The following is a 57,467-nucleotide window of genomic DNA, read 5'->3' as shown; positions in this document are numbered from 1 at the left end:
GATCTTCTTTATGGCCTCGTCCGGTGTCATCCGGCCGGCCATCATCTCGCCCAGCGCGCCGGCCCCGATCCGCTCCTTCTGCAGCGCCACATACCAGTCCTGGAGTCGCGGATTGACGATGTTCGAGCCGGCCTTCTCCAGCGCCGCATTCGCCGAGGAAAGACCCGGCGGAAGCGTGACGCCGTCCGTGCCGCCGTTGAACGAACAGAGCGAGGAAACCTGCTTGATGAAGTTCTGCGCGGACTTCTTGCCGAGCATGATGCGCAGCAGTTCCATACCGCCCTGGGAGTTCTTCGCCGCCTTCGGGACGATGTACGGTTCGCCGCCCGAGGCCCAGATCGTGCCGAACGGCATCTTGTCCGAGGTGGAGAGGCCGGACGGCGCGCCGACCGCGAGATCGAAATTCGGGTTCTTCGCGATCTGCTTGGCCGACTCGTTCTCCACCCAGGAACCGTTGGGGATGAACAACGCCTTGCCGTCGGCCCAGGCCTTCTGCGACTGGAGGTGGTCCAGGCCCGGCGAGCCCTTGAGGACGTACCCCTTCTTGTAGAGCTCGTAATAGGCGTCGAATGCCGCCTTGACCGCCGGGTCCTTCCAGGCGTTCGGCTCGAGGTTGTCGATCCGCCGCAGGACCTCCGCTCCGCCGATCTTGGCGATGAACGGGTAGAGACTGAAGGGCAAGTAGTAGGGGTACTTACCCGGATAGGCCCAGCCCGCGATGCCCCTTTTCTTGGCCTTCGCACACAGCGCGAGCATGTCGTCCCAGGTCTCGGGGTATTCCGCGTCCAGCTTCTGCAGATTCCCCTTCGAGTACCACACGCCGTACACCGTGTACGCGTAGTACAGGACCCAGGTCTCCTTACCACCGAACTGCCCCATCTCGATGACACCGGGGCGCAGCGTGTCGCGCACCTTCTTCTTCGGGTCGTCGATCGAGGGCGCGTCGAGAAGAGACGTCAGATCGCTGAGCTGTTCCTTGCCCACCAGCGTGCCGAAATCCATCTGCTCGGCACCGGAGTTGTCGATGAGATCCGGCGGATTTCCCCCGTTGAAGCGCGACTGCAGCGTCGACTGGATCTTCTGCGTCGAGGAGAGCTTGACCTTGCCGTCGGTCTTGGGGAATGCCTTGGTGTACTCGGCCTGCGCGTCCTTGGCGTACTTGTCGCCGAATCCACCGTCGAAGATGACGACATCGAGGCCCGCGGACTCATTGACGGCCAGCGGATTCTTCGCCGTCTTCTTTCCCTTGGCGACCTTGTCGCCGTCGCCGCTGGAGGCCCCGGCACAGGCCGACAACATGCTCATGGCCGGTACGGCGACGATCCCCAGGGCTGCGGCCCGCTTGACCAGATCGCGACGGTTGAATTCTGAGGTGGATCCCATGCTCAAGTCCTCGCCTTCTTCAGGACTCAGGCGGTGTACCGGAGCCACCCCGGCACCGCAGGTCAGATGAAGCTGAGTTGTACGGGATGTGCACCGGACGCGCGGGATACGCGCTAGGGAGACGCGGGGAAATCATCCATTCCCCCGTACTCCCCCGGATCCACGGCCCAGTCGCACGGCCGGATGGATGCCGACAGGTATAGTCCACTTCCGGCCGAAGGGGCAAGATCGAATGCAGGGTTGGACGGCGTCTTTCCCTAGTTGAGACCTCTCCGGCATGCGGGGCAGATCCACCGCAGGCCGACACGCCGCTCCGCCCCGCCGGTACGGCGACCCACCGAGCGCAACAGCACCCTTGACACCCATCGCCCCGCCCCGCTTACTTATCTCTGCTTCTCCCCACTTATCTCTGCGTATTTCGGCGCCACCCAACTGACAACGATGTCACTTCCGTTGAGAGGGCTCGCGTGCGGCACAGACACCGGCACCGTCCACGGCGGGGATTCACCCGCCCCGCTGTCCTCGCGGCGGCCGCTCTGCTCGTCATCACCGCGCACGGCCCGGCCCAGGCCGCGCCGCCCCAAACCCCCATGGCGGCAACGGAGTTCCACTCCTCCTTCGAGCCCGGCGACCCGTCGCCCACCTGGACCGACACCGTCGACACCACCCCCGACGGCAGGCCCCGCGCCGCCGGCGTCACCCCGGAAGGCACCTCCGCGGCCACCGGCATGACCAGCCACCCCGACACCGGCCCCGCCGACTCCCCCACCGCCAAGCCGCACGCAGGCTTCAGCGGCACCCACGCCCTGCGCTACGCCGGCACCCACGCCGCCCCCGCCCGCGGCTACTCGTACAACAAACTCTTCGACGTCAGCATCCCCGTCACGGCGTCAACTGCCCTCTCCTACAAGCTCTTCCCGGAGATGGCCAGAACCGACCTCGCCTACCCCGCCACCCACGTCGCCGTGGACCTCGCCTTCACCGACGGCACCTACCTCAGCGACCTGCGTGCCGTGGACCAGCACGGCACCCCGCTGACACCGCAGGGCCAGGCCTCCTCCAAGACCCTCTACGCCAACCAGTGGAACCATCGCGAGTCCCGCATCGGCGCGGTCGCCGCCGGCAAAACCATCGACCGCATCCTCATCGCCTACGACGCCCCCGCGGCACCGCGCACCGCCCCGGCCTTCCGCGGCTGGCTCGACGACCTCACCCTCGCCCCCAAGCCACCGGACAAGCGGCTGCCCCACCCCTCCGACTACGCCCTCACCACGCGCGGCACCCTCTCCAGCGGCAGCTTCTCGCGCGGCAACACCTTCCCCGCCACCGCCGTCCCCAACGGCTTCAACTTCTGGACACCGGTGACCAACGCGGGCTCCGCCGACTGGCTCTACGAATATGCGCGCAAGAACAACGCCGACAATCTGCCCACCCTCCAGGCCTTCAGCGCCAGCCATGAGCCCAGCCCCTGGATGGGCGACCGCCAGACGTTCCAGGTGATGCCCTCCACCGCAGCCGGCACCCCGGACGCCTCCCGCACCGCCCGCGCCCTCCCCTTCCACCACGCCAACGAGACCGCGAAGCCGCACTACTACGGCGTGACCTTCGACAACGGTCTCAAGGCAGAGATCACCCCGACCGACCACGCCGCCCTGATGCGCTTCACCTTCCCCGGCAACAACGCCGGCCTCATCTTCGACAATGTCAACAACAAGGGCGGCCTGAGCCTGGACACCGAGCGCGGCATCGTCACCGGCTTCTCCGATGTCAAGAGCGGCCTGTCCACCGGCGCCACCCGGCTCTTCGTCTACGGCGCCTTCGACGCGCCCGTCACCGGCGGTGGCAAGCTCGACGGCGGAGGCGGCAAGGACGTCACCGGCCATCTCCGCTTCACACCCCGCGCCGACCACACCGTCACCATGCGCATCGCCACGTCCCTGATCAGCGTGGACCAGGCACGGGCGAACCTGTCCCGCGAAATCCCCGCGGATGCCACCTTCAGCAGCATCCGACACCGCGCCCAGTCCCAGTGGGACGACCTCCTGGGCCGCATCGAGGTCGAAGGCGCAAGCCGGGACCAGCTCACCACCCTCTACTCCAACCTCTATCGCCTCTACCTCTACCCCAACTCCGGCTCCGAGCAGGTCGGCTCACGCACCCGCTATGCCAGCCCCTTCTCCCCGCAGACCGGCCCCGACACCCCCACCCATACCGGCTCGAAAATCGTCGACGGCGGGATCTACGTCAACAACGGCTTCTGGGACACCTATCGCACCACCTGGCCCGCCTATTCCCTGCTCACCCCGAAGCGGGCCGGGAACATGGTCGACGGCTTCGTCCAGCAGTACAAGGACGGCGGCTGGATCTCCCGCTGGTCCTCCCCCGGCTATGCCGACCTGATGACCGGTACGAGTTCCGATGTGGCCTTCGCCGATGCGTTTGCCAAGGGCGTGAGATTCGATGCAGCGGCCGCCTACTCCGCAGCCGTGAAGAACGCCACCGTGGCCCCGCCCAGCCCTGGCGTCGGCCGCAAAGGCATGAACACCTCCCCCTTCCTCGGCTATACGAGCACCGATACCCGCGAAGGCATGTCCTGGGCCCTGGAGGGCTACCTCAACGACTTCGGCATCGCCCGCATGGGCAAGGCCCTCTACGAGAAAACGCACAAGCAGCGCTACAAGGAAGAATCGGCCTACTTCCTGCACCGCGCCCAGAACTACGTCACCCTCTTCGACGACAAGGTCGGCTTCTTCCAGGGCAAGGACGCCAAAGGCAACTGGCGTCTCCCGCCGAACAAGTTCGACCCCCGCGTCTGGGGCAACGATTACACCGAGACCAACGCCTGGACCTACGCCTTCACCGCCCCCCAGGACACCCGCGGCCTGGCCAATCTCTACGGCGGCCGGTCCGGGCTCGCCAAGAAACTCGACACCTACTTCTCCACCCCCGAGACGGCCTCCAAGGAATTCGCCGGCTCCTACGGGGATGTCATCCACGAAATGACCGAGGCCCGCGACACCCGCATGGGCATGTACGGCCACAGCAACCAGCCGTCACACCACATCGCCTACACCTACGACGCCGCCGGGCAGCCGTACAAAACCCAGCAAAAGGTCCGCGAGGCGCTCTCCCGCCTCTATCTCGGCAGCGACATCGGCCAGGGCTATCCGGGCGATGAGGACAACGGCGAGATGTCCGCCTGGTACATCTTCAGCGCCCTCGGCTTCTATCCGCTGGTCATGGGCCAGGGCGAATACGCGGTCGGCTCCCCGCTCTTCACCAAGGCGACCCTCCATCTCGAGAACGGCCGCGATCTGGTCGTCAACGCCCCCCGCAACAACGCCCGCAACATCTACGTACAGTCCCTCAAGCTCAACGGAAAACCTTGGAATTCCACCGCCCTGCCCCACGCGCTGCTCTCCCGCGGCGGAGAGCTCGAATTCGCCATGGGACCCAAGCCCTCGACCTGGGGCAGCGGTAAGGACGCCGGGCCGACGTCCCTCACCAAGGGCGACCGCATCCCGTCCCCCACAAGGGATCTGACCATTCCGGGCGGCTCCCCCCTCCTGGACAACACCTCCGACACGGACGCCGCCGTCGGCCCGTCGACAGACCTGCCGGTGTCCTCCACCGCCGGCCGCGCGGCCCAGTACACCCTCACTTCGTCGGACCACGACAAGGCGCCCACGGGGTGGGTGCTGCAGGGGTCTGCCGACGGCTCGACCTGGACGGACCTGGACAAACGCGCCGACGAGGCCTTCCCCTGGGATCATCAGACCCGGGTCTTCACGATCGCCCGCCCCGGCTCGTACACGCACTACCGCCTGGCGCCCACCGGGGGCGGGCCGGCGCCCAGGCTGGCAGAGGTGGAACTTCTGTCGGCCGGGAGCCCCTCCGGCACGGCTGCCAGGGAGTGACGGCCACGGCGTCTGCGCCCCGCTGTCACGTCTCCCTTTCTCTACGTCCTTAGGGCTTACGGCTTCTCTGCGTCCCTAGGGCTTACGGCTCGGCGTTGAGTGCATGACCGCGATGCCGGACTGCAGGTCCACCGAATTGCGCGGCGGTGCGCCGGACTCCGCATCGTCGCGCAGAACGAGCCGGCGTTCCTTCTCCTCCTGGACATGCTGTCGCGAGGGCTGGAAAAGCTCGTCCCATGCGCCGGACGTCGCACCGCCTCCGCCGAACTTGCGCCGGCGTCGGCTCACCCACACGAAGAGCAGCACCCACAGCGCAGCAATCACACCTGCGATCGTCGTTAACACCCGGCCTCGCTTCCAGACGTCGTTGCTTGTCGATGTTCCCCGCACGGAAACCGTAAAGGAACGGACCTTCGAACGACCCGCGAACGACGTATTCGGGCCGCCTCACCCCCAGGTGGAAACCTGGAAACCTCGGTCAGCGACGGGAGGTGGAGCGCTTGGGCGGCGCTATGCGTATCCGCTTTTCGTCGGGCGCGTTCTCGATGTCGTCAAGTTGCGCAATGATCGTGCTCCGCAGGTCGTCGTAGTCGTCGAAGCAGTAGTCGTTGAACAGCGTGTAGCCCGTCCACATCAGGTTGGCGCACACCCGTGCCGGCACCCGGCCGGTCTGGGCGCCCATGCCGACCAGCGCCACCGACTCGACGCTGCCCGGCGCCTCGTTGTTCTGCCGGTGGATCGCCTGGAACGCGGCGGCGCACGCCAGGGCCACATTCAGGGTCTCGCTCACGTCCTGTGAGGACGCTTCCATCGTCGGCGTCGAGATCAGGAACTTCGGGTTGATCGCCCCGGACGGAATACACACCGCGCTGCCCACCGGGAGCCTTCCCGCGAACTGGTCGCGGATCGCCCGCTGCACGCGCAGTTGGATGCCCGCTCCGAGGTGCCGCTTGATGACCGCGTCGACCCCGCCGTCCATCCGGCCCCGGGAGTTGGTCGGGTTGACCCAGGCATCGACATCCTCATCGAGGATCGAGCCCTTGCGGATCTCGATCTCGGGGGTGTCGGCGAACGCCGCCCGCCACGCCTCCACCACTCGTGTGTTGATGTCGGTCAACACCACCCTGAGCGGCGGCTGCACGCGGTTTACGGTCATCATGCACTCCCATCGAGAAACGGTCCTTCCACCGCTCACAACGCTACCGTGCCCCACTGACAACGCAGCTGTTGGCAGGGGTTCGTGACCTATCGTCACCGATTGCGAGCGTACTGACCCGGTGTTAGCCTGCCGCCAGATTTCCGCGGGTCAAACCTTGAAATCCGACGCTGCCGACGAGGGCCTTCCTGCCAGTCCGCATGCATGACGTTTCGGGTTCTCTGTCGCCGTATTCAGGGATTTCGCGCGGAAACGACTACCTCGCCAACCATGTCCCCATCAGCATGGTTTGATAATTCGGAGTTCCTCAGCAATGAGCGATGCCAACACCCCGGCCAATCCCGACCCGAATGACCCGCTGGCCCTCGCCGAACTGTTCAAGGGCGGCGGTGAACCGTGGCTTCCGCTGCTGAAGCCGGTCATTGAGGCGCAGCCGGACGCGGCCACGTTCATCGGTTCGGGCCGCGGTCCGGAGGTCGTCCCCGCTCGCGAACTGACCTTCCAGGCGCTCAAGCCCAACCCGCCGCACAAGTGGAAGGTCGTCGTCTTCGGTCAGAACCCTTACCCGCGGCCGGAAAGCGCCACCGGCATCGCCATGTTCGACAACACCTTCCACGACTGGAAAGACAGCCAGTTCGGCAAGGTCGTCAGCATCCGCTGCATCATCAAGGCAGCGGCGATGTGGAAGTACGGCATACCCAAGAAGACGCCGATTGCCGACATTCGCGCGCTTTTGAAGGAGCAGGACGCCGTCCAGCCGCCGGAATGGTTTCAGGCGATGCTCACGCAGGGCGTACTGCTGTTGAACGCGGCACTCACCGCCAGCAGTGACGGGACAACGGGAGCCGCCCGGCACACCGCATTCTGGCGTCCGGTCGCCGAGCGGGTCGTCGAAGAAATCCTCAAGGCCAAGCAGAACGCCGATGAGGAGGACCGCGGCGTTGTCTTCGCATGGTGGGGCGCTCACGCACGTAATCTCAAAAAGGTCGTTCTCCGGCTCCAGAAGAAGTATCCCGAGGTCGAAGTCCGGCATATCGACCACTGCAATCCCGCGGCGCAGGGCGACATCTTCTGCGAAGACGACCATTTCGGAATGGTGAACGCGGCCCTCGCGTCGCTCGGCACCGATGAGATCGACTGGCTGCCGAGCAAAGGCTGGAACAAGCTCGCGGCGGAGGCCGACGGGACGGACGGCGGCATTGCCGCACGCATGGGCGCATTCATCGCGTCCACCATGGAGCTTCATCAGCTGTACCTCGAGCGGCTCGCCGGCGTCAAAGACGAGGGGCTGGTCCTCCCTGCCATTACCGGTGTGTTCGACACGCCGCTCATGGAATTCCGCGATGCCGTCACTCCGGTCGCCAAGCTGCTGTCCGGTCTGGACCGGCACGTCAAGCTGTCGCACGAATTCGGCAAGCGACGGGCGGACGAACCGGCCGGCAGCCTCTCCGCCGAGGCCATTGCCGCCCTCTACCTCTATACCTGCGAGTCCGGGTTCTACCGGGAGATCAACGCCATCCTGCGCGCCCCGGACCGGACCAAAATCGTCCCGTACCTCCCGTATCTGCGGCTGCTGTTCTCGGCGGTGTCGGGACTTCCCGCCCGCACGGAGCCGTTGTGGCGTGGGGTGTCGCTGGACCTGCGTGCGCAGTACCCACTCGGTCGGACCGTGACCTGGTGGGGCGTGTCCTCGTGCACGTCCAAGGTCGGCGTGGCACGGGGATTCCTCGGCAGCCGCGGCAAGCGGACGCTCTTCGAGGTGGCCCCCGTCCGGGCCGTGGGCATCCGCAGTTTCTCCGCGTTCACCGATGAGGAGGAATTCATCCTCTTGCCGGGCACGCAGCTCAAGGTGGCGGATGTCAAGACCGAGCGCGGCGGCCTGTGCACCGTGAAGCTGACCGAATTGGAAGAGCAGACGCTCGTGTCCTGAGCACGCGCCGGTCGCCTTGACCCTCACACCGTGTCAGACGGTCAACTCGGAGACATCATGTTCACCATCGGAGACTTCGCCCGGCACGGCCGCGTATCGGTCCGGATGCTGCGTCACTACGACGCCACCGGACTCCTGCGCCCGGCCCATGTCGACCCGGCCACCGGTTACCGCTACTACACCGCCGCGCAGCTCGCCCGCCTCAACCGTGTCATCGCGCTCAAGGACCTCGGCTTCACCCTCCAGCAGGTGCGGGACATTGTGGAGGAGAAGGTCACCACCGAGGAACTGCGGGGCATGCTGCGGCTGCGACGGGCCGAACTGGAGACCGCCATGGTCGCCGCGGGAGCGCGGCTGGTGCAGGTCGAGACGAGGCTCCGAGCGATCGAGAGCGAGGGGCACATGCCCATGAACGACGTCGTCATCAAGAGCGTCCCCGCCATGCGGGTGGCGGAACTGACCGCGACCGCCGCAAGTTTCGAGCCGGCGGACATCGGCCCCGTCATCGGGCCGCTGTACGACGAGCTGTTCCAGCGTCTGGACGCGGCGGGCATCACCCCCACGGGACCTGGTGTCGCCTCCTACGAGGACTCCCCGGAGGGCGAGGGCAGGATCCGCGTCCACGCCGCCGTCCAGGTCTCCGCGCCCCTTCAGGAAGGCGCCGTGCGGATCCTCGACCTGCCGCCCCTCGACCAGGCGGCGACCCTCGTGCACCGCGGCTCCATGGATGCCGTGCTTCCTACTGCCCAGGCCCTGGCCCGCTGGATCGACGGCAACGGATACCGGTCGGCCGGATATCCCCGCGAGATCAACCTGGAATGCCCCGAGAACCGCGACAACTGGGTGACGGAACTCCAGGCACCGGTGACCCGGGCCTGATCAGTCACACCCTGCCTGAACGCTGATCACGTGCGGGTGGCCGGGGACCGCAACGGTCCCCGGCCACCCGTACGTGCGGCTGTGCCTACTTCCGGATGAGCGACCGCAGCACGTACTGCATGATGCCGCCGTTGCGGTAGTAGTCCGCCTCACCGGGGGTGTCGATCCGCACGACCGCGTCGAACTCGACACCGCTGTCCGTCGTCACCTTGACGGTGCGCGGCGTGGTGCCGTCGTTCAGCTCGGTCACGCCGGAGACGGAGAAGGTCTCCTCGCCGGTCAGGCCCAGGGACTCCGCCGAGGCGCCCTCGGGGAACTGGAGCGGGAGGACGCCCATACCGATGAGGTTCGAGCGGTGGATGCGCTCGTACGACTCGGCGACGACGGCCTTGACGCCGAGAAGCGCGGTGCCCTTGGCGGCCCAGTCGCGGGACGAGCCGGAGCCGTACTCCTTGCCGGCCAGGATGACCAGCGGGATGCCGGCGGCCTGGTAGTTCTGCGAGGCGTCGTAGATGAAGCCGACCGGGCCGTCCTCGACGGTGAAGTCGCGGGTGAAGCCGCCCTCGGTGCCCGGCGCGATCTGGTTGCGCAGGCGGATGTTGGCGAAGGTGCCGCGGATCATGACCTCGTGGTTACCACGGCGCGAGCCGTAGGAGTTGAAGTCGCGACGCTCGACGCCGTGCTCGGTGAGGTACTTGCCGGCCGGGGTGTCGGCCTTGATCGCACCGGCCGGGGAGATGTGGTCGGTGGTGACCGAGTCGCCCAGCTTGGCCAGCACGCGCGCGCCGGTGATGTCGGAGACCGGCGTGGTCTCCATCGTCATGCCCTCGAAGTACGGGGGCTTACGGACGTAGGTGGACTGCGGGTCCCACTCGAAGGTGTTGCCGGTCGGGATCGACAGGGCCTGCCACTGGGCGTCACCCGCGAAGACGTCCTGGTAGGACTTGTTGAACATGTCCTCGCCGATGGAGTTGGCGACGACGTCGTTGACCTCGGCCTCCGTCGGCCAGATGTCCGCCAGGAAGACCGGCTTGCCCTCGGTGTCCGTGCCGAGTGCGTCGCGCGTGATGTCCACCTTCATCGAGCCCGCGAGGGCGTACGCGACGACCAGCGGCGGGGAGGCGAGGTAGTTCATCTTGACGTCGGGGTTGATCCGGCCCTCGAAGTTACGGTTGCCGGAGAGCACCGAGGTCACGGCCAGGTCGTGGTCGTTGACGGCCTTGGAGACCTCCTCCGGCAGCGGGCCGGAGTTGCCGATGCAGGTGGTGCAGCCGTAGCCGACGAGGTTGAAGCCGACCTTGTCGAGGTAGGGGGTGAGCCCCGCCTTGTCGAAGTAGTCGGTGACGACCTTGGAGCCGGGGGCGAGGGTGGTCTTGACCCACGGCTTGCGGGTCAGGCCCTTCTCGACCGCCTTCTTGGCCACCAGGGCGGCGGCGACCATGACGTACGGGTTCGAGGTGTTGGTGCAGGAGGTGATGGCCGCGACCGTCACCGCACCGTGGTCGATCTCGTAGGTCGAGCCGTCGGGGGCGGTGACCGTGGTCGGACGGCTCGGCACACCGTTGGCGGCGGCAGGGGAGTCGGAGGCCGGGAAGGACTCCTCGCCCGCCTCGTCCGCGGTGGACACGTAGTTGAGGACGTCGCGCTCGAACTGCGTGGCGGCCTCGGCCAGGACGATACGGTCCTGCGGGCGCTTGGGGCCGGCGATCGACGGGACGACCGTCGACAGGTCCAGCTCCAGCTTCTCGGAGAAGTCGGGCTCGGCGGCCGGGTCGAGCCAGAGGCCCTGCTCCTTGGCGTACGCCTCGACGAGGGCGACCTGCTGCGCGCTGCGGCCCGTCAGCTTCAGGTAGTTCAGCGTCTCGCCGTCGATCGGGAAGATCGCGGCGGTGGAGCCGAACTCCGGCGACATGTTGCCGATGGTGGCGCGGTTCGCGAGCGAGGTGGCGGCGACGCCCTCACCGTAGAACTCGACGAACTTGCCGACGACGCCGTGCTTGCGCAGCATCTCGGTGATGGTGAGCACGAGGTCGGTGGCGGTGGTGCCGGCCGGCAGTTCACCGGTCAGCTTGAAGCCGACCACGCGCGGGATGAGCATCGAGACCGGCTGGCCGAGCATGGCGGCCTCGGCCTCGATGCCGCCGACGCCCCAGCCCAGCACGCCGAGGCCGTTGACCATGGTGGTGTGCGAGTCGGTGCCGACGAGGGTGTCGGGGTAGGCCTGACCGTTGCGGATCATGACCGTACGGGCCAGGTGCTCGATGTTGACCTGGTGGACGATGCCGGTGCCCGGGGGGACGACCTTGAACTCGTCGAAGGCGGTCTGGCCCCAGCGCAGGAACTGGTAGCGCTCCTTGTTGCGGCCGTACTCCAGCTCGACGTTCTGGCCGAAGGCGTCCTTCGTACCGAACTTGTCGGCGATGACGGAGTGGTCGATGACCAGCTCGGCCGGGGCGAGCGGGTTGATCTGCGCCGCGTCGCCGCCGAGCTCCTTCACGGCCTCGCGCATGGTCGCGAGGTCCACCACACACGGCACACCGGTGAAGTCCTGCATGATCACGCGGGCCGGCGTGAACTGGATCTCCTGGCTGGGCTGAGCCTGGGAGTCCCAGCCGCCCAGCGCCCGGATGTGGTCGGCGGTGATGTTCGCGCCGTCCTCGGTACGGAGCAGGTTCTCCAGCAGCACCTTCAGGCTGTACGGCAGGCGGGCGGAGCCCTCCACCTTGTCCAGCCGGAAGATCTCGTACGACTCGTCGCCCACCTGCAGCGTGCTGCGGGCGTCGAAGCTGTTCGCCGACACGACAGTCTCCTTCATGCATGAATTCGCGCGTACCACCGCATCCTGCCGTCACAGGTCCTTGCCGATCCGCTAAGGTACGCCTAAGTTAGGTAACCCTTACTAGCGCGGCAGCGGTACGCTTCTCGGCAGATATCTCGATGTCGAGATAACTCTAATACATCGCCGCGCCGAGGTCATGCCCTGGCCGGGTGTCCTGTCTCATCGAAGTCCGACCGGTCTCACGGAAGTGGGGCCACTGCCCGGTTCGTCGCATAAGGCACCACGAGGTGGGTGGGATCCTCCTCGGGCCGAATCTCCTTCGGCCCCCTGGCGTACTGGTGGCAGAACTCCACCGCCTCCACGAAGCTGACCGCCGTTAGTGCCTCCGCTCCTGGCATCGGTGCGGCAGGCCCGAGGTCGTAGTGATGGCGCGTGACCTCGTCCACCTGCCGGGCCGGCTCCATCGAGCCGAACGCCGCGGATCCGGACCCCTCGCCGGGCGTTCCTTCCACCGTCCACTTCGCCCGCAGTTCCAGCACCCCTGGTGCGGGACACCGCCAGCGAAAGCGCGTGACGCACAGCGCATAGACGTGGAACCAGGCGCTCCACCCCCAACCGTCACCGAGAAACGCCAGCTCAGAGGCTTCCATGGCCCCATGGTCGAACGGGGTGCTGCTCCAGTGACCTATCAGTGCGTCATCCACATCCATCCACATCCATCCGTCGATCATCCATCGGCAGATCGTCGCAGCGGGCCGAGCGGCCGTCAGGCGCGGGCCGGCAGGGCCTGAGCGAGGGGTGGGGGTCAGGGCCGGAGGGCCCTGGCGCCGGCCGCCGGCGTCGGCGAACGCGTGCAGCACGGCCGTGCAGACGGCACGGGCCAGCCCGAGGCGGCGGCGGTCGCGATACGTGCCGACCGGTTCGCATACGCCGGTTCCGTTGGCCTCGTCGTACCAGCCTTGGCAGTAGGCGACGACGTCATCGGAGGGCGACGCCACGACGAGATCGTATGCGGAGCGGTAGGGCCAGGTATTGCGCATACGGGCATGGCGTTCGGTGGTGATCCGAGGGGATCCGAAGGCGGCGCGGTGTGCGGCCGCACGGCCGGCCACGTCGGCGTCGTCGTTCTGAGTCCGGATCGTGTAGCCGTCCGGAAGGCGGGGGATGTCCGGCAGATCGGTGAGCGCGCGGCCGAGGCATGCCATGAACGGGCCGTCGGGGGTGCGGGGGTATCCGCGCCGTTCCAGCGCGGCGATCAGGTGCGGTTCCGTCTCGGCGACGTCGATCCCCAGCGGGCCGCGAGCTGTCCGTCCGGCCCGGGCGAGCACCTCGTCGGCCAACTCCGGGTGTCCCGGATCGACCTGGAGCATCAGGGTGCCGGGCGTCTCCAGCCGGCCCCAGGCCAGCGTGCACTCCCCCTGACTCCAGAGCGCCGTCGGGCACTCGTCGGCCCCGTCGGCGGACAGGCACTGGTTCCAGGTGAGGTCACCGATGTGCCGATAGCCGGCCGTCGGGAACGTTCGGGAGGCCAGGCTCTGCATGGCACACAGCGCCATGGGGCCGGGGTACTCATGACGTCGCATGGGCGCCGTGCTGCCCAACCGTCTTTCGGCCGGGCAACGGAGTGGTTCCGGGCCGCGAGGCGGAGCGTGGCAGGCGCCGGGTGAGGCCGACGTCCCCGGCACCGTCGTGGTAACCCACGTCCCGCGGCGACCGTAACTGCCGCCGTGGTGCAGGGGGGACGTCATGCTTGCCGATCATCAGGAGCTGCCCGCCTGTGCAGCCGGTTCCTCCTGGATGCGGTGAGCGGGGCCCGGCGGCGCTGCGCCTGTCGGTGGTGTGCCCGGCGTGGCGACGACGGGTCGCGGACGACGGCCACCGGGTGTTGCGTACCGACGAGGGTCTGCCATGCGTCGCTGCTCCGATCAGGTCGGGCGGGGCGTGATCGGCCCGCCGGGCGGTCATTTCTGAGGCATGAAGAAAACCGTCATCACCGCGGCCCTGGCCCTGTCCGCTGTCGCGTTGGCCGGGCCGGCGCAGGCCGACGCCGGTCCCGGAAAGATGCCGAATGTGAAGGGCAAGGGGCTGGTCGCCGCCTCCCAGGCCCTCCATTACGACCTCAGCGTGCGCTTCGCGGACGGCCTCGGCAGGGGGCGCCATGTGTGGTGGCCCGCCGGGTGGAAGGTCTGTGACCAGCAGCCGGCGCCGGGGGCCCGAAGGGACGGGCTACGGGTCACGCTGATTGTGATCAAGAACGAGGAGAGGTGCCGCAGGGCGTAGCGGGATCAGCCGCGGCCCGGCGCGGTGGTGGTGGTTGTGGTCATGGGCGTGGGCGTGGGGGCGGTGGGCAGGGCCGGAGGGAAGGCGGCGGTGTTCCGGGCGGCCCACTGGTGGAACGGTGCGGCCGAGGAGCCGGTGAGACGGGGCACCGTGTCGCGGACCGTGAGGAGTTCGTCGGTGATGTCGCCGCCGGTGACGTCGAGCACGGCATCGGCGGTTTCGGCCCCCATGAGGGGGCCATCCGCCGGTGGGCCTCCTCGCGGCTGATCTCGACGACGGCCAGGGCCCGGCCGAGCGCTGCGGCGATGGCCTCGACCTGCTGCCGCGGGGTGATGCGTGCCGGTCCGGTCAGGGCGTAGGTCTGTCCCTGGTGGCCCGGCTCGGTCAGGGCGAGTCGGGCCACCGCCGCGATGTCCGACGGGTCGATGGTGGGAAGCCCGATATCGGGAAAGGGCGCGTGGACGGTCCCGTGCTCGCGGATCTCCGGCGCCCACCAGAGCGTGTTCGAGGCGAACTGGGTCGGGCGCAGGATCGTCCACGCCATGCCGCTGTTCTTGAGCAGCGTCTCGACGGCCAGGTGCTCGCCGGCGGCGGCAAGGTGGGGATGGGTCTGGACGGTGAGGGAGGAGACCAGCACCACGTGTTCCACGCCTGCCCGTCGCGCGGCGGTGAGGATTGCGGCGTCTGCGCCCAGGCCGGGAACCAGGAACAGGGAGCGCGCCCCGTCCAGTGCGGGCCCAAGGGAGCCCGGCCGGGCGAGATCGCCCTCGACGGCCTCGACTCCTTCGGGGAACGCGGCCCGTGCGGCGTCACGGGTCAGGGCGCGTATCGGCGCGGCGCCGCCGTGCCCGACCAACTGCTCCAGCAGAGCGCTTCCTATGTTTCCGGTTGCGGCGGTCACGAGGATCGTCGTCATGTCGTGGCTCCTGTTCTCTCGTGTCTCCTGGTCCGGCGGATGCCGGTGGGAGACCTGTACGGCGAGACGCTAGGAGCTCAACTGCGCTTCAGGTCAAGGAGATGGACGGCGGCATCGGTCCCGCCCCTCCCTGGATTCGTACACCGCCACCCGTCACATCCTCGCGCCGCGGTCCGTCAGAGCAGTGACGGAGCAATGACGGAGCAATGACGACGCAATCAAGCGGTGCACGCCGTGGAAGCGCAGCAACCGCAGCCATCGCACAAGGAGAGAACGCCATGCAGGCACGTATGCAGAACCCGGCCGTGGTCATCCCCGAGGCCATGCCGGCCATCCTCGACGTGATCAAGGCCGTGCAGAAGGGCGGTGTGCCGGAGACCACGCTGGAGCTGGTCCATCTGCGCGCCAGCCAGATCAACGGGTGCAGCTACTGCGTGGTCGGCGGCGCGCTGAAGGCCAAGAAGGACGGCGAGAGCGATGAGCGGCTGCACGCGGTGGCGGCCTGGCGGGAGGCGCCGTTCTTCACCGACGCCGAGCGGGCCGCGCTGGCACTCGCCGAGGCGGCCACCCGGCTGGCCGACCGGGCGGACCCGGTGCCGGACGCGATCTGGGACGAGGCCGCGCGCCACTACGACGAGCCGCAGCTGGCCGCCCTGACCCTGATGATCGGCGTCACGAACCTGTTCAACCGCCTCAACGTCACCACCCAGCAGGTGGCGGGCGGGACCTGGTAGCCGACGGGCAACTGGCAGGGCCGGAGCGGTCATCCGCAATGATGGGGTGATCGTTCCGGCCTCGTGGGCGCCTTCGTGTCACATCGGCCGGGATCCGTTCGTCACTGCTGTGATGGACCGTAACGGAGGACTGTGAGCGATGGACGTGTACGAGAACCAGTCCGGGAACGGCGCCGGGAGCGGGGCCGAGGACGGGAGCGGGACCGGGACCGGGGCCGGGGCCGACTTGCTGGCGGCGCGGTTCGAAGAGCACCGCGGCCATCTGCGGGCGGTCGCCTACCGGATGCTCGGCTCGCTGGCCGAGGCGGACGACGCCGTACAGGAGAGCTGGCTGCGGCTGAGCCGCGCCGGGGCGCAGGGCGTGGAAAACCTGGGCGGCTGGCTGACGACGGTCGTCGGGCGGGTGTGCCTGGACATGCTGCGCACCCGTAAGGCCCTGCGCGAGGACCCGTGGGAGACCCACGTCCCCGAGCCGGTCATCAGCCGCGAGGAGGGCATCGACCCCGAGCAGGAAGTGCTGCTGGCCGATTCGGTCGGGCTGGCGCTGCTGGTCGTCCTCGAGGCGCTGGCTCCCGCCGAGCGGCTGGCGTTCGTCCTGCACGACATGTTCGCCGTGCCCTTCGACGAGATCGCCCCCATCGTGGAACGCACCCCGGCCGCCACCCGCCAGCTCGCCAGCCGCGCCCGTCGCCGGGTCCAGGGCACGGCGGCCCCCGACACCGACCTGCCCCGCCAGCGCGAAGTCGTCCACGCCTTCCTCGCCGCCTCCCGTAACGGCGACTTCGACGCGCTGCTTGCGGTCCTCGACCCGGATGTGCTGCTGCGTGCCGACGGTGGCGCGGTGTCCCCGAACCTGTCGAAGGTGGTGCGCGGAGCGCGGGCCGTCGTGGAACAGGCGGTGCTGTTCTCGCGGTTCGCCCTGGCCTCTCAGCCGGCGCTGGTGAACGGAGCGCCGGGGCTCGTGACCCTCCGCGAGGGCCGGGCGTTCTCGGTCATGGGGTTCACGATCGCGGACGGCAAGGTCGTCGAGATCAATATCCTTGCGGACCCGGACCGTCTGGGGCGGATCGATGTGACGGCCTTCTGACGGCCCCCGGGCGGGCGCCAGGGCTGGGCGGCGGGACGCACGCCCAGCCGCATGCCAGGCCGGGTCAGGTCAGGTCAGGTCAGGTCAACAAACCGGCCGAGGTCAACAGGCCGGGACCGGCCCGCCGTTGTCCAGCGCGCGGAGTGCGTCAACGGCGCCCTTGAGGGTGGTGACGGGTATCAGCCGCAGCCCCTCGGAGGCGGCCTTCGCGTGGGCGCACTCCGCCTTCGGTACGAGGAAGACGCTCGCCCCGTCGCGCTTGGCCGCCTGCGTCTTCAGCGCCACGCCGCCGACGGCGCCCACCGTGCCGTCGGCGGCAATCGTGCCCGTACCGGCGACCTTCCGGCCGCCGGTGAGGTCGCCGCCGCTGCCGTCGCCGTCCAGCTTGTCGACGATGCCGAGGGAGAACAGCAGGCCGGCGCTCGGCCCGCCCACATCGTCGAGTTTCAGCTTCGCCTTCACCCGGTCCGGGTCCTTCTTCAGAAAGCCGAGCGCGGCCACGACCGCGGAATTCTGCGACTTCTTCATGTCCGCGATGTGGTGTTCCGCGATCTGCGCATCGGATTTACCGGACGGAAAGAGCGCGTCCTTCGGCATCACCGCTCGGTCCGTACGGAACCAGCCGTCGAGCAGATCGACCAGGCGGACATCGGCGCGCGGCGCCGTCGCCATGATGGTCACCATCCGCAGCTGGCCACTGGTCCTGCGTACCGGAGCGCCACTGAGGGAGATGACCTCGTCGCCGCCGTACGCCCCGAGCACATCCCTCGTCTGACCGGGCCGCGCAACGGAATAGGGCAGCGGCGCAAGGCCGGCGACGGCGAGCAGCGCCACCAGGGGTACGGCGCTGAGCGCGAGGACACGGGGGCGGGCGGAGGCTCCGTCACGGAAGGGGCGAGAGATCACGCCGTCAATGTAACCGCAGTGCATGGGCCCGCCGTTTTCACCGCCCCGCCAGCCCGACCTGCACCACCGTCACGATCTCCTCGTCCGAGAGGCCCAGTTGGCGTGCTTGGGCGATCAGCTGGTCGGCGGTTTCGCCGAGGCGGGCGCGGGCGGGGGAGGCGGCACCGGTGACCACGGCGCCGCGGCCGCGACGGAGTTCGATCAGGCCCTCCTCCTTCAGGCGCTGGTAGCCGCGCAGCACCGTGTGGACGTTCACGCCGAGGGACGCGCCGAGGGCACGGGCGGCAGGCAGACGCTCGCCCGCGTGTACCGAGCCGTCGGCGATGGCGCCGCGCACCGAGGCCGCGATCTGGTCCCCCAGGGGGACGGTGGAGCTGGGGTCGACCCGGAACAGCACCTCAGCCTCCTTGCCGTGCCCGCGCACGGTCGAGATAGGTGTTGAACAGCGCGGCGGCGGTGGCCGCGTCGTCAACCGTCACCACGAACTCCCGGCCGCCGGCCAGCCTCAGCACCAGCCCGTCACCTGAACGGACCACCAGGCCGCTGCGGCCGGGGCACGTGCGATAGCCCCAGCCGCCGAAGTCGGCGAAAGGGACAATCTTCCGGCTGACGGCCTCCACGACCCGGTCGAGCGGGATGCGCCGGAAAGGGTACGGCACCAGCGTGGACGCGAGCGCCAGTCCGCGCCGGTCCACGGTCACCCGTACGGAGGCGAGCGCGCCGACCGCCAAGGCGCCGCCGAGGAGACCGACTCCGACAAACCAGTCGGCCGTGAAGCCCGTCACCAGGGAGGCACACAGCAGCGCGACGGCCACAAGGGCCATCAGCGGCGAGCTGACGGTGCGCGACCAGCCCGCCGTCTCGCCGCGGGCCAGGGCGAGGCGCCGCACGGGGCCGGACGGCCCCCGCAGGGCCGGCTGCTCGTCGGGGCCGGCGAGCAGCCGGCCAAGTCCGCCGCACAGGACGGGCGCGGCGAGCGTCACCACCACCTGCCAGGCCGGAAGCCGTACGTCGGCCGCGTCGGTGACACCGGCGTTGGCGAGCAGCGTCAGACACGCCGGGCAGCCGAGCAGGGCGGCGCTCCCCCATCCGGCGGATATCGCCCAGCGGGTGCCCGATGCGGTGCGGCGCAGGTGAACCAGTACGCCGAGGCCGCTGCCGAGGACGAGGAGCGCGACGAGGACCACGGTGAGGAAGCCGTGGGCGGAGGTGTACCCGTCGGCCTGCCCGCCGGGTCCGAAATGGGTGGCGAGCGGCTCGGGCAGCCGTCCGGACACCCCGGCGTAGACGCCCGAGGTGATCGCGACGGCCGCGACGAAGGGGAATGCGGCAAACCAGTTCCTGGCGCCCATGACAACCTCCAGTTTGATTTGTTCGCGTGATAGTAGAACAACTGGAGCGGAGTGAGCCAGAGAAGGCCCAACAATCCGACAAGCTTCAATACGGGCATCCATCTCATATCTGAGATACGGTCACCACATGGCAGACGACTACCTTGTACGCATCGGCAGGCTCATCCGTGACGCCCGACAGCACCGGGGCTGGACACAGACGCAGCTCGCCGAGGCGCTCGGCACCAGCCAGAGTGCGGTCAACCGCATCGAACGCGGCAACCAAAACATCAGCCTTGAGATGATCGCTCGCATCGGCGAGGCCCTGGACAGCGAAATCATCTCGCTCGGCTATGCCGGGCCGATGCATCTGCGGGTCGTCGGCGGCCGCCGGCTCTCCGGCAGTATCGACGTCAAGACCAGCAAGAACGCCTGCGTTGCGCTGCTTTGCGCCACGCTCCTGAACGCCGGCCGCACAACTCTGCGCCGGGTGGCGCGCATTGAGGAGGTCTACCGCATCCTCGAGGTGCTGAACAGCATCGGCGTCCGCACCCGCTGGATCAACAACGGCAGCGACCTCGAGATCATCCCGCCCGCCGAGCTGAACCTCGACGCGATGGACACCGCGGCGGCCCGCCGCACCCGCAGCGTCATCATGTTCCTCGGGCCGCTGCTGCACCGCATGGACCACTTCAAGCTGCCGTACGCGGGCGGTTGCGACCTCGGGACCCGTACCGTGACGCCGCACATGACGGCGCTGCGGCACTTCGGGCTGGAGATCACCGCGACCGACGGCACCTACCTCGGCGAGGTCGACCGCACCGTCGCCCCCAAGCGCGCGATCGTCCTGACCGAGCGCGGCGACACCGTCACCGAGAACGCCCTGCTGGCCGCCGCCCGGCACGACGGCGTCACGGTCATCCGCAACGCGTCCTCCAACTACATGGTCCAGGACCTGTGCTTCTTCCTGGAGGAGCTGGGCGTCAAGGTCGAGGGGGTCGGGACGACCACGCTCACCGTCCACGGCGTCGCGCACATCGACCGGGACGTGGACTACGCGCCGTCCGAGGACCCGGTCGAGGCAATGAGCCTGCTGGCGGCGGCGGTGGTCACCGAGTCGGAACTGACCATCCGCCGGGTGCCGGTGGAATTCCTGGAGATCGAGCTGGCCGTCCTCGAAGAGATGGGCCTCGACCACGAACGCAGCGCGGAGTACCCCGCCGACAACGGCCGCACCCGGCTGATCGATCTGACCGTACGCCCCTCCAAGCTCCAGGCCCCCATCGACAAGATCCACCCGATGCCTTTCCCGGGCCTGAACATCGACAATGTCCCCTTCTTCGCGGCCATCGCGGCCAGCGCCCAGGGCCAGACCCTCATCCACGACTGGGTCTACGACAACCGCGCGATCTATCTGACCGACCTCAACCGCCTGGGCGCCCAGGTCAAACTGCTCGACCCGCACCGGGTACTCGTCGACGGCACCACCCGCTGGCGCTCCGCGGAAATGATGTGCCCCCCGGCCCTGCGCCCGGCCGTCGTCGTCCTCCTCGCGATGATGGCCGCCGAGGGCACCTCTGTACTGCGCAACGTCTATGTCATCAACCGGGGTTACGAGGATCTGGCGGAGCGGCTGAACTCCATCGGCGCGCAGATCGAGATTTTCCGTGACATCTGACGCATACATGCCGCCGCACCCCGTCTGACCTCCGCGAATGCGGGCCGGGAGGGGCTGCGGCGGCACCTCTCGGATTTCTCTGGGACTTTGGGCCGGGACCGGTCGTTCCAGGCCCGCGGGTTACCCGAAGACCGCGTCGATGGCGGCGCTGCCGCGCGCACCCGCGCGAGGCAGAAAGTGCGCGTACTTCCGGAGTGTGAACCCGGGGTCCGAGTGGCCAAGCCACCGGGCCAGGGAGACGACCGACTCGCCTGTCTCCAACTGCTCGGAGGCGTAGAAGTGGCGCAGGGCATGGTAGCCGTGTTCTCGGGAGGGCTCCCGGATGCGGGATCCGTCCGGGGCCCTCTTCTCCAGTGCGGCGATCACGCCGCCCTCGGCCAAGGCCGGCTTCCAGACGTAGGAGTTGCAGTAGTTCCGGTTGATCGCCTGGCGCTCGCGCCCGGTCACCAGGAGGTTGTACGTTCTCGGCCTCCGGTGCTTGGCTTCCACCGGCGTCTCCGGCGGGCGCGGATCGCCCCACGGCATGGTGACCGGCACTGGCGCGAACATCTCCATGTGCTGCCGCACGGCCTTGGCCACGCTTGAGGGCAAGGGCACATCGCGAACCCTGCTCCCCTTGGGAAGGGCGAAGCACAGCTTCGTCCGCACCATCGTGACCTGACGTCGGACATGGACGACATCCTCGTCGAAGTCGATGTCCTCCCTGGACAGGCCGAACGCCTCTCCTTGCCGGAGTCCGAGGCCGGCGCCGATCTCGACGAGGACGCGGTAACGCTCCGACAGAGCTGCGCGTACCGCCGGCACACGCTCGGGCGGCCACGCCTCAACTCGGCCCGGTGCGGCAGCCGGAGGACGGACCGTACTCGCGCGGCATGGACTGCGTGCCAGGCGGCGATCTTCGACGGCGACCTGGAGGACGCCGGAGAGCGTCTCCCGGACGAGACGGATCGCGGTAGGGCCGAGGTCCTTCTCCAGCCGCTTGTTCCAACTCCGCGGCGCTTCCGTCCCGATGCTGTTGAGCGGCAGCGCTCCGAGGTGCGGGAGGATGTGCCGGCGCACCCGCTGTTCGATGCGCTCACGGTCCTTGAGCGCGGGGATGCCCTTGACGCGGCAGCGGGTGCACTTGCCGTACATGGCCGTGCGTTCGCGTTTGCCGGTTTGAGGGTTGGGGCGCTTCTTGAGGCACCGGTCTTCTCCATAGCCGGGCAGGTGGAACTCCTGGACAAAGGCGGGATGGGCAGCGGCGCTCGCCGCGTCGTGCGTCAGGCGCTGGTGAAGCGGGCGCCCCCGCGCATCGCTGGTCAGAAGCGGCGCACCCGCCCGGCGATCAGGTGTCCGACGAGCAGATAGATCGCGGCAGGCAAGCCGTAATGGAGAGCGACGCGCAGCCCTTCGGTGTCCATGGTGAAGATGTCCTGCGCCCACCAGGCGAGCGAGTCCGCCACGCTCTTCACGAACTGGACAAAGACGTTGCCCTGGTTCGCTTCGAGGAGGTACAGCAGGATCCACAGCCCCAAGAACGCGGCGGCCATGTCGGCAATGGTGTGGATGATCAGAGCTGCCCGCTTTGCGGCGGTGCCGCCCCGGCTGCCGTTGTACTGATCATCTACGGACATGGATGCGGACCTGTGGCTCCTGCGAGTCGCCATCTGACGCACGCAGCGGCTCGACGGCAGGGAGGTTGCGAGCACGGCCAGGGTGGCCACCCCCCACAGGAGGCACCCTGGCCGCGATCGCATACGGGACGACCATGCGCACCCGCATGCAGTTCTGCGTCGCAAGGTGTTGCCGCGTTACTCGGCCAAGCGATACGTCTGATACGCAAGGACATATGCGCTCTTCCAGGCGCCTGGTCGTGCGGGTGTGACAGTTGAGCAACCAGTGACGCAGTGAGAAGTAGCCGACTGGTCATCGGCCCGTGCGGATCCGACGGTTCCCCCCGTGCTGGCGGATCCGGCACCCGGCGCGGGTGGCACTACCTCCCCCCGAGGCCCGCCCGCGCCGGCCTCACCCTTCATGAGCGGTTGGCAATGCGTGTTCAGGTGGCGGATACCCTGAGCCGCCGTCTCAGGTGTCGGGTCTCACAGAGGGGGGTGTGGGTGCACGTGCTGACCGCAGACCGGTACCGGCTGCTGGAGGTGCTGGGCCGCGGCGGAATGGGCGAAGTGTGGCGCGCCGAGGACACCAGACTGGGCCGCGAGGTCGCGGTCAAGCTTCTGCTGGACACGACGGTGGTACCCGATGCGGTGGAGCGGTTCCGCCAGGAGGCACGGACCGCGGCCGGCTTGAACCATCCGCACGTACTGGCGGTCCACGACTTCGGCGAGGACCGGGACCGCTGTTACCTGGTCATGGAGCTGGTGCACGGCCGCAGCCTCCGCGCCGAACTGACCGAAAGGGGCGCGCTGGACATCGACGAGGCGTGCCGGATCGCCGGGCAGGCCGCGGCCGGGCTGGCGGCCGCGCACCGCGCCGGGGTGGTGCACCGCGACATCAAGCCCGGGAATCTGCTGCTCGGCGAGGACGGGCTGAAAGTGGCGGACTTCGGGATCGCCCGCGCCACCGGGCCGGCCGCCTGTGCCCTCACCACCACCGGACAGATACTGGGCACCCTCGCGTATCTGGCACCCGAGCGCGCCAGAGGCCGTCCGGCAGGCCCCACGACGGATGTGTACGCGCTGGGTTGTGTGCTGTACGAAATGCTCTGCGGACGGCCTCCGTTCACCACGGACGACGTGCCCGCCGTCGTTGCGTACCAGCACATCGACGCCGACCCCGTACCGCCCCGGCAGCGCCGCGCGGAGGTACCGGTCGCGGTGGGGACGCTGGTGCTGCAGATGCTGGCCAAGGACCCCGCCGCGCGCCCGACCGCTGCGGAGGTCGCCGAGCGCCTCGGCGTAGCGGCCCGGGCCGGCGATCCTCCGTCCCCGGCCGGGCGGCCGTCCGCCGAGCCGGCGACGGCCGATGCCACGCGGGCCCTGGGCCGGCCCTGCCGAACCCGCCCTGTACGCCGTACCGCCGTCCTCGCCGGCGTCGCGGCGGCCGCACTGTGCGCGGCCTCGACCGCCGTGGGCTACGCCCTCCTCCCCCTCGCCGACGGCACGGCGGGCGCTCCGCCCCGTACCACCGCATCCGCCACGCCCGCACGCCAGTCTGCCCCTCCCGCGCCCCGCCGTACCGCCGATCCGCAGCCGGTCACACCGACGGAACAGCAGCACAACTGGCACCCCGCAGCGGTGACCCCGCTCCCGCGGGGCGAAGCCGCCAAGAAGGCCCCCGGTGCGCAGAAGCGGGCCGGGCAGGAAGCCGGCAAAGCGGGCGGAGCCGGCCACAGACGGCATGAAAGGGAGCGGAAGACAACATCGGAGGAGTCCAGGAAACGGCGTGGAGCGGCGGCGACCCCCGACCGGTAGACGCAGCCGCCGCTGCCTGCCGGGGACCGCTCGGGACCAGCCGGTGCCGGGTCAGCGGTCGCTGGTGACGGTGACCGGTTGGTCGTTGTTCAGTTCGTTCACCAGCTGCCTGACCTTCGGCCTGTCCCACTGGAGTTTGCCGCCGATGCTGCCGGAGATCGGCATGTTCATGGACTTGCCGTCGCCGCCGGAGACGTCCTTCATGGCGCAGAACATCCTGGCGAGCTCGTAGGGGTTCATGTTCTTGTCGACGACGAGGGTGTCCAGGCCCGCGCCCATGACCGGGTAGAGCGTGAACGGATTGAGCAGGGTGCCGGGCGTGGCCACCTGGCTCGCGAGCGTCGAGAGGAACTTCTGCTGGTTCCTGGTGCGGTCGAGATCACTGCCGGCGAAGGCGTGCCGGGTTCGGACGTACGCGAGCGCCTGGGCGCCGTTGAGGGTTTGCTCGTCGGCCTTGAAGTCGGCTCCGGACCACTTGTCCGTGAAGCCCTTGTCGAGGTTCATGTCGACGCCGCCCATGGCGTCGACGATGTCGGCGAAGCCGGTGAAGCCGATCTCGGCGTAGTGGTCGATGTGCAGTCCGGTGTTGTACTCGACCGTGCGGGCCAGCAGTTGCGGGCCGTCGTAGGCGTGGGAAGCGTAGGAGGCGTTGAGCTTGTTCGCGCCCATCGCGGGCCTGATCTTGCCGGACTCGGAACCGCGGAACTTCGGGATGGTCACGTTCGAGTCGCACGGCAGGGAGATCAGCGTCGGGCCGCCTGCGCCAATGTGCAGGATCTCATCGAGTCGGTCCGCTGACCGGCCTCCGCGCTGCCGCCGGTGTGCAGGGATTTACGCTGGGCCGCCGACATGCCCTTGCGGCTGTCCGAGCCGACGATCAGGTAGTTGGTGCCCTCTCCCTCGGCCGGGCGGTCGATGACCTTGCCGAGGTCGACCTCCTTGCGCAGCTTGGAGTCGGCCCAGAAGTACGTGCCGACCAACACCACGAGCAGGACGACGAGGACGGATATCACGATCCGCTTGGCCCTGCCGCCCCGGCGTGGGTACGGCCCGGACTCGTACGGCCCGCCGCCTCCCGACTGGGGCGGCGGGGAGGGACGTTGGGCGGGAATGCCACGGGCGGAATGTGAAGGCGGCGCGGCATTTTCGCGCTCATACCGGTCCTGGAAGTCGGCGTACCTGCCGTCGGGTCACTGATTCATGCCCGGCAGTGCGCATTCCCCGGCTCCCCCGAGCGCAAATCGAGGATGGGACTCCGGGAAGAATGTTTCACACCTGACGTACAGCGCCTGAGGGAACTGGCTGCAATGTCCCGCCAAATATGCAAGGGGGGTGAATGAACGGGCAATCGCGGCCGATTGTGATCAATTCGGGCACGCCGAATTGATCACCACGTCGCGCCCTGCGGGCCGCAGGACGAGTATGCGGCTTCTGGCTCGCCATCGGATCGCGTATCGCCAAGAACGGGGCTTGTCACGTGACGGAACGGGTGCATGGGGATGCGTATTGGGGCGGAATTTTCAGTGCACTGGACATCGTTCACCGGCGGACACGACGTCACCTTCGACGGCAGCAATCTTCGCGCACCCTTTTCGACCCGCTCAGCTGCCCGACTGCGGGGTGAGACCGGCGTGCCGAGCAGGGAAGGACGTGCTTCGAGCTCAGGGGACACGGGAAGGCAGTACCCCCTGAGCTCGGCGGAAGCCCCGTCAAAGGCGTCGCAGCCAGGCGGCTGCACCATGGCCGACCCCGAGGTAAATCAGCGCGGGCAGGGCGTAGTTGAAGAAGACACGCAGCCCTTCCGTGTCCATGATGAAGATGTCCTGCGACCAGCCGGCAAGCCAGTCGGCCACACCGTGTACGAAGTCGACAAAGACATTCGCCTGATTCGCTTCGAGTAGGTACAGCAGGATCCACAATCCGAGGAATGCTGCGGCGATATCCGCGAGGCTGTGAATGATCAAGGCGAGTCGGTCGGCTCCGATGCCTCTGCGATTGCCGCTCGAGCTCCTTCTGCTGTACGCCGCGTTCGGAACGTCGCCGTACGGGGCAGCTGGGGCGGAGTGGTGAGGAGAGGGTGAATTTCTGCGACGCGGGGCATGCGCTCCTTCAAAAGGTAGCGGGGCCGTATCACCGACATCCTGCGCGTGTGATCCGTCGTGGTAGGGAGAGTTTGATCTGGAGTCGTATGGGCGATTTTGCGGTATGCCGTCATTGGGGTAGCTCACGGACCTGCGCATTTCCCACTGGACGCTTTCGAAACTCCCTTCACTGCTATTTCACATCGACGTCCTCGGACCGCCACTTCGGAGTCGACGGCCGTCCGCACCGCCTGGACGAATCAATGGCGCGGGCGGCCCATTGGGGACCGCCCGCGCCGTGGGCGGCAACCTTGAGGCGGGGGGACCGCAGACATCAAGGCACCACGCAACCGATACGCAGTCGGCACTGCCTACAGCGGCGCGCCGGGCGAGAGTGTCACTCCCCGCTTCGACGACCTGCCTCTCGGGGCTTTGCACCTGGTGCTGGTGCGAAGCCCCGAGGAGCCGGCAGCGGGCGGGCCGATGAGCCAGTAGCCGACGAAGGGGAACGGGGAAGCCGCCCTTGGTGTCGTCCAGGTCGCTCATCAGGACCACTCCGATGTTCTGGGTGCGGCCGAAGAACTGGAGGAGCCCGGCGATCAGGCACAGCCGGTCGCCGTGGAAGGCCGCGAGCTGGTCGAGCTCCTCGCGAAAGATGGTGGATTCGGGGTCGCAGTTGCCGTAGGTGAGGGTGCAGCGACTGCGCGGCTCCAGCAGCAGGACGCTCTTGGTGATCGAGGCGATTGGCGTGAACGCCGCTGCCCGCTGCGACGCCGAGCAGATGGCGCTCGCCAAGCGGATCGGGTTCGGTGGTGAATCGCCCGCCGGGGACGGCGACGTGCACCGTGTCGCCGGGACGGAGCTTGTTGGTGACCCAGGCGGATACCCGGCCGTCGAGGATGTACTTGACGGCCACGCGCGCAGTTCGCCGTCCCCGACGCCGCAGCAGATGGAGTACATACGGCGCTGCTCCTCCCCGTCGACGGCGGTCTTGAGGGTGAGGTGCTGGCCCGGGACGAAGCGGAAAAGCGGGGCGAGGCCAGCCGGGACGTCGAAGGCGACATAGACCGTGTCGGCGGTCTCGCGGCGGACATCGGCGACCGTGAGCCGGTGGAAACCCCGGCTTGGGGCGGCAGGCACAGGCGTTTGGCCGGCCGTCCTCTCAGCACCCGTTCCGGCTTCGGGTCCCGCTTCGGTTTCGGTGGCCGTGGCGCACGCCCACTGCCGCTGTAGCTTCCGCCGTCCGGGTTGGCCGTAGGAAGAGCGAGAGGACCGGTACCAGGTACAGGACCCAGAGGAGTGCCTGGGCCACGCTCGGGTTCGGCTGGAAGTTGAAGATGCCCTTCATCAGAGCGCCGTACCAGCTGTCCGGCGGGATCGTCGCGCTGATGTCGAACAGACGGCTGTCCAGGCCGGGGAGGATGCTCGCCTCCTGCAGGTCGTGGATGCCGTACGCGAGGACGCCGGCCGCGATCACGACCGGCAGGGCGCCGGTCCAGGTGAAGAACTTTGCGAGGTTGATCCGCGGGGCACCGCGGTAGAACAGCCAGCCGAGGGCTACGGCCGTGAGCAGGCCCAGGAGGGGCTCGAGGCGAGCCTCGTCGTCTGCATTCTCGTCGCTTACCTGGTCAAGACGGGCAACCGGAGCAAGCTGCCGCCCATCTGGCTCGGCGTGGGCATCGCGGTCGCGCTCAGCCTGATCGTGGGCGCGGTGCTGCAATACGGTTCCACCCAGCTGACGTTCGAGGCTCGGGAGGCGCTCGGCGGCGGTCTGTCCATCCTCGCCGTGGGCCTGGTGACCACCACGGTCTTCTGGATGCGACGCACCGCCCGCCACCTGAAGCCGAGCTGCACGGAAAGCTGGACGAGGCCCTCGCCGTCGGCACCGGCGCCCTGGTGGCGACCGCCTTCCTCGCCGTCGGCCGCGAGGGCTTGGAGACCGCCCTCCCGCAGGCCGATCAAGTAGTTGGCGAACACACGGCCTCCTTAAGGCGCGGTCGTCAGGTGCGGTAGTCCGATGTCGTCGAGCCCAGGACGTCAGGACCTGCTGTTGGCACCGAGCCACGACTGGCTGCTGATGCCGTCGGGCAGGGCTGGCCGTCGATGCCGTCGGGTCAGGAGTGGCCGTTGAGGAAGCCGATCAGGCTGGCGCCCCACCAGCCGAGCTGGCTGACGACGGCAGCCACACCCGACTGGATGCGCAGGGGGCGTGGCACCGACGTGTCCCCGCACCGGTCGAGGCGCTGCCCGAGCCAGCGGGCGTAGAGGCCGTTGAGGGTGATGGCCAGTACGAGACCGAGTTTGACCAGGGTCAGCGGCGATGACAGGTCCGGTCGGAGGAACAGTCCGGTGACGACCAGGCCGGCCAGCCCGAGCCAGATCGGGATCTGCAGTGTGCAGGCGGTGCGCAGGACGTCGGGCAGTGGGCGTCGTCCGAGCATCCACAGCAGGGCGAACCAGTCGACGGCGAGCACGGAACCCAGCCCGAGGACGAGCGCCACGAGATGCAGGAAGCGGGCGGCCATCTGCAGCGGCGGGTCGGCGTGGAGGTGACCGGCCACCCAGCAGGCGGCCGCCAGGACGGCGCAGCTCAGGATTCCCAGTGCGGCGAGCGCCCACAGCGGTGTCGGCGGGTTTTCACGGACTCCACCACCGTCGGCGGGCGCGGCCCATCCCGGCACCCCGACGGGCTGGGGAGCCGGAGCAGCCATCGGCCCGTCGGAGTGCGGGGCCATCGGTCAGTTCTCCGGCTTGAGTTCTACGTTGCGGAAGGTGGCGGTGGTCTTCTCGCTGAGCGCGGGCTTCTCACCACTGGCGCCGTGACGCAGGAACGTCGGCCGCTCCAGCGTGGCACGCAGCGTGTACTTGCCGGCCTTCGGGATCGAGAAGTTTGTGGCGTAGTGGAAGAACTCGGCGTAGTAGAAGTTCAGTTTCTGCGCCTGGACGGCCTTGCCCTTGCTGTCCACGACCTCAAGGCGGATCGGTACATCCGCGACGATGCGGCCGGTCTTGGCCTCCATCGGGATGATCTCGATGTGGTGGGTCTCGTTCTTGGTCGGCTCGCGGTGGACCATCTTCCCGTGCCCGTTGTGCTCGGAGTGGAACCACGGCTCGGCCGCCTCGACGATGTACCCCACTCGGTAGTCGCCGGCCTTGGTCTCGCCGCCCTTGGCCGCGATCTCCGCCTCAAGCACGGTGTGCTGGTGCGCCACACCGGCCGGCGCGGTCTCCTTCGCCTGGCCCTTGGCCGGACTGTTCCCGTCCTTGCCGGAATCGGCGCCGCCGCAGGCGGTGAGGGCGAGGGCGAGCGGGACGGCCAGAGAGAGCGAACGAAGCGAGGGTCTAAACCCGGACATGGCTGAAAACCTTCGATCGAAAGTAAGGTGAGGCGAACCTAAGTGAATGCCGTGTGCCCGTCAACCCGTCCCAGGATGCGCATATACGTCGTATAACGGGCGTCGAGGGAAGGCTTTCCGCTGGTCCAGGGGAAGTTGAGTTGCCATCAGTAGGCGCTGAGGTTCAGAAAGTAGCCGTGCGGTGGTCGGTATCTGGACAGGTAGGCGGCCCTCACGCCTACACTGCGCGCGCCTCTGTTCCCCGTTCCCCGTCCCCCGTATCGCACCAGGACTGTCATGCCCGCTCGCCTGCCCCGGCTTGCCGCCATTCCTCTGCTCGCCGTCGCCCCGCTCGCCCTTCTGACCGCCTGCGCCGACAAGAGCAACAGCGACGGCAGCGACGCGAAGTCGGGAGCCATCACGGTCCAGGCCGCCGATGACACCTGCAAACTCTCCCGGACGTCCGCACCCGCCGGGTCCATCGCCTTCAAGATCGCCAACGAGGGCAGCAGGATCACCGAGTTCTACGTCTACAGCCCGGAGGGCAAGGTGGTCAGCGAGGTCGAGGGCATCGGCCCCGGCACGTCCCGCACGATGACCGTGAAGATCGACAAGGCCGGCTCGTACACCACCGCCTGCAAGCCCGGAATGGTCGGCAAAGGTATCCGGGGCGACTTCACCGTGACGGCGAAGAAGCGGCACGGCTGACCGCACCTCACACGATGACGCGCCCCCCCGGCGAGGGCCCGGCGACCCCGGCCTGCGGCACGCGGCCTTCATCCCCTGCGGAGCGACCGCCCGCCTGCTGCTGACCCACGCCGTAGGCGTCCCTCTGGGGGCCCAGCTCAAGAACCTGCACAGCAGCCATGCCTGTCCGGTGAGTCGTAGATGCCGCGCCGGATGCGGAGCGGATCGGTCACCGGGTCTGTCACGGACGCCGGAGAGCCGTGGTGTGATGGCGCCGTGAGCCGCGCCGTTGAAGAGAGCAACCGCCGCCTGCTGCGAGCGCGGGATGCGATGGATCGCTCCTCTGCGCAGCCGCTGGACGTCCCGGCCCTGGCCCGGATCGCCCATGTGTCCCAGGCGCACTTCACGCGCACCTTCCGGGCCACGTTCGGCGAGACGCCGCACCGCTACCTGCAGCGCCGCCGTGTCGAACGTGCGATGTTCCTGCTGCGGGAGACCGACCGCAGCATTACGGACATCTGTTTCGAAGTCGGCTTCGGCAGCCCGGGAACCTTCAGCCGCACATTCCGCGACATCGTCGGCCGGTCGCCGAGGACGTACCGCAAGGAAACGGCGGCCATGGGCGTACCGACGTGCTTCACGATGGCGTGGACGCGGCCGAGTGCCTGACCGTGCGCACTGCCCGTACCGTCCGTCGACTGAGCAGTTTTGGATAAGTTTTCGTCCGGAGTGCCCAGTAGCGTGATGCACATGTTCACCGCAATCACGCATTCGGCAATTTACGTCCTGGACCAGGACGAGGCACTCGACTTCTACGTCGGCAAGCTTGGCCTGGAGGTCAACGCGGACGTCGACATGGGCTTCATGCGCTGGCTGACCGTCAGCGTCCCCGGCCACCCCGAGCGCCAGATCCTGCTGGAGAAGCCGGGCCCTCCGGCGATGTCCGAGGAGACGGCAGAGCAGGTCCGCGAGCTGGTGACCAAGGGCGCGATGGGTGGCTGGCTCATTCTCACCACGGACGACTGCCGCAAGACCTACGAGACGCTGCGGGGCCGGGGTGTGGAGTTCACCGAGGAACCCACCGACCGCCCGTACGGAACCGACTGCGGCCTCCGCGACCCCTTCGGCAACCGCATCCGCTTCACCCAGCCGAGGGCCTGAGCACTGTCCGCCGGGTGACGAGCGGAGCCAGGGAAACGGTGGCGCCGCCGTGAAAGACATAGGCAGGCGACCTCGTGACGGGCACACGGACAAGAGCCTGGCCCCCTGACCCCCGAGCGTCATTAACACCCGGCCGGGAGCATCCGAGCAGTAGCGGACAGGATCACGCAAACGCGCTTCTCTCAGAAGCCGTCTCTTTCCGCATCTGATGTGCGGGTTTCCGCAGGTCAGGCGGGATCTCCGTAGGTTCGAGGCACGCTGAGACCGTCGTGTTCTTCCTGTCTGGTCGTGTCGGTGGATGTTCTCGGTGTGGACTACCGGCGGATCATGACCGTTCTCGGTGAGGCCGGCGGCAGCCTGACCGCGCGGCAGACGGCGGTGGCCCTGGGCTGGGACAGCTCTGTTCCTTTTCGCGTCGAGGGTGCTCGGGGCAGGCTGAAGCGGCTGGTGGAGCGGGGCCGGCTGGTGGAGGAGCGGCCGGGCTGTTTCACCCTGCCGTCAGGACCCGCGGCCGCTGTTGCCGCGTAGGGGTGCGGCGGGCGAGGCGGCAGCTCATCAGCATGGTCATCGACCAGAGGATCATGGCTTCGCTGCTGTCCGTCCGTGCTTCGTCATCGCGGGTCAGGCGGCGGCTTCGCATCAGCCAGGCGAAGCTGCGTTCGATGATCCACCGGCGTGGGAGGACGGTGAAGCCGCTGGTGTCGTCACTGCGTTTGATGATCTGAAGGGCGAGGCCGAGTGCCTGGGCGGCCCAGTCGACGAGGTAGCCGGTGTAACTGCCGTCGGCCCAGATCAGCCGCAGTTTCCGGTAGGTCTCCCGCAGGCGGGGCAGCATCGTGCGGGCGGCATCGTGCGGGCGGCATCGCGGTCCGTGGTGGAGGCGGGCGTCACCAGCACCGTCAGGACCAGGCCGAGGCAGTCGGTGACCACGTGCCCGCCCCCGGCGGGGGGCCGACATCAACACCCCATCAATTCAAGGGAATTGATGGGGTGTTGCCGCACCTTCTCAGGCCACTCCCCCTTGGCGCCCCATTGAATGTAGGACCAGAAGATCATTTCGCGTACGCTTACCGCCAAGTAACCACTGTTTTCTCCCAGGGGGACCCTATGCGTCGACGCATTTCCGCTTTCGCCGTCACCGCCGCAATGGCCGGAGGCGTACTATTCGCGGCCCTGCCCGCACACGCCGCCACCACGACCACCGGCGGGCACGCCGCGGTGGCCCGGGGCGCCATTCAGGTCAACATCGGCGAGCTGCGCCAGCAGTCCGCCGACCTCAAGTCCAAGGCTGCGCGACTGGACCAGGAAGGCGAGCACGCGGCAGCCAACCGCGCCCGCGCCGAGGCCAACGCCATCGACCAGAAGATCCAGGCGTACCTCGACGCCGAGAACAACGCCTGATCGCTCAGGCACACAGTTCGCGCCCGCCTCGACACCATCGGGGCGGGCTTTGCCGTGCAGCCGTCACCCGGCCGTGAATCACCGGATTCCCGCGGCGATGCGACGCCTTGCGATGCGCCGTACCGGACGCAGCCTGTGGATCTGCGTGCGTCGACGCACGGTGGCCGGCCTGCGCCCGCCGCTGTCGTTGCCGCCCCATCCGGAGGTCCCCCGCGACGGGCCTGGTCACGCACCCTTTTGCGCAGCGCGGCAAGCTCGGTACGTTCGTCGGTGGTCGGCCGGTCGTCACGCTCACCGGCATCCGCCTCGGCCTGCCGGATCCAGCCGCGCAGGGCCTCGGTATGCACACCGAGCTCGATGGCCAGACGCTTGATCTGGGGCTTCGGGTCGGAGGCCCGGTACATCCGCACCGCACGCTCGCGCAACTCCAACGAGTACTTCCTGGGGGCAGCCATGGCCGATGCTCCTCTCACGAGAACCATCTGACCCTCTGTCAGCATCCTGCGCATCTTGGGGGAACCTCGGAAGCGTGTGACTGTCTCGCCCACTGGTGACGGTCTCAGCCTGCCTCGAACATACGGAGATCCCGCCTGACCTGCGGAAACCTGCACATCAGATGCGGAAAAGAGACGGCTTCCAAGCCAGGCCAGCTGAAACCTGCACCGCTAGTCGCACCACTGCGGATCAATGCACCCATGCACACTTGCATGCGCCTGCGGTCCGCCGCCTAGGTTCCGGCATTGATCTGTAGCGCTCATGCGAACCGTAGGGGGAGCAGGTTGAAGCCAGCAGCAGACGTACTGAGGGAGCTCGCGCAGCCCTCGAATGTCGCGGTCCACTCAAGCTCGGCGCTCGTCGGTAGCGTGGATGCGGCAGCAGCAGAGGATGACGGAGAGCGGAAGGAGAAGGAGCTCGATGCCCTTCGGCGTAAGCCGAACCTTCAGGCGATACCCACGAAGGAACTCGGCTCCGTCCAGCTGACTCCCTGGAACGTACTGCACACACTCGGCCAGGCCATCGCACTGGCGCGGCGCGGCGCCGGACGGGGCCTCGCCGAGCACTGGGGCAGCCTCAAGTACCACCAGGCCCTGGCCGGCCGCTCGGACGGGTACATGCAGCTCTCTGCCGAGGGCAGGGAAACGGCGGACTACTACAAGGCGCTCCAGTCCGGAGAGCTCGGAACCGGCTTCGCCCTGGCACTGGCCAAGCAGGTCTTGAGCCGACGCCATCCGCAGCACATCGTGTCAATCGTCCCAGCGGACACCGCCCTACGGGCGGGCTGGGCGCTGACCAGCAGGGACAAGGGGCCACGATCGGGCTACCGGTACCGTCCACGGTTCTTCGCCGAAGTATGGAGGCCCGGCGAGCCATCACGGGTCTTCCCCATCAAGTGCAAGGGCAACCACAGCAATGCCGCGACCTCGCACGACCAACTCGCTTCTGCCTCGGCCCATGTAGAGGCGGTGCACATAGGCCCCTGGGACGAAACACCGAGCCTGATGTTCAGCACGGAGCTTCCCATGGAGGGTCCGCTCACCGTCCATGCCCTGCATTCCGAGGGAACGGGCGGCTGGTTGAGCAGGGCGACCGACTCCCCTAGCAGGAACCTCAACCATCAGATCGAAGATGAGAACATCTATCCGGGTATCCAACCGCCCGTTGAGGGCGACACACCCCCGCCACCCGAGCCCGGCTTTCACGTCAAGCCGGAACGCTACGAATGGTTCCGGCACGTCCTCGCGCGCACGGCCGCCGCCGGACTGACCGCCTTCGCCGGCGACGGCGACGCAACCATCCAGTACCTGACCAAACGGCAAGGACAACGCCACTTCACCGGCTTCGCACACGCGGCAACCGGCAGCGTCCAGGACGCTCGACGAACCCTCCTCGACATCCCCTTCGTCGGCACGGACCACGTCTTCCGGTTGAACAGGACACGCGTGGAGGCGTTCTCCGGCGTCGCAAAGGATCTCTTCCGCCACCTCGAAGAAGGCCGGGTGGAGCAGTACCGCAGTGAGGTCTACACCCGGCGGTCCTCTTGGCCCCTCGACACCTGGGACCCCAAGTGGGGAGGTCCCGTCTCGGTGCACCCAGACGGATCCGTGCTGGCCATGCGCAAGCTGACCGCCTGAGCCCTTCCGAGGGCCTTGGGGAGCCACCGCTCCCCAAGGCCCTCCGGTCCGCTCCAGACCGAACGAGAGCGCGCCTCTGTCCAGCCCCAATACGGTCCGCCCAGGTAAAAACCATGGCCAGACCTCATTCGGGACGAACAGGTGGTGGGTTCACGGCTCCCGACTTCTCAAGGCCGGGTCAAGTGCCTGATCTCCATCGCCGCTCGGAGAATTCCCGCGTTTCACGTGAACGCTTGAGAGTCCCTTGGAGGGGCTTCAGTCGAGGCCGGCAGGATCCCCACATGCAGACAGACGCGTGACTGAACCCGGACGATTGCTTCGTACCAGGGCGGGAGTTGTTCCCAACCGACCGGAGGTTCAAGGTCTGGGTCTACTCGGTTCAGCCACAGTCAGCTCCTGCTGCCCTTGAGCAGGCGGCCGAACGGCGAGAGCTGGACGTCGGCCAGTTGCAGCGTGCCGTACGAGAACAGCTGGTGGACGGTCTCGACGGGTGCGGTCTGATCAGCCGTAGGTCAAAGTCTCCTTCAGTGAAGGGGCGGACTCGGCTCAGGCGTGCGGGCGCAGTCCGCAGCCGGGCGCAGGCTCTGTTCAACCGCGTGCGGGATGTCGACGACCGGGAACAGCGCCTGTCGTACGGCCCGTTCGGCGTCGGCGACCAGGATCGGTCGCGCGACGCGCGACGCCTTGGGAGTGTGCCCACCGCCGAGGCGGCGCAGTGTTGAGCTCCACCTCTGGTCACACACCACCTGACACCACATCAGAACGAGCGTCAAGACAACATCGAGAGCGTCATTTCAGCGCCGACATCGCCCGTACCGCACACATCGCACATTTTGCGCACTCATCAAAATCGCAGGTCAGCGCCGCTTTTCGGCAGGTTCGAGGATTGCCACGAACGCCACCTGATGGGTCATCGAAACAGGTGACCTGGCTCAGGATTCGCGAAGGGCCAAGTCAAGCCCGGCAGGCCGCAGGCACACGGCTACTGGCACAGTAGATCCTCGTGTCGGCCAAGAACGCGAAAGACCAGAAGCCCCTGCGGTATCCCGACGCCATTGACATACCCGTGCTCTTCCGTAACGGCCCAGGCGGACGGACAAGGAGTGGGTGGCGCCGGAAGGACCATGCCGCATGGAACGGCACCGCCTTTCCCCCCAAAGACGGCTGGTACCTACCCACCACGACGTGGCGGAACATTCTCCAAGCCGCGGTCGGCGTGGGACGTGACATCTCCCCCTGGCTCAACCGGCCGCACTATGCCATGCGCGAGATCGGGGCGCGGATCGCGCCCCTGAACGCGTATCTGGACCTTCACGACGGTCACCGCCTGCACGCGTACAACGCCGGAAGGCGGCTGACCGCGAACGTCGTACTCGAACATGGCACTGAAGCCAGCGCCTTCGGTGCCTTCAGTTACCGGCTGGGCATGACGATGGCGGAGTGGGCCTGCCGCTCGCTGATGGGTCTCGGCGAGACATGGCACATCGAGAACAGCTGGCCCCTGGGCATCCAGGACCCGGCCGCCGGAACGAAGCCGGTCAAGGGGCAGAAGAACCCCCGGCCCGACTTGTGGGGGACGCATCATTCCGAGGGCCGCCACTGGCTGATCGAGGCCAAGGGCGGAGCCATCACGCCCGGCCGACTCGACCACGGCTGGGAGCAGCTTCTTGGGGGATGCACGGTGCTTCATCCCCATGACCTGGATCACCGCCTCGTGCTCTGCGGCACCGCACTCAAACGCGGCGTCGCCCCCAGGAACGACCTGTTCGTCATCCTCCGCCACGAACACCACGCCGGAACACAGAGCGGCTCGCTCAACCCCACAAGTGGCAAGGGGTCGCCCCCCGGAGAGGCACAATCGGCGGAGGAGGCTCTCGATGAGGACAGCACCGGCAGCACCCTGCTCGATGTCGCCCGCTCACAGATGCTCACCTACTTGTCCCTGAGCGCCCTGGAAAACTCAGCCTTCTCCCGGCTCCGCCTGGTACCGGTAGCCCGGGACCGCGGCGAGCGCCGTCCAACAGCGGGGCCGCTCGCCCTCATGGAGGACGATGAGGCCACCCGCGAACGACGTACGGCCCTGGGCTGGCGCGAAGCGTCCCCGAACGACGCTAACGCCCGAGCGGCGGGCCTGGACAGCTTCCTCACCGGCCGTATCCCGCACACGGAAGTCACACTCGGCATGTCCCGACGGCTCTACGCAACCTGCGCCGAACTCTTCCAAGCCGACCGGGAGATCGCGGAGCGGACGCCGGGGCTGCGCGCGGAGGACCGCACTACCGACATCGAGGAGGAAGAACGGGAAGAACGATCGACGGCCGCGCGCCGCGAGTACCGCGAGCGCCAGGAGGAAGCCAGGCCCATCGTCCAGCGCCGGCTCCGCGAGATCTTCGCGGCCTCCCGCGACCAGCCCTGGGAGCACCGCCTGACGGACACCCCGCGCTTCACCCTCGCTCCGGCGGCCCTCGAAGCCACCACGCCCGAGACCTACCTGGCGGTCGACGCCGGCGATCTGTTCCGACGCTGACCGGCTCCGAGGGACACTCCAGCACTGAGGGAGGGCGCACGTGAGCGCACACCATGCAGGCGCGCGCTGCACGGGGCCGCCATCGCCGCTGGAAGTGCCCTGGGGCTTTTCTGGGACTTCCGGCTGCATCAATAGGCACGAGCGTGAAACAGCCGAAAGGCCATCTGCGCAGGTGGGCGACCCGCAACCACCCAACGCGGCAGGTCACCGGCCGCGCTGGTCTCTTCCGGGACATCTGACCTGCGGGTGCCGCCGCCCTGGTGCCGTCGCGCGAGGAGGTATCCGGCCTGATGATGCGCCGGGGCCACCGCTCGTCATCGACAGCGAGGTCCATGAGTGGCCCGTGTGCGCCGATGGGACTCGTCCGGCGGATCGGCTGATGGTTGATGGTTGATGGTTGACCAGCAGACCAGCAGACCGGCCGCCGGACGGGCGCCGGTTCGGTGCTGCGCCGGTGGCGTGTGGGTCCGGGCATCCCCAGGTCACGATACGTACGTGGGCCCTGGGGATTGTCCGACTGTACGGATAGCTTGTGGGTGTGGCGGATAGCCTGTGGGGGTGTACGACATAACGGATCCGGAGGCCTCTCGGCGCGCAGCGAAAGCCGCCGAGCGGGAGCGTCTGGCGCGTGCGCGAGAACGCCGGCAACTCCAGGGCTCCACCGGGGTAAGCGGTTTCGTGCAGCGCAAGTGGCGATGGCTCGGGGTCGGCGGCAGCGAGGCTGTCGAAGCGGTGCTCGCCATGCTCTCGGAGGTGACGTCCGCCCCCGGGTTACCCGAGGCTCAGCGGACGGTACTGATCCAGGCTCTCGAGGGCGCGCCGGACCGTGAGACCTTGTTTCCGGCGATCCGGACCGGACTGGGCCTTCTGCCGGCCGGCTCCGTGCTCACTCACCTGCGCGCCCTGTGGGCCGCCGATGTGCGCTGGCTCAACGAAGCAGGGCTGGAGCGGTGCAGGGTCCTGTGCTCGACGGCGCCGAGCCTGGAGCTCGTCAGCAAGCGCTCGCTGTCGGGCGGCGCCGCCTTTTCCCTGTTCACCACCGCCGCCACCCGCGGCGCGATACCCGTACCCAACCGCTTCCTCGATGCCCTTCTCTCCTGGACTCCCCTGTCCGTCCTCGACGATCTGATCGATAATGGCGGTCTGTTACCCGAGGACGCACCATGGCGGGCGCGCAACGACGCCGAAGGGCTGTACCTTCGAGCGCGCCTGGACCCGGGAGCCGTCACCCCGGAGCAGGCCGAGCAGCTCGAATGGCACTCTTACCTGCGCAGACAGTCATTCCTGAACGGCCGTACGATCCTGCGGCAGGAGCCCGAGGACGTCTGGGACCTGTTGTACGACGTGCTCGTGGACGGCGATGAATCGGCCATCGACGCACTTGATGCCGCACTGCCCCGGCCGCAGCAGATCGAGCTGCGCAACCTCAAGTCGGGGGCGCTCTCAGGTCAGTGGCCCGTCGAAATGACCGAGGACCGCGGGCTGTGGCTGCTGATGTCAACGCTGTGGACACCGCGGGAATCCATCGACGCCGGACGCAGCCCGTTCTCCGCACTCGTCGCCCTCCATCGGGCGTACGACCTCCTGAAGTCGGGCGATGTGGAGGCGGCAGCTCATCAGGCGCGGTCCCTCACCCGCGCGGGCGGCACCAGCCGGAGCGTCCCGGCCGGTTTGGTTCCCGAGGCGTACGCCATTGCCGCGTACGCGGCTGCGGCGAGCAACGACCTCGAGGCGGCGGAGGGGTACGCCGGTAAGGCTGCCGAAGGTGGCGGTGCCATTGCCGAGCAGAACCTCGCGCTCGTCCGCGCCTGGAGGGCTACGACGAAGAACCACCGCGGTCCGGTCACCAACCCCTTCCTGGAAGTTGGCCTGGACCACGGTTCCAACGGCTGGGAGGAGCGCTGCCGCGAGATCTTCCGGCAGCACGAGGGCGACCCGGTTGCCCAGGCCGGGCTGAACCGGGCCGAGGACCGCATCCGGGACGCACAGCGCAAGAATGCGGGCTGGAACGTCTTCTTCCGGCTTCCGCTCGACCGGTCCCGGTACGCCATGCCTTCTGTGGTGCCTCAGCACGTGGTGCCGCCCCGGGAAGCCCTGCCGCGTCGTACCTCGCTGACGAGCGGGGCGGATCTGGAGGCCATCCGTGCCCGGGCCGCCGTCGAGCTCCTTGAGGACTTCCGGACCACAGCCCCCCACCTCGACCGCCACAGTCCCACCCGGTGACCGCCGCAACGCCCTGACCGATCGCCCGAATCCCACAAGGCAGAGCCCTGATGACTGCGAAGAAGACACGCGCGAAGCGCGGCCCCAAGATCCCGAAGAGCCGGCGATCGCACCGGCCGTGCCCGCACTGCGGCCGGACGCAGCCCGGCCCCGAGGAACGAGCTGCTTCGGGCAAACCGAGCGGTCTGAAACACCGCAGGGCGCACCGGTCGGAGGCACCCACGACACCGGACGCCACGCAGGCCGTCGAACCGCCCCGCAGTCCCACGCCGATCGACGCGGTGACGCTCATCAAGGGGGTCGTGGCGCGCGTACCGGAAGCCCTGGAAGGCGCCGGCCTCGGCGAGGTGCCTGCGACCACCGCACTGAACGCGGCGGTGCGCAAGGCAGTTCTGGATGAATTCCGCACCCGCGCCCAGTTCGCCGGGCGAATCGCCGAGATCGACGCCCTGCTGTGGTCCCAGGCCGCCCACGCCGGTGACACCGTCGAGGGCGCGATGACGGCCCACTTGCGCGAACTGCGGCTGCTGCGGGTGACGGAGCCGGAGGAGAGCGACAGGTTCGTGGTCACCGAGGGAGAGGGCGAGTTCTACGAACTCTTGCGTCCGGCATACGTGGACGAGTTGACAGGCAAGGTCATTCTCGCGGGGCAGCTGCGGCGGGTGCCCGAACACGCGGGCAGGACAGCGGGGGAGGAAGCATGACAGCGGCCGGCATCGACTTCGGCACCACCAACTCGGTGGTGGCCCAGTGGAACGGCGAGTACGTCGAGGTGCTGGAGATCGGCGGGCAGGGTCTGGACGCGGACTGGCGCCGTCCGGGCTTCGAGCTGCTCTACCCCTCAGTCGTGGGCACCAGTTCCCTGCGGCCCGGCACCCTCTTCGGCTGGGAGGCCAAGCTCCGCTCGGAGAACGCCGTCGAGGCGTGCAAGCGGATGCTGCGCGAGGAGCCCTTCGTCACGTTGGGGGGTGAGAGGTTCGCCGCGACCACCGCCGCGGCCGGGGTCTTCCGTGCCATGGCGAGCGCGGCGGAGGAGGAGGCCGCCACCGAGATCCGCGAGGCCGTCATCACAGTGCCCGCCAACGCGACCGGAGCGGCCCGCTACCGGACGCGGGAAGCCGCCCGCGCGGCCGGCATCAAGGCCCGGACACTTCTCAATGAGCCGACGGCCGCGGCCATCGCGTATGCCCACGAGATGGAGGTCGATGGCGAGTTCCTGGTCTTCGACTGGGGCGGCGGCACGATGGACGCCACGCTTCTCCTGCACGATGACGGGTTCTTCGACGAGAAGGCGAGCCGAGGCGTCAACCGTCTCGGAGGACTGGAGATCGACGCCCGGCTGCGGCGCATGGTCCTCGACCGGGCTCCCGCGCAAGGCCGGTGGAGCGAATCCGAGAAACGTCAGTTCGGTCTGGACATCGAGCGGGCAAAGATCCTGCTCTCCCAGCAGGAATCGGTCCGCATCGTCACCCCGGACACGGTCGCCGTCGAGATCGGGCAGCACGAATTCTCCCAAGCCATCCAGGACCTGATCAACCGTGCGCTCGACCCGGTCGAGCAGTGCCTGGAGCAGGCCCGGATCGACCCGCACGATCTCACAGCAGTGCTGATGATCGGTGGTAGCAGTCAGATCCCGGCGGTGCGCGCCGCGGTGTCGGAGGCGCTCGACTGTGAGCTCGTGGCCACCGCACTGTGCGACCCGATGACCGCCGTCGCCGAGGGAGCGGCGATCAGCGCCGCGGCCATGAACGGCGAGCTGAAGAGCATCATCCGGGTGGTCAACACCCACGCACTGGGCACGGTCACCAAGGACCGCGAGGGCAAGCGCCGGTTCAGTGCCCTGATCGACCGGAACCAGCGGCTGCCCCAGCAGCGGGTCAAGTCGTACGAGCCCACCAGGGACAACGTCTCCCAACTCACCGTGGAGGTATGGGAGGGACACCCGGACCGTCCCGTCGATCACCCGGACAACGTCAAGCTGACCGATCTCGTGCTGACCTATCCACAGAGGTCAACGGCTGAGGACGGTGTCTTCGACCTGGAATACACCTACAGCAAGGAGGGTCTCCTCACCGTCAGGGCGACCCTGCAGAAGACCGGGCAGACCGTTCTCGACGGCGAGGTCAAGGTGTTCGGTGACGGCAATGTCCTGCCGGAGGTGAAGCAGGAACTCGACCGCCTGATCGCCCTCACGCCGACTGCCCGCCCCGCGGCGACGCCGACACACCCGCACCAGGAACGGGGGACGCCGGGCAACGGCTCCCGGCCCCTGGCTCCCAGGACCGCTCCGGTCCCGGGCCCGCCTCGCTCGCCCTCCCCCGCGGCCGGTGCGGGGACGGCGCCGCTCGTCGTAGACGGATCCAATCTCGCCTGGAACGGACGGCCGCCGCGCGCCGCCGGCGGCAGGCCGAGCTTCGCGGCCCTCGAGGCGGCCGTCAGGTCGCTTCGCTTCAAGCATCCCGACCGCGACGTCCATGTCGTTGTCGACGCCACCCTGCGGCACGATGTCTCCGCTGAGGAGCGGCCCGAGGTGGAGGCGGCCATCGCCGCCGGCACTGTCGTGCAGCCCCCGGCCGGGACCGAGGGGCGAGGTGACGCCCTGGTGATCAGCATCGCCGCAGAGGTGGGCGGGGTCATCGTCTCGAACGACAACTTCGCCCCGTTCCAGAAGACGTACCCCTGGCTGCGCTCCTCCGGGCGGGTCGTGGGGGCCACGCACTCACAGGGGGTCTGGGTCTTCAATCCGCGTACTCCGAACGCAGCGGCCGCCACCTTCCGTCGGTGACGTCTCCGGAGCGGGACGGGCGGCGCCCCGGCCCGCTCCGAAGAGACCGTGCCTCTCCCCCGGCCCTCAGGCGGCGGCCGGCTGAGGCGTCAGCACCACGAACTCCGCGCCCGCCGGGTCGTTGCACACGGCCAGCCGGCCGACGCCCTCGGCGGTCTCCGGGCCCATGGACACCGAACCGCCGTGGCGGGTTATCAGGGAGACCGTGGCGTCGCAGTCCGCGGAGCCGAACACCGGGTGCCAGTAGGGCCGTCCGCCGTCCTTGAGCAGATCCGCGGGGACGCCCATGATGCCGCCGTGCATCCGCTCCTCACCGCTGCCCTCGGGGGCGATCAGTGTGTAGGTGCCGCCGCCACCGGGGAGGTCCATGTCCTGGGTGGTCCAGCCGAATATGGAGCCGTAGAAGGCCTGCGCGGCGGGCGAGTCGGTGGTGTAGAGCTCGATCCAGCCGAGGCTGCCCGGCGCATCCGTCAGTTCCAGGCCCGGGTACCTGCCGGGCTGCCAGACGGCGAACTCCGCGCCCTGCGGGTCGGTGAGCTGGGCGAAGCGGCCCTCGGTGTCGCCGACCTCGGCCGGCTGCGTACGGACCGTGCCGCCGGCCTGCTCGACCGACTTGACCGTGGCGTCCGCGTCCGGGGTGTTGAAGTAGATGGTCCAGGCGGAGCGGGCGCCCTCCTTGTTGAGCGGGCCGACCGCGCCGACGACCTTGCCGTCGAGCCGGAAGAGGGTGTATCCGCCCGGGTCCTCGCTGTAGGGCGCGGCCTGCCAGTCGAACACGGCGCCGTAGAAGGCCGTCGCGGCATCCACATCGGGGGCGCCCAGATCGATCCAGCAGGGGGAGCCGGGGACGAAGTTGGTGGTGATCATGGGCCCTTCCCTTCGCAGATTCCCGTACGACGGCGTGACTCCCGGTGCTGGTGCACGCCGTGGTTTCCGCGGTGCCCTGGCCGCGGATTCAGCCTGATATCCAGCCTGACATCCACCACTGACAATCGCCCGTCGGCCGCATCTCGCCCTCTCCCCTCGGCCGTGATTCCCCGTCCGGGCGGGCACTTGTGTAGCCTGTCGTGCGCCCGTCAAGGGTGCCAGCGGTCCACCACTTATGCGTCCGTTCTCAATCGGGGGAAAATCACCATGAAGCTTCGCCATGTCCGTGCTGTCGCCGCCTGTGCACTGGTGGTAGTCGCGCTCACCGGCGCGCGGGGTTCGCACGGCGGAGGCTGCGGCCACAGCTCCAGCTCCAGCAGCAGCTCCAGCAGCGGCGGTTCCAGCAGCGACGGCGGCTACAGCAGCTCCGGCAGCAGCGACGGCGGATACAGCAGCTCGTCCAGCAGCAGCTCCGGGAGCAGCACCGGCGGTGTTCCGACCCCGTCGTCCACCACGTCAGCGGAGTCGGACGTCCGGATCACCGAGTGCAAGGTCGACCGCACGGCCGGCAAGGTCACCGCCACGCTGAGCATCACCAACGGCAACTCCACGGGCAAGTCCACCTACATCGGCAACGTGAAGTTCACCGACTCGACCGGCAGCTACCTCGGGGTCGCGCAGATCTCGTCGGAGGAGGTGCCGGCCGGCGCGAACCACCCCGTCACGGTCACCGGCACCTACCTCTCGGGCTCCGACAACCAGGCGTCGGGCAAGTGCACCGTCTCCTATATCGCGAAGGTCAACAGCGTCAGCTGAGGCCGGCACCACCCGCGCCCCAGTGCCCCACTGCGGCGTTCAGTTCCGGTACAGCTCCTTGGCGATGATCGATCTCTGCACCTCCGTCGCGCCCTCGTAGATGCGCGGGGCACGCACCTCGCGGTAGAGGTGTTCGAGGAGATGGCCGCGGCGCAGTGCGCGGGCGCCGTGGATCTGGACGGCAGCATCGACGACGTACTGGGCGGTCTCGGTCGCCAGCAGTTTGGCCATGGCCGAGCGGCGGGCGATGTCGGGGGCCGCGCTGTCGTACGCCGAGGCCGCCGCGTACACCAGCAGGCGCGCGGACTCGACGCGGGTGGCCATCTCGGCGAGCTGGTGGCCGACGGACTGCAGATCCCGCAGCGGGCCGCCGAACGCCGTCCGCGCGCCCGCGTGCGCCAGCGCCGCATCCAGCGCGGCCTGCGCCATGCCGACCGCGAAGGCGCCCACGCTCGGCCGGAAGAGGTTGAGGGTGGCCATGGCGACGCCGAACCCGCCGCCGACCGTGCCCAGTACATCCGCCCTGGTCACGGGTGTTGCGTCGAAGGCCAGCGTGCCGATGGGATGCGGGCTGAGCATGTCCAGGTGCTCGCCGGTCAGGCCCGGCCGGTCGGCGGGGACCAGGAAGGCGGTGACGCCACGGGCGCCCGCCGCGCCGCCGGTGCGGGCGAAGACGGTGGCGAAGTCGGCCTCGGGGGCGTTGGAGATCCAGCACTTCTCGCCGGTCAGCCGCCAGCCGTCGGGGCCGTCCGGCTCGGCGGCCAGGGACAGTGCCGCGGCGTCCGAGCCGGCGCCCGGCTCGCTCAGCGCGAAGGCCGCGACGGCCCGTCCTGCGGTCACCTCCGGCAGCCACCGGGCGCGCTGGGCCGCGGTCCCGGACTGCACAAGGGGACAGGTGCCCAGCCCCTGGAGCGCGAGCGCGGTCTCGGCCTCCGTGCACTCCTGGGCGAGGGATTCCCGCAGCAGGCACAGGTCCAGGGCGCGCAGGGTCCCGTCGGCGGGGAACAGGCGGCGCAGCAGGCCGAGTTCGCCGAGGGCGGCGACCAACGGGCGGTTGACCCGGCCCGCTTCGCCCTTCTCCGCGAGCGGGCGCAGCCGTTCGGCGGTCATCGCCCGCAGCTCGGCGCACCATTGCTGTTCGTCCGGTCCCAGCGCGAAGGGGGTCACGCGGCGGCTCCCTGGTAGCGGTAGCGGTCCTGTGGCGGTCTGCCGATACGCGGCCGCTCGGCGCTCGCTGCCGCGTATCGCGATCTGTTGACTGCCGTCACGAACACGTTACGCTGACGAAGGATCCGTACGGCAGTCCCTGAGCACCTCCTGAGCACTCTCGAGCACTCCTGAGTACGCGCACCAAGCCTCTGCAGTCCCCCATTCCTTCCCCGGCCGCTCACCGGCCGCCTCGCCGCCAGGGGGCGCATCGCCATGGAGCCACGGTCCTCGGCCCACACCGACACCTTCGCGCGTGACCGGCTGCCGCCCCACGAGCAGTGGCCGCACCTGACCGACCTGGGCTATCCGGACCGGCTGAACTGCGGCGCCGAGCTGCTGGATGCCACCGTCGCGCGCCTGGGGCCGGACCGGCCCGCGGTACGCGATGCGGGCGGAGTGGTGTGGACGTACGGTCAGTTGCAGGAACAGGTCGATGCGATCGCCCATGTCCTGACGGGGCAGCTGGGTGTGGTGCCCGGCAATCGGGTGCTGCTGCGCGGCCCGACCACACCGTGGCTGGCCGCCTGCTGGCTGGCGGTGATGAAGGCGGGCGCGGTGGCGGTGACCGTACTGGCCGCGCAGCGTCCGGACGAGCTCGCCACGATCTGCGGGCTGGCGCAGGTGCAGTATGCGCTGTGTGATGTCCGGTCCGTGGAAGACCTGGTCAGGGCCGAGGTTCCGGGGCTGCGGATCACGGTGTTCGGCGGGGAGGGTCCCGGTGATCTGCATCGGCTCGCCAAGCCCGGATCCGGGCCGTACGAGGCCGTTGCGACCGCCGCCGACGATGTCGCGCTGATCGCCTTCACCTCCGGCACCACCGGCCGCCCCAAGGGCTGTCTGCACTTCCACCGCGATGTGCTGGCGATCGCGGACACCTTCTCGGCGCAGGTACTGCGGCCGGCGCCGGACGACATCTTCGCGGGCAGTCCGCCGCTCGGCTTCACCTTCGGCCTGGGCGGCCTGGTCATCTTTCCGCTGCGGGCGGGCGCCTCGGCCTACCTGGCCGACTGGGGCGGTCCCGAGCGGCTGCTCGCCGATATCGCGGCGCACCGGATCTCGGTGCTGTTCACCGCCCCGACCGCCTACCGGGCGATGCTGCCCAGGCTCGCCGCCCACGACGTCTCCACGCTGCGCCGCTGTGTGGCGGCCGGCGAGAATCTGCCCGCCGCGACCTGGCAGTCCTGGTACGAGGCGACGGGTCTGCGGATCATCAACGGCATCGGGGCCACGGAGCTGCTGCACATCTTCATCTCGGCCGCCGATGACGCGATCCGGCCGGGTACCACCGGGCTCCCGGTCCCGGGCTTCGAGGCGCGGGTGGTGGACGCGGACGGCGTGCCGGTGCCGGACGGCGCACCGGGGCTGCTGGCGGTCCGTGGACCGACCGGGTGCCGCTATCTTGCCGACACCCGGCAGACCGAGTACGTGCATGACGGCTGGAACCTCACAGGGGACACCTACATCCGGGAGCCGGACGGCTACTTCCGCTATGTCGCCCGCGCGGACGACATGATCATCTCGGCCGGGTACAACATCGCGGGGCCCGAAGTGGAGGACGCGCTGCTGCGGCACCCGGATGTGACCGAGGCGGCGGTGGTCGGGCGTCCCGACGGGGAGCGCGGGGCGGTGGTCGTCGCGCATGTGGTGCTGCGCGAGGGCGTCCCCCAGGGGGCGGACACCGTCGCGGCGCTTCGCGAGTTCACCAAGTCCCGTATAGCGCCGTACAAATGCCCGCGTGAGGTCGTCTTCCACACCGCGCTGCCGCGCACCCCTACGGGCAAGCTCCAGCGCTTCCGGCTGCGCGGACCCGCTCTAGAGTGATCCGGTGAGCGACCAGCAAGCGCAGCGCACCCCACGGTCCTTGATCGTCACGTTCTACGGCGCCTACGGGCGCGGCGGCCCCGATGACTTTGGCGGCATCTCGGGACCGGTGCCGGTCGCCGCCCTGATCCGGCTGCTGGGGGTGCTCGGCGTCGATCCGCCGTCGGTGCGCTCCGCCGTCTCCCGGCTCAAGCGCCGCGGTCTGCTCGTCGCGGACCGTACGGCCTCCGGGGCGGCTGCGTACGGCCTGTCCGGCGCCGCCCACCAGTTGCTGGAGGACGGCGACCGGCGAATCTACGGGCGGCCCGCGGCGCGGCTGTCCGACGGCTGGGTGCTGGCCGTGTTCTCGGTCCCCGAGGAGGAGCGGCACAAGCGCCATCTGCTGCGCTCGCGGCTGGCCCGGCTCGGCTTCGGCACCGCAGCGCCCGGCGTCTGGATCGCGCCCGCGCACCTCTACGAGGAGACCCGGCACACCCTGGAGCGGCTCCAACTCGCGTCGTACGTCGATCTGTTCACCGGCTCGCACACGGGTTTCGAGCCCACCGCACGGGCGGTGGCCAGGTGGTGGGACCTGGACGCCATCGCCGCGCAGCACCGCGCCTTCCTGGAGGTCCATGAGCCGGTACTACGGCGGTGGTCCCGGCGGCGTGCGGTGGCCCCGGAGGGGGCGTACCACGACTATCTGCTGGCACTGGACGCCTGGCGCCGGCTGCCCTACGCGGATCCCGGACTGCCCTCTCCCCTCCTGCCCGAGGACTGGCCGGGCGGGCGCGCGGCAGAAGTGTTCGGCCGGCTGCACACCAAACTGCGGTCGGCGGGCGCCCGTTACGCGCGCGAGGCGACGGCCTGAGGCGACGGCCCCAGGGACTTCAGCGGCGCCGCGGCGGCCCCGCCATCGCGGCGGCCGAGCGCGGCCGGGCGGCGGCGATCACGGAGACCACGTCCTTGAAGGAGCTGCACATCCGGGTGCCGGCGACCCCCGCCAGCTCGCCGAACGTGCCGATGCCGTACGTCACCGCGACCGGCTCCATGCGCGCGGTGACCGCCATCCGCATGTCCCCCACGGTGTCCCCCACATAAGCGCTCTCCCAGGCCGCGACCCCCAGCCGGCCGGCCGCCCGCAGCACCATCTCCGGGTGCGGCTTGCCGCGCCGGACCATGTCCTGCCCGATGACGGGGCCGACCAGGTCGCGGATGCCCATGACGTCGAGCAGCGCCTCGGCGCTGCGGGTGGTCTTGGACGTGGCGACCGCCAGCTCGACGCCGTGGGCGCGCAGCGCGGACAGGCCGGCCGTGACACCGGGGAAGAGCAACTGCGGCCCCTGGCACAGGACTTCATAGGAGAACAGCTCGCGGTAGCGGCTGATGGCGGCCTGCACCCGGCCGTCGTCCTCCGGTTTGCCCAGCAGCCGGCCGAAGGCGGGGCCCGGGGGCTTGCCGATGGCGTTGGCCGCCTGCCGTGCGGTGATCGAACATCCCTGCTCCGACGCCACCTTGACCAGCAGCTTGCTTATGGCGGGGAGGGTGTTGGCGAGCGTCCCGTCGAGATCGAAGACGGCGGCCCTGATCGTCTCGCCGCCGGCGGTGCCCCGCACGCCTCTGACGGGACGTTCGCGGAGTTCCGTTGATACACGCATGGCTGGAGACCTTTCCGGGTTCCGGTGGATGCAGTGGCTCGGTGACGTGCTGGCTCGGCTGGTGCGAACGGCCTGCTGTCGACGTGGATGGGGGTGAGACGGTCTCGCCATGACATACCGCTGTCCCAGGCGGTACACGACAGTCGAAGCGGCTCAACGGAAGCGGATCGTCCCGTTTAGCGCCTCAGGAAGATTTAAAAACCGTCCGCGCTGTTTGTCAATGTGCCCCTGTCACGGGAAGCGGGTCGACATCCCCACCCCTCAACCCCCAGACTGTCAGGCATACGGCACTGGCAGAGGACCCCACAGCGGGCCGACGGCCCAGCGATATCTTCGCGCCGCGGCACGCACTTCCGGCCATTCCGCAAGAACTATAGAACCGCACGGTCGGTTTTTTTGTACACTACAACGAGCTACCTCGAGCTTGCAGCCGTACTAGAGACGGGACGGACACCGTGCCCACGCAGCCCACTCAGCATCGCGCCATCCAGAGCCGCCAGGCGCTCATCCGCTCGGCCGCAGAGACGTTCCTGGAGAAGGGAGTGCCCGCCGCGGGCATGGTCGAAGTCAGTCGGCGCGCCCGCCTGAGCAAGGGCGCCCTCTACTTCCACTTCGCGTCCAAGGACGACCTGACCCTCGCGGTCCACGACGGCGCGCTCGCCACCCTGCAGGAGCTGGAGAGCGCCCTCGCCCGCTCCCCGATGCCGCTGGTGCCCGCGGTACGGGACTTCGCCGTCGAGCTCTTCGCGAGGGTGCAGTCCGACCCCGTACTGCGCGCCGGGCTGCGACTGCGGCCGGACACCGTGCCGGGGCTGGGTGTCCATGCCCTGGAGCACCGCTGGTACCCGCTCTTCCTGGACAAGGCGCTGGCGGGCGGGGCGTACGGGGCGGCCTACGGCGGCGACGAAGCGGACGCCGCGCGGGAGGCCGACGGCGAACCGCAGCGCACGGCCCGGCTGCTCACGACGGTCGTGGCGGGTCTGCTGCATCTCGGTGCGGAGGACCGCACATGGTGGGGCGAGGAGGCCATCGCCGGTCTGTGGGACGGACTGCCGGCCGCGCCGGGCGGCGGCGGGACGGCCCGCGATCATGTCCCGGCGGCCGGCACAGCACCGGCGCAGCCGGCCGATGCCACCGCGCACCCGGACGTCACGACCCACTCAGGTATCGGCAACCGGTCCGATCTCACAGCTGAACCAGCACGGATCCGGTGTGACACCCCTGGGTGAGCTCACACAGGGCGCGCGGCGCCTGCTCGATGCCCCGTAGCAGGGAGTGCGGGAAGACCAGCGAGCCGTCGCGCAGGCCCTGGCCAAATTCCCGGGTCCATTCCTGGGCGAGGTCCGGGTGGGCGTACAGCCCGAAGCCGCGCAGCGTCACCCGGCGCGTGATGATCAGCCCCGCGTCCAGACCGACCGGGGAGACGATCCCGCCGTCCCCGGACAACTGGGTGGAGAGCGCTCCGACCAGCGCGAAGCGGGCGTCGGGGCGGGCCACCTCGAGCGCCGCGGTGAGCTGTTCGCCGGCCACGGTGTCCAGCACGACGTCGATACCGTCCGGCGCCGCCCGGCGCAGCTGCCGTTCGATCGGCCCGGCGCCGCGCACGACGGTGTCGTCGTAGCCCAGTTCGGCGCGCAGCCGGACCGCCTTGCGCTCGGAACTGGTGCTGCCCACGACCCGGCCGGCGCCCAGCCGACGGGCAATCTGGCCGGCCAGACTGCCCACGCCGCCCGCCGCCCCGGTGATGAACACGGTGTCCCCCGGCCGGACCCCGGCGGCCCGGCGCAGCGCACCCCAGGCGGTGGCGCCCTGCGACAGATGCGCGGCGGGCGTCGGCAGCGCGTCCGGGTCGAGGCGCCGTACCACGGACTCTTCGGCGACCGCGAACTCCCGCCATCCGTATGGGTGATGGACGAGCTCACCGGGGGTGAAGCCGCCGCCGGGCGCCGCCACGACCTCGCCGACCGCGGAGCCCCACAGCGCCTGGCCCGGCACGAACGAACGCATCGGCAGCTCGACACCGGACATCTGCGTTCGCATCGCCGCGGTGACCGCCATCAGACGGGTGCGCACCAGGACCTGTCCGGGCGACGGGCGGGGCACCGGCACCTCGGCGAGGGTGAAGTGACGCGGCGTCACCTCACCGTCGGCGTGGGCGGCGAGCCGCACCTCCCGATGCATGGCGGGTACGGCGGTCTGGGACATCGGTCACTCCTCGCACTTGTGGGGGGAACGGCATCAGATCACTCCGCCGGACGGCGTCGCGGTCCGATACCGCATGGTTGGCTTCTTTATCATGCGGAAAGAGCCTGGGCGGGCCCGGGGCGAGGGATCTGCTCAGACACCACAACTCCAAGAGAGCATACGGAGAATGATCAGTGGCCAGGCAGGAACGTGGGGCGCGCACCCGGCGTGCCGTCCTCGAAGCAGCGGCCCACGTCATCGGCGCACATGGGTACCAGGCGGCCACCATGGCCGAGATCATCCAGCGGGCCGGGGTCACCAAAGGGGCCCTCTACTTCCACTTCACCTCCAAGGACGCGCTGGCCCGCGCGGTCGTCACGGAGCAGAGCCGCCCCTTTCTCCCGCAGGTGAGCGAGTCCCGGCTGCAGGACGCCATCGACTTCACCCACCGGGTGGCGCTGGCGCTGCGCAGCGATGTGTTGTTGCAGGCCGGGACGCGGATCGCGGTCGAGACGACGTTCAGCGAGGATCCGCTGATGCCCTACCGGGCGTGGACCGACATCATCACGACGATATTCACCGAGGCGCGGGGCAACGGTGAGTTGCTGCACAGCGTGCTGCCGGACCGGGCGGCGGAATTCTTTGTCGCCGCCTATATGGGGGTGCAGCTGTTCTCGCGTGCCGCGACCAACCGCGACGATCTGCCGGAGCGCGTCACGACGCTGTGGAAGCACACCCTGCCGGGGCTTGCGTCGCCCGGTGCGCTCAGCCATCTGGATCCGCAGGGGCGCAGTGTGAAGCTGGCGGTCTGAGCCGCCGTCCTCGTCATCGCAGGGTGAGGCGGGGTTTGGGGGCGTTGGTGCGTCCGGTGGGCGGGGTGCGGCTGCCCGCCTGGTAGGGCAGCGGCCAGGGGGCGCCGGGGCCCGTGTAGCCCTGTTCGGCGGCGGCGTGCAGGGTCCAGTGCGGGTCGTACAGGTGTGGCCGGGCGAGTGCGCACAGGTCGGTGCGGCCGGCCAGTAGGAGGGAATTGACGTCGTCCCAGGAGGAGATGGCGCCGACCGCGATGACCGGGATGCCGAGGGTGTTGCGGATGCGGTCGGCGAACGGCGTCTGGTACGAGCGGCCGAACTCGGGGCGTTCGTCGGACACGACCTGTCCGGTCGAGACGTCGATCGCGTCGGCGCCGTGCTCGGCGAAGGCCGCCGCCATCGCCACCGCGTCGTCCGCTGTGGTGCCGCCGTCGGCCCAGTCCGTGGCGGAGATCCGGACCGTCATGGGCCGCTCGGCCGGCCACACCTCCCGGACCGCGTCGAAGACGTCGAGCGGGAAGCGGAGGCGGCCGGCCAGGGAACCTCCGTAGGCGTCCGTACGTTCATTCGTCAGCGGGGAGAGGAATCCGGACAGCAGATAGCCGTGGGCGCAGTGGAGTTCCAGGAGGTCGAAGCCGCAGCGGGCGGCACGGCGCGCGGCGGCAGTGAACTGGTCGCGGATGGCGGTGAGTTCGGCCTGGGTCAGCTCGTGGGGACGCTGACTGCCGGGCCGGTACGGAAGGGGGGAGGCGGCGACGAGAGGCCAGTTGCCGTGGTCGAGCGGTTCGTCGATGCCGTTCCACATCAGCTGGGTGGAGCCCTTGCGGCCCGAGTGGCCGAGCTGGACGCCGAGGGCGGTGCCGGGCGACTGTGCGTGCACGAAGTCGGTGATGCGCTGCCAGGCCGCGGCCTGGTGCGGGGTGTAGAGGCCGGCGCAGCCCGGCGTGATACGGCCCTGCTCGCTGACGCACACCATCTCGGTCATGACCAGGCCGGCGCCGCCGAGGGCGCGGGCCCCCAGGTGGACGAGGTGGAAGTCGCCGGGGACGCCGTCGTGCGCGGAGTACATGTCCATGGGGGAGACGACGACGCGATTGCGCAGGGTCAGGCCGCGCAGCCGGAAGGGGGTGAACATCGGCGGGGTGCCGTCCGGGCAGCCGTATTCGCGCTCGACGGTCCGGGTGAAGCGCTCGTCGCGCAGCCGCAGATTGTCGTGGGTGACGCGGCGGCTACGGGTGAGGAGGTTGAAGGCGAACTGGTGCGGCGGCTGGTCGAGGTAGGTGGCCAGTTCCTCGAACCAGGCGAGGCTGGCACGGGCGGCGCGCTGGGTGGAGGCGACGACGGGGCGGCGCTCCGCCTCGTAGGCGGCGAGGGCGCTTGCGGTGTCCGGCTGCTCCTGGAGGCAGGCGGCCAGCGCGAGGGCGTCCTCGACGGCGAGCTTGGTGCCGGAGCCGATGGAGAAGTGCGCGGTGTGCGCGGCGTCGCCGAGCAGGACCGTATTGCCGTACGACCAGCGGTCGTTGACGACCGTACGGAAGGCGGTCCAGCTGGAGTTGTTGGAGCGCAGCGGGCGGCCGCCCAGGGCGTCGGCGAAGGTCTTGGCGCACCATTCGGCGGACTCGCGCTCGTCGGCGCGGTCGAGCCCGGCCGCCCGCCAGACCTCCTCGCGCATCTCGACGATGACGGTGCTTGCACCGGATGGAGACTGCGGCCCGCAGGGCCTCGATGAGGGGTGGTGGTCGGGTGACGGGTGGGCGTAGGGATAGGCGTGGAGCTGGGCCACGCCGTGCTCGGTCTCGGCGATCTCGAAGCGGAAGGCGCCGAAGGCGAGGTCGGCGGCGAGCCAGATGTAGCGGCAGCGGTGGGTGGTCGGCCGGGGGCGGAAGGCGTCGGCGTGTGCGGTGCGGGTGGCGCTGTGGACGCCGTCGGCGGCGATCACCAGGTCGTACCCGCGGGCCAGCTCGGCGGCGGGCGGCGCCTCGGCGCTGAAGCGCAGGTCAACGCCCAGATCGCGGCAGCGCTGGTGCAGTACGGCCAGCAGCCGGCGCCGGCCGAGCGCCGCGAAGCCGTGTCCGCCGGAGGTGAGGGTGCGGCCCCGGTGGACGATGTCGATGTCGTCCCAGCGGACGAACTCCGCCTGGAGCGCGCGGTAGACGACCGGGTCGGCGTGTTCGATGCCGCCCAGGGTCTCGTCGGAGAGCACGACGCCGAAGCCGAAGGTGTCGTCGGGGGCGTTGCGCTCCCAGACGGTGATCTCGCGGGCGGGGTCGAGGCGTTTGAGGAGGGCGGCGGCGTACAGTCCGCCGGGCCCGCCGCCGATGACGGCGACCCGCATGGCTATTTCCCCTGCCACTTGGGCGACCGCTTCTCGGTGAAGGCGGCGTGGAATTCCGCGTAGTCGGCGCTGTTCATCAGCAGTGCCTGGGTGGCGGCGTCCATCTCGACGGCGGCGGCGAGCGGCATGTCGAGTTCGGCGGTGAGGAGCGCCTTGGTCTGGGCGTGGGCGAGCGCGGGCCCCTGGGCGAGCCGCCCGGCGAGCGCGGCGGCCGCCGCATCGGTCCGCCCCTCCTCCGCCAACTCACTGATGAGGCCCAGCCGTTCGGCCTCCGGGGCACGGACGGTGTCACCGAGCATCAGCAGCCGGGTGGCATGGCCGAGGCCGATGACGCGGGGCAGCAGATAGGCGGCGCCCATGTCGCCGCCGGACAGGCCGACCTTGGTGAAGAGGAACGCGAAACGGGCGGAGGGGTCGGCGACGCGGAAGTCGGCCGCCAGCGCGAGCACCGCACCGGCGCCGGCCGCGATCCCGTGCACGGCCGCAATCACCGGGAACGGCGCCTCCCGCAGCGCCCGTACGACCTGCCCGGTCATCCGGTTGAAGTCCAGCAGCTGCCCGGTGTCCATGGCCAAGGTGGCGCCGATGATCTCCTCGACGTCCCCGCCGGAACAGAATCCGCGCCCCTCGCCGCCGAGGACGAGGGCACGTACGGAACGCTCCCGCGACAACTCCGCGAGCAGATCCCGCAGATCCGCATAGGCCTCAAAGGTGAGGGCGTTGAGCTTCTCGGGGCGCGCGAGGGTGACGGTGGTGACGCCGTCCTCTCTGGTCACCCGGAGGTGTTCCCAGGCGCTGGTGCTGTGGGCGGATCCTGCGAACGGACTCATCGGTCTGCCTGCCCCCTTTGGCCGGACGGCTGGTGCCTGCGCTGGACGCTGAGCATGGGTGGCGCCTTTTGAAGCTATCACCGCTTCGTTACTGCCGTCACGAGAGCGCGATAGACATTGGTGCACGGCGGGCGCCCGCACAGCGCGTTTCCGCCATGCCACGGCCGCCCGCTGTGGCCGCCCTGCCGAGTCCTGGCACCCGGCACAGCCGTCGGGCACCACGTCCCTGCACCGGCTCTTCGAGCGACTCCCCGAAGAGCCCGCCACCGCCGCGGAGTTCCGCGCCTGTCTGCTGCAGGAGATCGCACTGCGTGCGTGGGCCCGTGGGCGAGATGCGGCCCGTGGGACGAGCCGTATCTCGCCCCCGCCGGTCGGCTGCGCGTGCCGGGCCATCCCCTGACGTGGCTGCCGCTCCCGGCCCTGGCGTCCGAGGACCGCGCCCGGAACGCGTCCCGCCGCCGGCACGGGCCCGTCCGCCGAAAGTCCCTGCCCCCACCGGCCGAAAGTCCCGTCCGCGGCAGGACGTAGGTCCCACCGATCCCGCCCGCCCGGCCCTGCCCCCGTACCCCCCGCGCTTTCTACCGTTGAGGCATCCCGTCGCGCCTCTCGAAACGGAACAGCGCCATGCCGGACACGCCACCTCCGCTTCTTCCCCCGTCCTGGCGGATCGCGCTGCCGCACGCCCCGGCCGCCGTCCCCCTGGCCCGCGCGCTGGTCCGTACGGCCCTGGTGGACCTACGGGCCGCCGCCGGCGGTGCGACGGCCGAGCTGGTGACCGCCGAACTAGTCACCAACGCCGTCGCGCACACCCGGGGCCCTGGCCCCCTTCACCTGGTGGTGGAGCGGGTGCCGGCCGGCTGCCAGGTGGCGGTGCACGACGGAGATCCCGCCCCCTTGGACGGGCCGACCGGCGCGCCGTCCGCCCTCGACGGTCGCCCTCCGGCGGCGCGCATCGGCCCGTATGACAGGGCCGCCAACGCGGACCCCGGCGAGAGCGGCCATGGCCTGACGCTGATCCAGGCCCTCAGCTCGGCCTCCGGCTGCCGGTCCACGCCGGACGGCAAGGCCGTCTGGTTCACCCTTCCCGCGTAGCCATGGCGGGAGCCGGACCGGCGGCGGCGCTGCCGGCCGCCTCCGCCTCCGCCTCCGTCTGCGCCAGCCGCGACCGACGTCGCCCGTAACCGGCGTACACCAGCGCGCCGACCACCAGGAATACGGCGAACTGCAGCCAGGTCTCCAGGCCGGTCCCGTAGATCAGGTACACGCAGAAGCCGATGCCGAGCAGCGGGCTGGCCGGGAAGAGCGGCACCCGGAAGCGGCGCGGCAGGTCGGGGCGGGTGCGGCGGAGCACCATCACACAGAGGTTGACCACGGCCATGATGGCCAGAGTGCCGATGGTGGTCAGGTTCATCACCACATCGAGCGGCACGACGGCGGCCGGGACGGCGAAGACGACCGCCACGATCCAGGTGTTGGCCACGGGCGTCGACGTCCGGGGCGAGATCCGCTCGAAGATCCGCGGGATCAGGCCGTCCCGCGACATCGACATCAGGATGCGGGTCTGTCCGTACATCACCGCCAGGACGACGGACGCGATGGCGACGACCGCGCCGAAGGCGATCACGCCGCCGCCGATCGTCGAGTCGGTGACGTGGTTGACGATCAGCGACAGCGCGGCGGGCCGGCCGGCCACCTGGTCGGAGGAGAGCGCACCGATGGCGGAAACCGCGACCAGGCAGTACAGAACGGTGACCACGCCGATGCAGATCATGATCGCGAGGGGGATGTTGCGCCGCGGGTTCTTGACCTCTTCACCGGCCGTGGTGATCGCGTCGAAGCCGATGTACGAGAAGAACGCGACGGAGGCTCCCGAGGTGATCCCGGCGATGCTCTGGGGGGCGAACGGCGAGAGGTGGCCGGCCTGAAAGGCGTTGAGGCCGATCGCGCAGAACAGCACCAGGATCGCGAGCTTGAGCACGGCCATGGCCGCGGTCGCGCGGGCGCTCTCGCGGATGCCGCGGACGAGGAGGAGGGCCGCGAGCAGCATCACGACGACGGCCGGGATGTTGACGATGCCGCCGTCACCGGGCGGGTTGGACAGTGCTGCGGGCAGCTGCCAGCCGGTCAGGCTGCCGAGCAGCTCGTTGAGGTACTGCCCCCAGCCGACGGCCACGGCCGACACCGAGATCCCGTACTCCAGCAGCAGACACCAGCCGACGAGGAAGGCGGTGCGCTCGC

At 69.2% G+C, this 57,467-nt stretch carries 47 protein-coding genes and 5 pseudogenes (1 of these 52 running past the window's edge); 26 read left to right on the top strand and 26 right to left on the bottom strand.

The window, feature by feature from the left end; all coding sequences use genetic code 11:
- On the bottom strand, positions 1-1,383 hold the 5' portion of the coding sequence (ngcE, locus tag AB0D04_RS07290) for an N-acetylglucosamine/diacetylchitobiose ABC transporter substrate-binding protein (protein ID WP_362700286.1). The gene continues 57 nt to the left of window position 1, outside the view; 1,383 of the gene's 1,440 nt are visible here — the first part of the coding sequence; the start codon lies at positions 1,381-1,383; the stop codon falls past the left edge of the window.
- A 467-nt stretch (positions 1,384-1,850) separates the two neighbouring features.
- On the opposite strand from ngcE, the gene AB0D04_RS07285 reads away from it, so the two are divergent.
- The gene (locus AB0D04_RS07285) at positions 1,851-5,300 is read left to right on the top strand and encodes a GH92 family glycosyl hydrolase (protein WP_362700284.1); all 3,450 of its coding nucleotides are present in this window, start codon (positions 1,851-1,853) and stop codon (positions 5,298-5,300) included.
- A gap of 75 nt (positions 5,301-5,375) precedes the next feature.
- Here the strand turns inward: AB0D04_RS07285 and AB0D04_RS07280 are convergent, their stop codons facing one another.
- Complete coding sequence (locus tag AB0D04_RS07280; RefSeq protein WP_362700282.1) at positions 5,376-5,624, bottom strand: DUF6191 domain-containing protein; 249 nt, start codon at positions 5,622-5,624, stop codon at positions 5,376-5,378.
- 154 nt (positions 5,625-5,778) lie between these two features.
- A complete protein-coding gene (locus AB0D04_RS07275) occupies positions 5,779-6,441 on the bottom strand; it encodes a macro domain-containing protein (protein WP_362700280.1) in 663 nt (220 codons plus the stop codon).
- 328 nt (positions 6,442-6,769) lie between these two features.
- Here AB0D04_RS07275 and AB0D04_RS07270 point away from each other — a divergent pair, with 328 nt between their 5' ends.
- Entirely contained in the window at positions 6,770-8,386 is a 1,617-nt protein-coding gene (locus AB0D04_RS07270; protein ID WP_362700278.1) for an ADP-ribosyltransferase domain-containing protein, read from the top strand.
- Positions 8,387-8,443: 57 nt separating this feature from the next.
- Complete coding sequence (locus AB0D04_RS07265; RefSeq protein ID WP_362700276.1) at positions 8,444-9,265, top strand: MerR family transcriptional regulator; 822 nt, start codon at positions 8,444-8,446, stop codon at positions 9,263-9,265.
- Positions 9,266-9,350: 85 nt separating this feature from the next.
- Here the strand turns inward: AB0D04_RS07265 and acnA are convergent, their stop codons facing one another.
- Both acnA and AB0D04_RS07255 read right to left on the bottom strand, forming a co-directional pair.
- A complete protein-coding gene (gene acnA / locus AB0D04_RS07260) occupies positions 9,351-12,065 on the bottom strand; it encodes an aconitate hydratase AcnA (RefSeq protein ID WP_362700275.1) in 2,715 nt (904 codons plus the stop codon).
- 218 nt (positions 12,066-12,283) lie between these two features.
- Positions 12,284-13,627, bottom strand: coding sequence for a hypothetical protein (locus tag AB0D04_RS07255; RefSeq protein WP_362700273.1), 1,344 nt, complete (start codon positions 13,625-13,627; stop codon positions 12,284-12,286).
- A 391-nt stretch (positions 13,628-14,018) separates the two neighbouring features.
- Here AB0D04_RS07255 and AB0D04_RS07250 point away from each other — a divergent pair, with 391 nt between their 5' ends.
- Positions 14,019-14,324: a hypothetical protein gene (locus tag AB0D04_RS07250; RefSeq protein WP_362700271.1), complete on the top strand. Its 306-nt coding sequence runs from the start codon at positions 14,019-14,021 to the stop codon at positions 14,322-14,324.
- A 5-nt stretch (positions 14,325-14,329) separates the two neighbouring features.
- Here the strand turns inward: AB0D04_RS07250 and AB0D04_RS07245 are convergent.
- Positions 14,330-15,240, bottom strand: a pseudogene (locus AB0D04_RS07245) (NAD(P)H-binding protein).
- Positions 15,241-15,518: 278 nt separating this feature from the next.
- Here AB0D04_RS07245 and AB0D04_RS07240 point away from each other — a divergent pair.
- The gene (locus tag AB0D04_RS07240) at positions 15,519-15,974 is read left to right on the top strand and encodes a carboxymuconolactone decarboxylase family protein (protein ID WP_362700269.1); all 456 of its coding nucleotides are present in this window, start codon (positions 15,519-15,521) and stop codon (positions 15,972-15,974) included.
- Positions 15,975-16,113: 139 nt separating this feature from the next.
- Positions 16,114-17,061 (top strand): RNA polymerase sigma factor SigJ, encoded by a 948-nt coding sequence (gene sigJ / locus AB0D04_RS07235; protein WP_362700267.1) that lies wholly within the window; start codon positions 16,114-16,116, stop codon positions 17,059-17,061.
- Between the two features lie 102 nt (positions 17,062-17,163).
- On the opposite strand, the gene AB0D04_RS07230 is transcribed toward sigJ, so the two are convergent.
- The 3 genes from AB0D04_RS07230 to AB0D04_RS07220 are packed head-to-tail and all read right to left on the bottom strand — an operon-like array spanning position 17,164 to position 19,319.
- On the bottom strand, positions 17,164-17,967 hold the full coding sequence (locus tag AB0D04_RS07230; RefSeq protein WP_362700265.1) for a S16 family serine protease: 804 nt from the start codon (positions 17,965-17,967) through the stop codon (positions 17,164-17,166).
- 37 nt (positions 17,968-18,004) lie between these two features.
- Complete coding sequence (locus tag AB0D04_RS07225) at positions 18,005-18,364, bottom strand: GntR family transcriptional regulator (protein ID WP_362700263.1); 360 nt, start codon at positions 18,362-18,364, stop codon at positions 18,005-18,007.
- A 1-nt stretch (position 18,365) separates the two neighbouring features.
- Positions 18,366-19,319 carry a DUF1648 domain-containing protein gene (locus AB0D04_RS07220; protein WP_362700261.1) on the bottom strand — a complete coding sequence of 318 codons (954 nt, stop codon included), beginning with the start codon at positions 19,317-19,319 and terminating at the stop codon, positions 18,366-18,368.
- Positions 19,320-19,446: 127 nt separating this feature from the next.
- Here AB0D04_RS07220 and AB0D04_RS07215 point away from each other — a divergent pair, with 127 nt between their 5' ends.
- Positions 19,447-20,976 (top strand): UDP-N-acetylglucosamine 1-carboxyvinyltransferase, encoded by a 1,530-nt coding sequence (locus tag AB0D04_RS07215; RefSeq protein ID WP_362700259.1) that lies wholly within the window; start codon positions 19,447-19,449, stop codon positions 20,974-20,976.
- A 120-nt stretch (positions 20,977-21,096) separates the two neighbouring features.
- Here the strand turns inward: AB0D04_RS07215 and AB0D04_RS07210 are convergent, their stop codons facing one another.
- Both AB0D04_RS07210 and AB0D04_RS07205 read right to left on the bottom strand, forming a co-directional pair.
- A complete protein-coding gene (locus AB0D04_RS07210) occupies positions 21,097-22,110 on the bottom strand; it encodes a site-specific integrase (RefSeq protein WP_362700257.1) in 1,014 nt (337 codons plus the stop codon).
- Between the two features lie 167 nt (positions 22,111-22,277).
- A complete protein-coding gene (locus tag AB0D04_RS07205) occupies positions 22,278-22,592 on the bottom strand; it encodes a hypothetical protein (protein WP_362700255.1) in 315 nt (104 codons plus the stop codon).
- Between the two features lie 489 nt (positions 22,593-23,081).
- Between AB0D04_RS07205 and AB0D04_RS07200 the strand changes: the two genes are divergently transcribed.
- On the top strand, positions 23,082-24,389 hold the full coding sequence (locus AB0D04_RS07200; protein ID WP_362700253.1) for a protein kinase: 1,308 nt from the start codon (positions 23,082-23,084) through the stop codon (positions 24,387-24,389).
- A 51-nt stretch (positions 24,390-24,440) separates the two neighbouring features.
- On the opposite strand, the pseudogene AB0D04_RS07195 reads toward AB0D04_RS07200, so the two are convergent.
- The 4 genes and pseudogenes from AB0D04_RS07195 to AB0D04_RS07180 form a co-directional block, all read right to left on the bottom strand.
- Positions 24,441-25,501 (bottom strand): annotated as a pseudogene (locus AB0D04_RS07195) (LCP family protein).
- A 597-nt stretch (positions 25,502-26,098) separates the two neighbouring features.
- The gene (locus AB0D04_RS07190; protein ID WP_362700421.1) at positions 26,099-26,374 is read right to left on the bottom strand and encodes a hypothetical protein; all 276 of its coding nucleotides are present in this window, start codon (positions 26,372-26,374) and stop codon (positions 26,099-26,101) included.
- A gap of 294 nt (positions 26,375-26,668) precedes the next feature.
- Positions 26,669-27,610, bottom strand: a complete 942-nt coding sequence (locus AB0D04_RS07185) for a hypothetical protein (RefSeq protein WP_362700251.1) — start codon at positions 27,608-27,610, stop codon at positions 26,669-26,671.
- A gap of 22 nt (positions 27,611-27,632) precedes the next feature.
- A pseudogene (locus AB0D04_RS07180) lies at positions 27,633-28,052 on the bottom strand (FTR1 family protein); the annotation flags it as partial.
- A 27-nt stretch (positions 28,053-28,079) separates the two neighbouring features.
- On the opposite strand from AB0D04_RS07180, the pseudogene AB0D04_RS07175 reads away from it, so the two are divergent.
- Positions 28,080-28,417 (top strand): annotated as a pseudogene (locus AB0D04_RS07175) (FTR1 family protein); the annotation flags it as partial.
- A gap of 167 nt (positions 28,418-28,584) precedes the next feature.
- Here AB0D04_RS07175 and AB0D04_RS07170 read toward each other — a convergent pair.
- Positions 28,585-29,205, bottom strand: coding sequence for a hypothetical protein (locus tag AB0D04_RS07170; protein ID WP_362700249.1), 621 nt, complete (start codon positions 29,203-29,205; stop codon positions 28,585-28,587).
- 3 nt (positions 29,206-29,208) lie between these two features.
- Positions 29,209-29,826 carry a hypothetical protein gene (locus AB0D04_RS07165; protein ID WP_362700247.1) on the bottom strand — a complete coding sequence of 206 codons (618 nt, stop codon included), beginning with the start codon at positions 29,824-29,826 and terminating at the stop codon, positions 29,209-29,211.
- Between the two features lie 276 nt (positions 29,827-30,102).
- Here AB0D04_RS07165 and AB0D04_RS07160 point away from each other — a divergent pair, with 276 nt between their 5' ends.
- The 4 genes from AB0D04_RS07160 (at position 30,103) to AB0D04_RS07145 (ending at position 32,181) form a co-directional block, all read left to right on the top strand.
- Positions 30,103-30,513: a cupredoxin domain-containing protein gene (locus tag AB0D04_RS07160; protein ID WP_362700246.1), complete on the top strand. Its 411-nt coding sequence runs from the start codon at positions 30,103-30,105 to the stop codon at positions 30,511-30,513.
- Positions 30,514-30,768: 255 nt separating this feature from the next.
- Positions 30,769-31,161 (top strand): AraC family transcriptional regulator, encoded by a 393-nt coding sequence (locus AB0D04_RS07155; protein WP_362700244.1) that lies wholly within the window; start codon positions 30,769-30,771, stop codon positions 31,159-31,161.
- A gap of 81 nt (positions 31,162-31,242) precedes the next feature.
- A complete protein-coding gene (locus AB0D04_RS07150; protein ID WP_362700242.1) occupies positions 31,243-31,653 on the top strand; it encodes a VOC family protein in 411 nt (136 codons plus the stop codon).
- A 288-nt stretch (positions 31,654-31,941) separates the two neighbouring features.
- Positions 31,942-32,181 (top strand): hypothetical protein, encoded by a 240-nt coding sequence (locus AB0D04_RS07145; RefSeq protein ID WP_362700240.1) that lies wholly within the window; start codon positions 31,942-31,944, stop codon positions 32,179-32,181.
- Here AB0D04_RS07145 and AB0D04_RS07140 read toward each other — a convergent pair.
- A complete protein-coding gene (locus AB0D04_RS07140) occupies positions 32,141-32,488 on the bottom strand; it encodes a transposase (RefSeq protein WP_362700238.1) in 348 nt (115 codons plus the stop codon). The two genes, AB0D04_RS07145 and AB0D04_RS07140, sit on opposite strands and share 41 nt — an antisense overlap.
- Before the next feature lie 272 nt (positions 32,489-32,760).
- Here AB0D04_RS07140 and AB0D04_RS07135 point away from each other — a divergent pair, with 272 nt between their 5' ends.
- The gene (locus tag AB0D04_RS07135; RefSeq protein ID WP_362700439.1) at positions 32,761-33,054 is read left to right on the top strand and encodes a hypothetical protein; all 294 of its coding nucleotides are present in this window, start codon (positions 32,761-32,763) and stop codon (positions 33,052-33,054) included.
- Positions 33,055-33,344: 290 nt separating this feature from the next.
- On the opposite strand, the pseudogene AB0D04_RS07130 reads toward AB0D04_RS07135, so the two are convergent.
- A pseudogene (locus AB0D04_RS07130) lies at positions 33,345-33,458 on the bottom strand (transposase); the annotation flags it as partial.
- Between AB0D04_RS07130 and AB0D04_RS07125 the strand changes: the two are divergent.
- From AB0D04_RS07125 to AB0D04_RS07100, 6 genes are all read left to right on the top strand, one after another.
- Positions 33,412-33,540 (top strand): hypothetical protein, encoded by a 129-nt coding sequence (locus tag AB0D04_RS07125; RefSeq protein ID WP_362700437.1) that lies wholly within the window; start codon positions 33,412-33,414, stop codon positions 33,538-33,540. The pseudogene AB0D04_RS07130 and the gene AB0D04_RS07125 sit on opposite strands and share 47 nt — an antisense overlap.
- A gap of 293 nt (positions 33,541-33,833) precedes the next feature.
- Positions 33,834-35,186 carry a hypothetical protein gene (locus AB0D04_RS07120; protein WP_362700236.1) on the top strand — a complete coding sequence of 451 codons (1,353 nt, stop codon included), beginning with the start codon at positions 33,834-33,836 and terminating at the stop codon, positions 35,184-35,186.
- 1,216 nt (positions 35,187-36,402) lie between these two features.
- Positions 36,403-37,713, top strand: coding sequence for a gamma-glutamyltransferase (locus AB0D04_RS07115; protein ID WP_362700234.1), 1,311 nt, complete (start codon positions 36,403-36,405; stop codon positions 37,711-37,713).
- 558 nt (positions 37,714-38,271) lie between these two features.
- Positions 38,272-39,936 (top strand): hypothetical protein, encoded by a 1,665-nt coding sequence (locus AB0D04_RS07110; protein WP_362700233.1) that lies wholly within the window; start codon positions 38,272-38,274, stop codon positions 39,934-39,936.
- Between the two features lie 50 nt (positions 39,937-39,986).
- Positions 39,987-40,640 (top strand): hypothetical protein, encoded by a 654-nt coding sequence (locus AB0D04_RS07105; RefSeq protein WP_362700231.1) that lies wholly within the window; start codon positions 39,987-39,989, stop codon positions 40,638-40,640.
- Positions 40,637-42,721 (top strand): Hsp70 family protein, encoded by a 2,085-nt coding sequence (locus AB0D04_RS07100; protein ID WP_362700229.1) that lies wholly within the window; start codon positions 40,637-40,639, stop codon positions 42,719-42,721. The genes AB0D04_RS07105 and AB0D04_RS07100 overlap by 4 nt, the downstream gene beginning before the upstream one ends.
- 66 nt (positions 42,722-42,787) lie before the next feature.
- On the opposite strand, the gene AB0D04_RS07095 is transcribed toward AB0D04_RS07100, so the two are convergent.
- Entirely contained in the window at positions 42,788-43,588 is an 801-nt protein-coding gene (locus tag AB0D04_RS07095) for a VOC family protein (protein ID WP_362700227.1), read from the bottom strand.
- Between the two features lie 267 nt (positions 43,589-43,855).
- Here AB0D04_RS07095 and AB0D04_RS07090 point away from each other — a divergent pair, with 267 nt between their 5' ends.
- The gene (locus tag AB0D04_RS07090; RefSeq protein WP_362700225.1) at positions 43,856-44,404 is read left to right on the top strand and encodes a hypothetical protein; all 549 of its coding nucleotides are present in this window, start codon (positions 43,856-43,858) and stop codon (positions 44,402-44,404) included.
- A gap of 39 nt (positions 44,405-44,443) precedes the next feature.
- On the opposite strand, the gene AB0D04_RS07085 is transcribed toward AB0D04_RS07090, so the two are convergent.
- A complete protein-coding gene (locus AB0D04_RS07085) occupies positions 44,444-45,571 on the bottom strand; it encodes an acyl-CoA dehydrogenase family protein (protein ID WP_362700223.1) in 1,128 nt (375 codons plus the stop codon).
- A gap of 255 nt (positions 45,572-45,826) precedes the next feature.
- Here AB0D04_RS07085 and AB0D04_RS07080 point away from each other — a divergent pair, with 255 nt between their 5' ends.
- Positions 45,827-47,434 (top strand): AMP-binding protein, encoded by a 1,608-nt coding sequence (locus AB0D04_RS07080; protein WP_362700221.1) that lies wholly within the window; start codon positions 45,827-45,829, stop codon positions 47,432-47,434.
- Between the two features lie 4 nt (positions 47,435-47,438).
- Entirely contained in the window at positions 47,439-48,284 is an 846-nt protein-coding gene (locus AB0D04_RS07075) for a PaaX family transcriptional regulator C-terminal domain-containing protein (RefSeq protein ID WP_362700219.1), read from the top strand.
- Between the two features lie 19 nt (positions 48,285-48,303).
- Here AB0D04_RS07075 and AB0D04_RS07070 read toward each other — a convergent pair whose 3' ends face one another.
- Positions 48,304-49,071 (bottom strand): HAD family hydrolase, encoded by a 768-nt coding sequence (locus tag AB0D04_RS07070; protein WP_362700217.1) that lies wholly within the window; start codon positions 49,069-49,071, stop codon positions 48,304-48,306.
- Between the two features lie 455 nt (positions 49,072-49,526).
- Here AB0D04_RS07070 and AB0D04_RS07065 point away from each other — a divergent pair, with 455 nt between their 5' ends.
- On the top strand, positions 49,527-50,300 hold the full coding sequence (locus AB0D04_RS07065; RefSeq protein ID WP_362700215.1) for a TetR/AcrR family transcriptional regulator: 774 nt from the start codon (positions 49,527-49,529) through the stop codon (positions 50,298-50,300).
- Here the strand turns inward: AB0D04_RS07065 and AB0D04_RS07060 are convergent.
- Positions 50,257-51,276 carry an NADP-dependent oxidoreductase gene (locus tag AB0D04_RS07060; protein ID WP_362700213.1) on the bottom strand — a complete coding sequence of 340 codons (1,020 nt, stop codon included), beginning with the start codon at positions 51,274-51,276 and terminating at the stop codon, positions 50,257-50,259. The two genes, AB0D04_RS07065 and AB0D04_RS07060, sit on opposite strands and share 44 nt — an antisense overlap.
- A 173-nt stretch (positions 51,277-51,449) precedes the next feature.
- On the opposite strand from AB0D04_RS07060, the gene AB0D04_RS07055 reads away from it, so the two are divergent.
- A complete protein-coding gene (locus AB0D04_RS07055) occupies positions 51,450-52,067 on the top strand; it encodes a ScbR family autoregulator-binding transcription factor (protein ID WP_362700211.1) in 618 nt (205 codons plus the stop codon).
- A gap of 13 nt (positions 52,068-52,080) precedes the next feature.
- On the opposite strand, the gene AB0D04_RS07050 is transcribed toward AB0D04_RS07055, so the two are convergent.
- Together AB0D04_RS07050 and AB0D04_RS07045 are read right to left on the bottom strand one after the other, a co-directional pair.
- Complete coding sequence (locus tag AB0D04_RS07050; RefSeq protein WP_362700419.1) at positions 52,081-54,399, bottom strand: bifunctional salicylyl-CoA 5-hydroxylase/oxidoreductase; 2,319 nt, start codon at positions 54,397-54,399, stop codon at positions 52,081-52,083.
- Between the two features lie 2 nt (positions 54,400-54,401).
- Positions 54,402-55,229, bottom strand: coding sequence for an enoyl-CoA hydratase family protein (locus tag AB0D04_RS07045; protein WP_362700209.1), 828 nt, complete (start codon positions 55,227-55,229; stop codon positions 54,402-54,404).
- Positions 55,230-55,853: 624 nt separating this feature from the next.
- On the opposite strand from AB0D04_RS07045, the gene AB0D04_RS07040 reads away from it, so the two are divergent.
- Positions 55,854-56,321, top strand: coding sequence for an ATP-binding protein (locus tag AB0D04_RS07040; RefSeq protein WP_362700207.1), 468 nt, complete (start codon positions 55,854-55,856; stop codon positions 56,319-56,321).
- Here the strand turns inward: AB0D04_RS07040 and AB0D04_RS07035 are convergent.
- The coding region (locus AB0D04_RS07035) for an amino acid permease (protein ID WP_362700205.1) at positions 56,305-57,467 on the bottom strand (1,163 nt) is incomplete at its 5' end. The two genes, AB0D04_RS07040 and AB0D04_RS07035, sit on opposite strands and share 17 nt — an antisense overlap.

Source organism: Streptomyces sp. NPDC048483 (assembly GCF_040651455.1).
GTDB lineage: Bacteria > Actinomycetota > Actinomycetes > Streptomycetales > Streptomycetaceae > Streptomyces.
The sequence above is the reverse complement of the archived record's forward strand: the minus strand, read 5'-3'. Positions and strand labels throughout refer to the sequence as shown.

Coding starts and splice junctions, on each gene's coding strand:
- AB0D04_RS07270 (WP_362700278.1), top strand. CDS start 6,770: ATGAGCGATGCCAACACCCCGGCCAATCCCGACCCGAATGACCCGCTG.
- AB0D04_RS07265 (WP_362700276.1), top strand. CDS start 8,444: ATGTTCACCATCGGAGACTTCGCCCGGCACGGCCGCGTATCGGTCCGG.
- AB0D04_RS07255 (WP_362700273.1), bottom strand. CDS start 13,627: ATGCGACGTCATGAGTACCCCGGCCCCATGGCGCTGTGTGCCATGCAG.
- AB0D04_RS07250 (WP_362700271.1), top strand. CDS start 14,019: ATGAAGAAAACCGTCATCACCGCGGCCCTGGCCCTGTCCGCTGTCGCG.
- AB0D04_RS07240 (WP_362700269.1), top strand. CDS start 15,519: ATGCAGGCACGTATGCAGAACCCGGCCGTGGTCATCCCCGAGGCCATG.
- sigJ (WP_362700267.1), top strand. CDS start 16,114: ATGGACGTGTACGAGAACCAGTCCGGGAACGGCGCCGGGAGCGGGGCC.
- AB0D04_RS07220 (WP_362700261.1), bottom strand. CDS start 19,319: ATGGGCGCCAGGAACTGGTTTGCCGCATTCCCCTTCGTCGCGGCCGTC.
- AB0D04_RS07215 (WP_362700259.1), top strand. CDS start 19,447: ATGGCAGACGACTACCTTGTACGCATCGGCAGGCTCATCCGTGACGCC.
- AB0D04_RS07210 (WP_362700257.1), bottom strand. CDS start 22,110: ATGTACGGCAAGTGCACCCGCTGCCGCGTCAAGGGCATCCCCGCGCTC.
- AB0D04_RS07205 (WP_362700255.1), bottom strand. CDS start 22,592: ATGTCCGTAGATGATCAGTACAACGGCAGCCGGGGCGGCACCGCCGCA.
- AB0D04_RS07170 (WP_362700249.1), bottom strand. CDS start 29,205: ATGGCCCCGCACTCCGACGGGCCGATGGCTGCTCCGGCTCCCCAGCCC.
- AB0D04_RS07165 (WP_362700247.1), bottom strand. CDS start 29,826: ATGTCCGGGTTTAGACCCTCGCTTCGTTCGCTCTCTCTGGCCGTCCCG.
- AB0D04_RS07160 (WP_362700246.1), top strand. CDS start 30,103: ATGCCCGCTCGCCTGCCCCGGCTTGCCGCCATTCCTCTGCTCGCCGTC.
- AB0D04_RS07150 (WP_362700242.1), top strand. CDS start 31,243: ATGTTCACCGCAATCACGCATTCGGCAATTTACGTCCTGGACCAGGAC.
- AB0D04_RS07140 (WP_362700238.1), bottom strand. CDS start 32,488: ATGCTGCCCCGCCTGCGGGAGACCTACCGGAAACTGCGGCTGATCTGG.
- AB0D04_RS07135 (WP_362700439.1), top strand. CDS start 32,761: ATGCGTCGACGCATTTCCGCTTTCGCCGTCACCGCCGCAATGGCCGGA.
- AB0D04_RS07125 (WP_362700437.1), top strand. CDS start 33,412: ATGGCCAGACGCTTGATCTGGGGCTTCGGGTCGGAGGCCCGGTACATC.
- AB0D04_RS07105 (WP_362700231.1), top strand. CDS start 39,987: ATGACTGCGAAGAAGACACGCGCGAAGCGCGGCCCCAAGATCCCGAAG.
- AB0D04_RS07100 (WP_362700229.1), top strand. CDS start 40,637: ATGACAGCGGCCGGCATCGACTTCGGCACCACCAACTCGGTGGTGGCC.
- AB0D04_RS07095 (WP_362700227.1), bottom strand. CDS start 43,588: ATGATCACCACCAACTTCGTCCCCGGCTCCCCCTGCTGGATCGATCTG.
- AB0D04_RS07090 (WP_362700225.1), top strand. CDS start 43,856: ATGAAGCTTCGCCATGTCCGTGCTGTCGCCGCCTGTGCACTGGTGGTA.
- AB0D04_RS07080 (WP_362700221.1), top strand. CDS start 45,827: ATGGAGCCACGGTCCTCGGCCCACACCGACACCTTCGCGCGTGACCGG.
- AB0D04_RS07070 (WP_362700217.1), bottom strand. CDS start 49,071: ATGCGTGTATCAACGGAACTCCGCGAACGTCCCGTCAGAGGCGTGCGG.
- AB0D04_RS07060 (WP_362700213.1), bottom strand. CDS start 51,276: ATGTCCCAGACCGCCGTACCCGCCATGCATCGGGAGGTGCGGCTCGCC.
- AB0D04_RS07050 (WP_362700419.1), bottom strand. CDS start 54,399: ATGCGGGTCGCCGTCATCGGCGGCGGGCCCGGCGGACTGTACGCCGCC.
- AB0D04_RS07045 (WP_362700209.1), bottom strand. CDS start 55,229: ATGAGTCCGTTCGCAGGATCCGCCCACAGCACCAGCGCCTGGGAACAC.
- AB0D04_RS07040 (WP_362700207.1), top strand. CDS start 55,854: ATGCCGGACACGCCACCTCCGCTTCTTCCCCCGTCCTGGCGGATCGCG.